Annotated in this window: 65 protein-coding genes (1 of these 65 running past the window's edge); 13 read left to right on the forward strand and 52 right to left on the reverse strand. The window is 62.1% G+C overall.

The window, feature by feature from the left end:
* Nucleotides 1-140, forward strand: partial view of a class I SAM-dependent methyltransferase gene (locus AC1D1B_RS26105; protein WP_477335715.1) — the final stretch only. It extends 1111 nt beyond the left edge of the window; the window shows 140 of its 1251 coding nt (coding positions 1112-1251); its start codon lies off the left edge, out of view; it ends in the stop codon at nucleotides 138-140.
* A 35-nt stretch (nucleotides 141-175) separates the two neighbouring features.
* On the opposite strand, the gene AC1D1B_RS26110 is transcribed toward AC1D1B_RS26105, so the two are convergent.
* On the reverse strand, nucleotides 176-2155 hold the full coding sequence (locus tag AC1D1B_RS26110) for a bifunctional 2',3'-cyclic-nucleotide 2'-phosphodiesterase/3'-nucleotidase (protein ID WP_477335717.1): 1980 nt from the start codon (nucleotides 2153-2155) through the stop codon (nucleotides 176-178).
* 129 nt (nucleotides 2156-2284) lie between these two features.
* Nucleotides 2285-3550 carry an NAD(P)/FAD-dependent oxidoreductase gene (locus tag AC1D1B_RS26115; protein ID WP_477335719.1) on the reverse strand — a complete coding sequence of 422 codons (1266 nt, stop codon included), beginning with the start codon at nucleotides 3548-3550 and terminating at the stop codon, nucleotides 2285-2287.
* A 250-nt stretch (nucleotides 3551-3800) separates the two neighbouring features.
* Here AC1D1B_RS26115 and AC1D1B_RS26120 point away from each other — a divergent pair, with 250 nt between their 5' ends.
* Together AC1D1B_RS26120 and AC1D1B_RS26125 are read left to right on the forward strand one after the other, a co-directional pair.
* The gene (locus AC1D1B_RS26120; protein ID WP_477335793.1) at nucleotides 3801-4403 is read left to right on the forward strand and encodes a 5-formyltetrahydrofolate cyclo-ligase; all 603 of its coding nucleotides are present in this window, start codon (nucleotides 3801-3803) and stop codon (nucleotides 4401-4403) included.
* A gap of 157 nt (nucleotides 4404-4560) precedes the next feature.
* Nucleotides 4561-4974, forward strand: a complete 414-nt coding sequence (locus AC1D1B_RS26125) for a hypothetical protein (RefSeq protein ID WP_477335721.1) — start codon at nucleotides 4561-4563, stop codon at nucleotides 4972-4974.
* Here AC1D1B_RS26125 and AC1D1B_RS26130 read toward each other — a convergent pair.
* A complete protein-coding gene (locus tag AC1D1B_RS26130) occupies nucleotides 4971-5444 on the reverse strand; it encodes an Lrp/AsnC family transcriptional regulator (RefSeq protein WP_112395099.1) in 474 nt (157 codons plus the stop codon). The genes AC1D1B_RS26125 and AC1D1B_RS26130 overlap by 4 nt on opposite strands.
* Before the next feature lie 156 nt (nucleotides 5445-5600).
* On the opposite strand from AC1D1B_RS26130, the gene ald reads away from it, so the two are divergent.
* Entirely contained in the window at nucleotides 5601-6716 is a 1116-nt protein-coding gene (ald, locus tag AC1D1B_RS26135; RefSeq protein ID WP_477335723.1) for an alanine dehydrogenase, read from the forward strand.
* 211 nt (nucleotides 6717-6927) lie between these two features.
* Nucleotides 6928-8211: an outer membrane protein gene (locus AC1D1B_RS26140; RefSeq protein ID WP_477335725.1), complete on the forward strand. Its 1284-nt coding sequence runs from the start codon at nucleotides 6928-6930 to the stop codon at nucleotides 8209-8211.
* A gap of 365 nt (nucleotides 8212-8576) precedes the next feature.
* Here AC1D1B_RS26140 and AC1D1B_RS26145 read toward each other — a convergent pair whose 3' ends face one another.
* The 6 genes from AC1D1B_RS26145 to AC1D1B_RS26170 form a co-directional block, all read right to left on the reverse strand.
* Nucleotides 8577-9044, reverse strand: a complete 468-nt coding sequence (locus tag AC1D1B_RS26145; protein WP_477335727.1) for a DUF1203 domain-containing protein — start codon at nucleotides 9042-9044, stop codon at nucleotides 8577-8579.
* Nucleotides 9045-9188: 144 nt separating this feature from the next.
* Nucleotides 9189-9761 carry an OmpA family protein gene (locus AC1D1B_RS26150; RefSeq protein ID WP_477335729.1) on the reverse strand — a complete coding sequence of 191 codons (573 nt, stop codon included), beginning with the start codon at nucleotides 9759-9761 and terminating at the stop codon, nucleotides 9189-9191.
* 94 nt (nucleotides 9762-9855) lie between these two features.
* Nucleotides 9856-10419 carry a GNAT family N-acetyltransferase gene (locus AC1D1B_RS26155; protein WP_477335731.1) on the reverse strand — a complete coding sequence of 188 codons (564 nt, stop codon included), beginning with the start codon at nucleotides 10417-10419 and terminating at the stop codon, nucleotides 9856-9858.
* Nucleotides 10420-10424: 5 nt separating this feature from the next.
* On the reverse strand, nucleotides 10425-11276 hold the full coding sequence (gene sseA, locus AC1D1B_RS26160) for a 3-mercaptopyruvate sulfurtransferase (protein WP_477335733.1): 852 nt from the start codon (nucleotides 11274-11276) through the stop codon (nucleotides 10425-10427).
* A 39-nt stretch (nucleotides 11277-11315) separates the two neighbouring features.
* Entirely contained in the window at nucleotides 11316-12059 is a 744-nt protein-coding gene (locus AC1D1B_RS26165) for an alanyl-tRNA editing protein (RefSeq protein WP_477335735.1), read from the reverse strand.
* Nucleotides 12059-13093 carry a cysteine synthase A gene (locus AC1D1B_RS26170; protein ID WP_477335737.1) on the reverse strand — a complete coding sequence of 345 codons (1035 nt, stop codon included), beginning with the start codon at nucleotides 13091-13093 and terminating at the stop codon, nucleotides 12059-12061. Before AC1D1B_RS26170 ends, AC1D1B_RS26165 begins: the two co-directional genes overlap by 1 nt.
* 215 nt (nucleotides 13094-13308) lie before the next feature.
* Here AC1D1B_RS26170 and AC1D1B_RS26175 point away from each other — a divergent pair, with 215 nt between their 5' ends.
* Both AC1D1B_RS26175 and AC1D1B_RS26180 read left to right on the forward strand, forming a co-directional pair.
* Nucleotides 13309-14130: an SDR family oxidoreductase gene (locus tag AC1D1B_RS26175; RefSeq protein WP_477335739.1), complete on the forward strand. Its 822-nt coding sequence runs from the start codon at nucleotides 13309-13311 to the stop codon at nucleotides 14128-14130.
* A gap of 71 nt (nucleotides 14131-14201) precedes the next feature.
* Complete coding sequence (locus AC1D1B_RS26180) at nucleotides 14202-15176, forward strand: alpha/beta hydrolase (RefSeq protein WP_477335741.1); 975 nt, start codon at nucleotides 14202-14204, stop codon at nucleotides 15174-15176.
* A gap of 99 nt (nucleotides 15177-15275) precedes the next feature.
* Here AC1D1B_RS26180 and AC1D1B_RS26185 read toward each other — a convergent pair whose 3' ends face one another.
* A complete protein-coding gene (locus AC1D1B_RS26185; RefSeq protein ID WP_477335743.1) occupies nucleotides 15276-16712 on the reverse strand; it encodes a DEAD/DEAH box helicase in 1437 nt (478 codons plus the stop codon).
* A gap of 391 nt (nucleotides 16713-17103) precedes the next feature.
* On the opposite strand from AC1D1B_RS26185, the gene AC1D1B_RS26190 reads away from it, so the two are divergent.
* On the forward strand, nucleotides 17104-18636 hold the full coding sequence (locus tag AC1D1B_RS26190; protein WP_477335745.1) for an acyl-CoA carboxylase subunit beta: 1533 nt from the start codon (nucleotides 17104-17106) through the stop codon (nucleotides 18634-18636).
* A gap of 20 nt (nucleotides 18637-18656) precedes the next feature.
* Here AC1D1B_RS26190 and AC1D1B_RS26195 read toward each other — a convergent pair whose 3' ends face one another.
* Both AC1D1B_RS26195 and AC1D1B_RS26200 read right to left on the reverse strand, forming a co-directional pair.
* On the reverse strand, nucleotides 18657-20657 hold the full coding sequence (locus tag AC1D1B_RS26195) for a hypothetical protein (RefSeq protein ID WP_477335747.1): 2001 nt from the start codon (nucleotides 20655-20657) through the stop codon (nucleotides 18657-18659).
* Complete coding sequence (locus AC1D1B_RS26200; protein ID WP_477335749.1) at nucleotides 20654-22177, reverse strand: NAD(P)H-hydrate dehydratase; 1524 nt, start codon at nucleotides 22175-22177, stop codon at nucleotides 20654-20656. The genes AC1D1B_RS26195 and AC1D1B_RS26200 overlap by 4 nt, the downstream gene beginning before the upstream one ends.
* A 380-nt stretch (nucleotides 22178-22557) precedes the next feature.
* On the opposite strand from AC1D1B_RS26200, the gene AC1D1B_RS26205 reads away from it, so the two are divergent.
* The 3 genes from AC1D1B_RS26205 (at nucleotide 22558) to AC1D1B_RS26215 (ending at nucleotide 24955) form a co-directional block, all read left to right on the forward strand.
* Nucleotides 22558-22896 (forward strand): P-II family nitrogen regulator, encoded by a 339-nt coding sequence (locus tag AC1D1B_RS26205; protein ID WP_006205430.1) that lies wholly within the window; start codon nucleotides 22558-22560, stop codon nucleotides 22894-22896.
* 76 nt (nucleotides 22897-22972) lie between these two features.
* Nucleotides 22973-24382, forward strand: a complete 1410-nt coding sequence (gene glnA, locus AC1D1B_RS26210) for a type I glutamate--ammonia ligase (protein ID WP_477335751.1) — start codon at nucleotides 22973-22975, stop codon at nucleotides 24380-24382.
* 129 nt (nucleotides 24383-24511) lie between these two features.
* Nucleotides 24512-24955 carry an SRPBCC family protein gene (locus AC1D1B_RS26215; protein WP_477335753.1) on the forward strand — a complete coding sequence of 148 codons (444 nt, stop codon included), beginning with the start codon at nucleotides 24512-24514 and terminating at the stop codon, nucleotides 24953-24955.
* Between the two features lie 133 nt (nucleotides 24956-25088).
* On the opposite strand, the gene AC1D1B_RS26220 is transcribed toward AC1D1B_RS26215, so the two are convergent.
* Nucleotides 25089-26129, reverse strand: coding sequence for a glutamine synthetase beta-grasp domain-containing protein (locus tag AC1D1B_RS26220; protein WP_477267117.1), 1041 nt, complete (start codon nucleotides 26127-26129; stop codon nucleotides 25089-25091).
* Between the two features lie 318 nt (nucleotides 26130-26447).
* On the opposite strand from AC1D1B_RS26220, the gene AC1D1B_RS26225 reads away from it, so the two are divergent.
* Nucleotides 26448-26645, forward strand: a complete 198-nt coding sequence (locus AC1D1B_RS26225) for a DUF2735 domain-containing protein (RefSeq protein ID WP_477335755.1) — start codon at nucleotides 26448-26450, stop codon at nucleotides 26643-26645.
* 96 nt (nucleotides 26646-26741) lie between these two features.
* Here the strand turns inward: AC1D1B_RS26225 and AC1D1B_RS26230 are convergent, their stop codons facing one another.
* The 11 genes from AC1D1B_RS26230 to AC1D1B_RS26280 form a co-directional block, all read right to left on the reverse strand.
* Nucleotides 26742-28628, reverse strand: a complete 1887-nt coding sequence (locus AC1D1B_RS26230; RefSeq protein ID WP_477335757.1) for an MFS transporter — start codon at nucleotides 28626-28628, stop codon at nucleotides 26742-26744.
* A gap of 180 nt (nucleotides 28629-28808) precedes the next feature.
* Nucleotides 28809-29600: an ATP12 family chaperone protein gene (locus AC1D1B_RS26235; protein ID WP_477335759.1), complete on the reverse strand. Its 792-nt coding sequence runs from the start codon at nucleotides 29598-29600 to the stop codon at nucleotides 28809-28811.
* Between the two features lie 11 nt (nucleotides 29601-29611).
* Nucleotides 29612-30529 (reverse strand): DMT family transporter, encoded by a 918-nt coding sequence (locus tag AC1D1B_RS26240; RefSeq protein WP_477335761.1) that lies wholly within the window; start codon nucleotides 30527-30529, stop codon nucleotides 29612-29614.
* Nucleotides 30526-30726, reverse strand: a complete 201-nt coding sequence (locus AC1D1B_RS26245) for a hypothetical protein (protein WP_477335763.1) — start codon at nucleotides 30724-30726, stop codon at nucleotides 30526-30528. The genes AC1D1B_RS26240 and AC1D1B_RS26245 overlap by 4 nt, the downstream gene beginning before the upstream one ends.
* Entirely contained in the window at nucleotides 30727-31707 is a 981-nt protein-coding gene (locus AC1D1B_RS26250; protein WP_023672769.1) for an RluA family pseudouridine synthase, read from the reverse strand.
* A gap of 63 nt (nucleotides 31708-31770) precedes the next feature.
* Nucleotides 31771-32109, reverse strand: coding sequence for a DUF190 domain-containing protein (locus AC1D1B_RS26255; RefSeq protein WP_477335765.1), 339 nt, complete (start codon nucleotides 32107-32109; stop codon nucleotides 31771-31773).
* Nucleotides 32106-32477, reverse strand: a complete 372-nt coding sequence (gene crcB / locus AC1D1B_RS26260; protein ID WP_477335795.1) for a fluoride efflux transporter CrcB — start codon at nucleotides 32475-32477, stop codon at nucleotides 32106-32108. Before crcB (AC1D1B_RS26260) ends, AC1D1B_RS26255 begins: the two co-directional genes overlap by 4 nt.
* Before the next feature lie 125 nt (nucleotides 32478-32602).
* Nucleotides 32603-32989: a fluoride efflux transporter CrcB gene (gene crcB, locus AC1D1B_RS26265; RefSeq protein ID WP_477335767.1), complete on the reverse strand. Its 387-nt coding sequence runs from the start codon at nucleotides 32987-32989 to the stop codon at nucleotides 32603-32605.
* 32 nt (nucleotides 32990-33021) lie between these two features.
* Nucleotides 33022-33852: an aspartyl/asparaginyl beta-hydroxylase domain-containing protein gene (locus tag AC1D1B_RS26270; RefSeq protein ID WP_477335769.1), complete on the reverse strand. Its 831-nt coding sequence runs from the start codon at nucleotides 33850-33852 to the stop codon at nucleotides 33022-33024.
* A gap of 230 nt (nucleotides 33853-34082) precedes the next feature.
* Nucleotides 34083-35393 (reverse strand): replication-associated recombination protein A, encoded by a 1311-nt coding sequence (locus AC1D1B_RS26275; RefSeq protein WP_477335771.1) that lies wholly within the window; start codon nucleotides 35391-35393, stop codon nucleotides 34083-34085.
* 47 nt (nucleotides 35394-35440) lie between these two features.
* On the reverse strand, nucleotides 35441-36934 hold the full coding sequence (locus tag AC1D1B_RS26280) for a DegQ family serine endoprotease (protein ID WP_477335773.1): 1494 nt from the start codon (nucleotides 36932-36934) through the stop codon (nucleotides 35441-35443).
* Nucleotides 36935-37074: 140 nt separating this feature from the next.
* Here AC1D1B_RS26280 and AC1D1B_RS26285 point away from each other — a divergent pair, with 140 nt between their 5' ends.
* Nucleotides 37075-37701: a hypothetical protein gene (locus tag AC1D1B_RS26285; RefSeq protein WP_477335775.1), complete on the forward strand. Its 627-nt coding sequence runs from the start codon at nucleotides 37075-37077 to the stop codon at nucleotides 37699-37701.
* Nucleotides 37702-37766: 65 nt separating this feature from the next.
* On the opposite strand, the gene rplQ is transcribed toward AC1D1B_RS26285, so the two are convergent.
* The 28 genes from rplQ to AC1D1B_RS26425 form a co-directional block, all read right to left on the reverse strand.
* On the reverse strand, nucleotides 37767-38198 hold the full coding sequence (rplQ, locus tag AC1D1B_RS26290) for a 50S ribosomal protein L17 (protein ID WP_112395074.1): 432 nt from the start codon (nucleotides 38196-38198) through the stop codon (nucleotides 37767-37769).
* Between the two features lie 104 nt (nucleotides 38199-38302).
* A complete protein-coding gene (locus AC1D1B_RS26295) occupies nucleotides 38303-39313 on the reverse strand; it encodes a DNA-directed RNA polymerase subunit alpha (RefSeq protein ID WP_032933403.1) in 1011 nt (336 codons plus the stop codon).
* 103 nt (nucleotides 39314-39416) lie between these two features.
* Nucleotides 39417-39806 (reverse strand): 30S ribosomal protein S11, encoded by a 390-nt coding sequence (gene rpsK / locus AC1D1B_RS26300; RefSeq protein WP_006205444.1) that lies wholly within the window; start codon nucleotides 39804-39806, stop codon nucleotides 39417-39419.
* A gap of 126 nt (nucleotides 39807-39932) precedes the next feature.
* Nucleotides 39933-40301 carry a 30S ribosomal protein S13 gene (gene rpsM / locus AC1D1B_RS26305; protein WP_006205445.1) on the reverse strand — a complete coding sequence of 123 codons (369 nt, stop codon included), beginning with the start codon at nucleotides 40299-40301 and terminating at the stop codon, nucleotides 39933-39935.
* A gap of 208 nt (nucleotides 40302-40509) precedes the next feature.
* On the reverse strand, nucleotides 40510-41118 hold the full coding sequence (locus AC1D1B_RS26310; protein ID WP_477335777.1) for an adenylate kinase: 609 nt from the start codon (nucleotides 41116-41118) through the stop codon (nucleotides 40510-40512).
* Nucleotides 41115-42455 carry a preprotein translocase subunit SecY gene (gene secY, locus AC1D1B_RS26315; RefSeq protein ID WP_477335779.1) on the reverse strand — a complete coding sequence of 447 codons (1341 nt, stop codon included), beginning with the start codon at nucleotides 42453-42455 and terminating at the stop codon, nucleotides 41115-41117. The genes AC1D1B_RS26310 and secY overlap by 4 nt, the downstream gene beginning before the upstream one ends.
* Nucleotides 42456-42646: 191 nt before the next feature.
* The gene (gene rplO / locus AC1D1B_RS26320; RefSeq protein WP_142865528.1) at nucleotides 42647-43120 is read right to left on the reverse strand and encodes a 50S ribosomal protein L15; all 474 of its coding nucleotides are present in this window, start codon (nucleotides 43118-43120) and stop codon (nucleotides 42647-42649) included.
* A 22-nt stretch (nucleotides 43121-43142) separates the two neighbouring features.
* Complete coding sequence (rpmD, locus tag AC1D1B_RS26325; RefSeq protein WP_006205449.1) at nucleotides 43143-43340, reverse strand: 50S ribosomal protein L30; 198 nt, start codon at nucleotides 43338-43340, stop codon at nucleotides 43143-43145.
* A gap of 24 nt (nucleotides 43341-43364) precedes the next feature.
* Nucleotides 43365-43928: a 30S ribosomal protein S5 gene (rpsE, locus tag AC1D1B_RS26330; RefSeq protein ID WP_006333394.1), complete on the reverse strand. Its 564-nt coding sequence runs from the start codon at nucleotides 43926-43928 to the stop codon at nucleotides 43365-43367.
* 132 nt (nucleotides 43929-44060) lie between these two features.
* Nucleotides 44061-44420: a 50S ribosomal protein L18 gene (rplR, locus tag AC1D1B_RS26335; protein ID WP_181061939.1), complete on the reverse strand. Its 360-nt coding sequence runs from the start codon at nucleotides 44418-44420 to the stop codon at nucleotides 44061-44063.
* Nucleotides 44421-44507: 87 nt separating this feature from the next.
* Complete coding sequence (gene rplF / locus AC1D1B_RS26340) at nucleotides 44508-45041, reverse strand: 50S ribosomal protein L6 (RefSeq protein WP_023682603.1); 534 nt, start codon at nucleotides 45039-45041, stop codon at nucleotides 44508-44510.
* Between the two features lie 41 nt (nucleotides 45042-45082).
* The gene (gene rpsH / locus AC1D1B_RS26345; protein WP_006205453.1) at nucleotides 45083-45481 is read right to left on the reverse strand and encodes a 30S ribosomal protein S8; all 399 of its coding nucleotides are present in this window, start codon (nucleotides 45479-45481) and stop codon (nucleotides 45083-45085) included.
* 12 nt (nucleotides 45482-45493) lie between these two features.
* On the reverse strand, nucleotides 45494-45799 hold the full coding sequence (gene rpsN, locus AC1D1B_RS26350) for a 30S ribosomal protein S14 (protein WP_013895695.1): 306 nt from the start codon (nucleotides 45797-45799) through the stop codon (nucleotides 45494-45496).
* Between the two features lie 27 nt (nucleotides 45800-45826).
* Nucleotides 45827-46405 carry a 50S ribosomal protein L5 gene (gene rplE / locus AC1D1B_RS26355; RefSeq protein ID WP_181061940.1) on the reverse strand — a complete coding sequence of 193 codons (579 nt, stop codon included), beginning with the start codon at nucleotides 46403-46405 and terminating at the stop codon, nucleotides 45827-45829.
* Nucleotides 46398-46712: a 50S ribosomal protein L24 gene (gene rplX / locus AC1D1B_RS26360; RefSeq protein WP_013531428.1), complete on the reverse strand. Its 315-nt coding sequence runs from the start codon at nucleotides 46710-46712 to the stop codon at nucleotides 46398-46400. The genes rplE and rplX overlap by 8 nt, the downstream gene beginning before the upstream one ends.
* Before the next feature lie 12 nt (nucleotides 46713-46724).
* Nucleotides 46725-47093, reverse strand: coding sequence for a 50S ribosomal protein L14 (gene rplN / locus AC1D1B_RS26365; RefSeq protein WP_006205457.1), 369 nt, complete (start codon nucleotides 47091-47093; stop codon nucleotides 46725-46727).
* Nucleotides 47094-47177: 84 nt separating this feature from the next.
* Nucleotides 47178-47417, reverse strand: a complete 240-nt coding sequence (gene rpsQ, locus AC1D1B_RS26370) for a 30S ribosomal protein S17 (RefSeq protein ID WP_010909280.1) — start codon at nucleotides 47415-47417, stop codon at nucleotides 47178-47180.
* Between the two features lie 11 nt (nucleotides 47418-47428).
* A complete protein-coding gene (rpmC, locus tag AC1D1B_RS26375; protein ID WP_006205459.1) occupies nucleotides 47429-47629 on the reverse strand; it encodes a 50S ribosomal protein L29 in 201 nt (66 codons plus the stop codon).
* Between the two features lie 13 nt (nucleotides 47630-47642).
* A complete protein-coding gene (gene rplP, locus AC1D1B_RS26380; RefSeq protein ID WP_006205460.1) occupies nucleotides 47643-48056 on the reverse strand; it encodes a 50S ribosomal protein L16 in 414 nt (137 codons plus the stop codon).
* A gap of 26 nt (nucleotides 48057-48082) precedes the next feature.
* Entirely contained in the window at nucleotides 48083-48811 is a 729-nt protein-coding gene (gene rpsC / locus AC1D1B_RS26385) for a 30S ribosomal protein S3 (RefSeq protein WP_477335781.1), read from the reverse strand.
* Entirely contained in the window at nucleotides 48811-49200 is a 390-nt protein-coding gene (rplV, locus tag AC1D1B_RS26390; protein WP_006205462.1) for a 50S ribosomal protein L22, read from the reverse strand. Before rplV ends, rpsC begins: the two co-directional genes overlap by 1 nt.
* 2 nt (nucleotides 49201-49202) lie before the next feature.
* On the reverse strand, nucleotides 49203-49481 hold the full coding sequence (gene rpsS, locus AC1D1B_RS26395) for a 30S ribosomal protein S19 (protein WP_006205463.1): 279 nt from the start codon (nucleotides 49479-49481) through the stop codon (nucleotides 49203-49205).
* A gap of 16 nt (nucleotides 49482-49497) precedes the next feature.
* Nucleotides 49498-50331 (reverse strand): 50S ribosomal protein L2, encoded by an 834-nt coding sequence (rplB, locus tag AC1D1B_RS26400; protein WP_023706515.1) that lies wholly within the window; start codon nucleotides 50329-50331, stop codon nucleotides 49498-49500.
* A gap of 22 nt (nucleotides 50332-50353) precedes the next feature.
* On the reverse strand, nucleotides 50354-50647 hold the full coding sequence (locus AC1D1B_RS26405) for a 50S ribosomal protein L23 (protein WP_181061941.1): 294 nt from the start codon (nucleotides 50645-50647) through the stop codon (nucleotides 50354-50356).
* Nucleotides 50644-51264 carry a 50S ribosomal protein L4 gene (gene rplD, locus AC1D1B_RS26410; RefSeq protein WP_477335783.1) on the reverse strand — a complete coding sequence of 207 codons (621 nt, stop codon included), beginning with the start codon at nucleotides 51262-51264 and terminating at the stop codon, nucleotides 50644-50646. Before rplD ends, AC1D1B_RS26405 begins: the two co-directional genes overlap by 4 nt.
* A complete protein-coding gene (gene rplC / locus AC1D1B_RS26415; RefSeq protein WP_477335785.1) occupies nucleotides 51264-51992 on the reverse strand; it encodes a 50S ribosomal protein L3 in 729 nt (242 codons plus the stop codon). The genes rplD and rplC overlap by 1 nt, the downstream gene beginning before the upstream one ends.
* Before the next feature lie 61 nt (nucleotides 51993-52053).
* Complete coding sequence (gene rpsJ / locus AC1D1B_RS26420) at nucleotides 52054-52362, reverse strand: 30S ribosomal protein S10 (RefSeq protein WP_010909272.1); 309 nt, start codon at nucleotides 52360-52362, stop codon at nucleotides 52054-52056.
* A 67-nt stretch (nucleotides 52363-52429) separates the two neighbouring features.
* A partial coding sequence (locus AC1D1B_RS26425; RefSeq protein WP_477335787.1) for an EF-Tu C-terminal domain-related protein occupies nucleotides 52430-52688 on the reverse strand: 259 nt, incomplete at its 5' end.

Genomic DNA, 52688 nt, shown 5'->3' on the forward strand with positions numbered 1-52688 from the left:
TCTGGCAGTCGTGGGAAAAGATCGTCCCACTCGGCTTCGATGACCGTTTCAAGAAGCTCTGGGAGTTTTACCTCCACTATTGCGAAGCCGGCTTTAGAGCCAGCTACATCGACGTGCGCCAGGTGGTCTACAAGGCGTAGAGTTGGGTTGAGCGGGCATTGCCCGCTCGTTTCCCTCACAGCAGAATGCGATACTTCGCAAAACCCGCTTCGCCCTCGCCGGCCGGCTCGATCTTCAGCGACTTCACCTGCGCAATAAAATCCTTTGCCCTGGCGCCGGTCTCGAAAACAACGCTGGTTCCGGGCAGCGGCGTGAACGACCAATTGTCGTCGGCCGAGGGATTGATCGTGCCTTCGCTGACGACATAGCGCACGATCACGTCGCGATTGGTGTCCGGCGCCTCGTAGATGATCTTCGAGGCATTGATGTCGGGGAAATTGCCGCCACCGCCGGCGCGGTAATTGTTGGTGGCGACGACGAATTTCGCTGCCGGATCAATAGGCTTGCCATCGAAGCTCAGATCGACGATGCGGCTGGAGCCGGCATTGGCGACGCCACCCTTGGCATCGTATTTCGGCGGCTGCGAGAGGTCTATCTTGTAGCTGACGCCATCGATCACATCGAAATTGTAGGACGGGAATTCGGTGTCGATCAGCGTCTGGTCGGCTTTCCCGGCCTCGATCTTCCTGAAAATGCCGGCCGACATTTCCAGCCATTCCTTCACCTGCGAGCCGGTGATCTCAACCGCCCGCACCGTGTTCGGATAGAGATAGAGGTCGGCGACGTTCTTGATGGCGATGTCGCCCACCGGCACGTCGGTGTAGTAGTCGGCGCCGTTGCGCCCGCCGGCCTTGAAGGGGGCCGCCGCCGACAGCAGCGGCACGTCCTTCCACTGCGTGCTCTTTAATATGTCCTTGAGATACCAGCTCTGCGCCTGATTGACGATCTGCACCGACGGATCGTCGGCGACCAGCGCGAAAAAGGAATAGAGCGGCGCCGAGGTCTTGCCGACCGGGCGGCGGACATAGGCAAGCGTTGCCTCATGGTCCGCTTTCAGCGCATCGACGATACGCTGGTCGTCGGCAACCGTCGGCTTGTTCGCCTTGTCGACGCGTTCGTAGATCGGCCGTGCCTCGGACGTTGCCGAGACCACGCGCCATTTCGATCCGTCGCGTTCCAGAAGCAGGTCGATCAGGCCCATATGCGAGCCCCAGAACCCGCCCATCACCGCAGGTTTGCCCTGCAGCGTACCTTTTTCGGTGTCGACTCCGTCGAGCGCCTGAAAATCCTTCTTGCCGGGGAAGACCAGATGCTGATGGCCGGTGAACACCGCATCGATGCCCTCGACGCCGGCGACGAAGAACGAGGCGTTCTCCATTCCGTCGCCCTGCTTGATATCGATGCCGGAATGCGAGAGCGCAATGACGATATCGGCGCCCTCCTCCTTGATCTGCGGCACCCACGCCTTGGCCGCCTCGACGATGTCGCGCGTCCTGACATTGCCTTCCAGGTTCTTGAGATCCCAGACCATGATCTGCGGCGGCACGAAGCCGATTATACCGATCTTGATCGGCTGCTCGGCGCCTGACCCGTCCTTGATCTTCTTGTCCAGGATGAAATACGGCTTCAGATAGAGCTTGTCGTCGCGCGGGTTGGCGGCGAGCTCGGTACCGCGGATCAGATTGGCGCAGACGAACGGGAAATTGGCCCCGGCCAGCACCTTGTCGAGAAACGACAGGCCGTAGTTGAACTCGTGGTTGCCGAGCGTCGAGCATTCATATCCCAGAAGATTCATGCCCTTCATGATCGGATGCAAGTCGCCGTCCTTGAGCCCCTTCTCATAGGCGATGTAGTCGCCCATCGGGTTGCCCTGCAAAAGATCGCCATTGTCGATCAGCATGGCATTGGTGGCTTCCTTGCGCACCGCCGCAATCAGCGAGGCCGTCCGCGACAGGCCCATCGTGTCGTTCGCTTTGTCGGCGTAGTAATCGTAGGGCAGGACATTCACATGGATGTCCGTCGTCTCCATGATCCTCAGATGCGCTTGATTGGCCTGCGCGTGGGCAGAGAACGGATGCAGCATGATCAGCGCCCCGCTGGCGGCCGCACCAGCAAGAAAACCACGACGGGAGACGGGGTGGTGGAGATGCGACATTGGTTTCCTTCCAGCGACGTAACAATATCCCAGCCCCGGGCGGAAGCTTCGCGCCGAAAACCAGCCATGTCCATCGGGAAGTCAGTCGATCAGCAAAAGGTGACGGCCGGATGAATTGCCGGAAGGACGTCAGCCCTTGTCGTCATCGCCCTGGGTGATCAGTCGTGCGCTGCGCTGGCCGGTGAAATATATCCATAGCCAGCTAAGCGATACCGACAGCCGATTGCGGAAGCCGATCAGGAAATAGATATGCGCCACGCCCCAAAGCCACCAGGCGAGCCAGCCGGTAAGCTTGATCCAACCGAAATCAATCGCGGCTGCCCACTTGCCGATCGTCGCCAGGTCGCCAGCATGCCGATAGCGGAAAGGACGCGGCGCGCTATCGCCGGACAGCCGCGCCTTGGTCGTCGCCGCAACATGCTTGCCCTCCTGCTTGGCGGAGGGCGCCACGCCGGGCACCGGCTTGCCGTCCGGCCGCAACACATGGGCAGTGTCGCCGATGACGAAGATTTCCGGACTGTTCGGCACGGTAAGATCGGGTTCGACCATCACCCTGCCCACCCGATCGACCGGCGCTCCCAGCCACTCTCCTGCTGGCGAAGCCGCAACGCCCGCAGCCCACAGGATGGTCCTTGCCGGCAGATGTTTATCGCCAAAAACGACACCTTCTGCATCCAGCCGCGTGACGGCGTGGCCAAGCTCGACCGTGACGCCCCGCCGTTCCAGCGCCTTGCGCGCATAGTCGGAGAGTTCCGGCGCGAAATTGGCCAGGATGCGGTCACCGGCCTCGACCAGCACCACACGCGCTTGCCGCGTGTCGATGTTGCGGAATTCGCCGCGCAGCGTCTCATGCGCGAGTTCGACAATGGTGCCGGCAAGCTCGACACCGGTCGGGCCGCCGCCTACGATGACCAGCGTCAGCAGCGCCTGGCGCTTGGCCGGATCGGTCTCGCGCTCGGCCTGCTCGAAGGCAAGCAGGATGCGGCGGCGGATCGTGGTGGCGTCCTCAAGCGTCTTCAGTCCAGGCGCAAAGGGCTCCCATTCGTCATGGCCGAAATAGGCATGGCGCGCACCGGTGGCGAGCACCAGCGTGTCGTAGGCGATCGAACTGCCGTCCTCGAGCAGCACGCGTTTACCGGCCCGATCGACGCCGGTGACGTTGCCCAAGAGGGTCGTCACGTCCTTGCGTTTGCGCAGCAGATGGCGGATCGGCCAGGCAACCTCGGAGGTCGCCAGCGATGTAGTTGCCACCTGGTAGAGCAGCGGCTGGAAAAGGTGGTGGTTGCGCTTGTCGATCATGGTGATGCGCACCGGAGCGCCGGCCAATGCGCGGGTCAGTTCGAGGCCACCAAACCCTGCGCCGACGACAACGACGTGATGGCTGGTTTCAGTCATCGCATTCACCCCTGTTTGTCCGCTTTTATGTAGTAATTTTTGTGCACCGCAACAATGTCTTGAAGCGCAAGACTGCCATGCATCAAGGCTGCCCAGGACTCGCCGCCCCATGTCGCGAATGCCCATGTCGTCAGGCTTAGACGGGTATAGCCTCGCGGAGGTAGGAACCACGGAGTGAGGCATGGCCAACAATGATGACGGCGACAAAGATGGCGACGGCCCGGCGCAATACGCCTCGCCACCGTGTTTCATGCACGAGCTCGATCCGGAATTCCGGCCGCCGCTCTCCGACTGGACCGATGTGCGCCGTTGGCGCAAGGCCGAACGCGAACGGCTGATCGCGGCGCGGCTGGCGGTTTCGGCCGATGCACGCACAGAAATGTCGCTGCGTATTGCTGAAGGCCTCGACGCGGTGATCGGCAACATTGCCGGCCGCATGGTCAGCCTCTACTGGCCGTTTCGCGGCGAGCCGGATCTGCGGCCATGGATGGCGTCGATCAACGAGCGCGGCGGCCGCACCGCCCTGCCCGTCGTCATTGAGAAGGGCCAGCCGCTGATCTTCCGCGCTTACGTTCCGGGCGACCGGCTGGAAAAGGGCATCTGGAACATCCCGATCCCCGCAGAAGGCGATCCGGTGCTGCCCGACATCGTCATTTCGCCGATCGTCGGCATCGATCCCCGCAATTACCGGCTGGGCTATGGTGGCGGCTTCTTCGACCGAACGCTGGCCGCTATGCCGTTCAAGCCTTTGGTCATCGGCGTCGGCTACGAGTTGCAACGCATCGCCACCATCTATCCGCAGCCGCACGACATCCCGATGGACCGGCTCGTCACCGAGGCCTCCGCCGTATAGCAGCGCAGATGTAAGGCGACAAAAATCCGACTTGGTCGCTAAATAATATGATCTTCAAGGAGACCGCGCTGCGGAGCACCCGTTTCGACAGGCGCTCTGGGCGGATCCAACAGAGTCGAGTCGCTCTTGGACTGCCTGCTTCACAACGGATGACAAGATGATCGGACGAACCATAGCGGCTGCCCTTGCAATTGCGTTCTCCCTTTCGCCTGCGCTTGCGCAACCAAAGCATCGTTTGCCGAGTGATTACAAATGGGGCCGCTGCCTGCTTGTTGTTGACGGTCAGACCCGCATATCCGGAAAGTGCTCCTACCAAATCGAGACGGGCGGCGATTTTAATATACAGGGGCCCCGGCAAGTTTTTGCAGGTATCGACTATCCCGATACCCACAGTGGCGCAGGTGAAATGTCCGAAGATTACTGGGCAGTCGTATACAAGGACGGTGATGTCTGGGGAGGCTATGCGAACTCGGACATCAGCGAAACGCACGGTGATGAACGCTGGGAAGACCTTCGCCGCGAAGGCGCGTGCTATATTGGGAAGGACGTCCGGGTCTGCCTTTGGCGTTAGGCCAGTTCCGGCTTCATCCCCATGGCGGTCCGGTCGACGATCTCGCGCAAGGCAAACGACGAATTGATCTTGGTCACATGCGGCATCGCCGACAGCCACTCCTTGTGGATGCGCTCATAGTCGACCAGGTCCTTGGCGGCGATGCGCAGGATGTAGTCGTATTCGCCCGACATCAGGTGGCAGGACAAAACATTGGGGCAGCGCTTGATCGCCGCCTCGAAGTCGGACAGCGTCTTTTCGAATTGTCCCGACAGCGATATATGCACGATCGCCGTCATCTGGTGGCCAAGAGCGGCATTCGAAAGCCGCGCGTGATAGCCGCGGATGGTGCCGGATTTCTCCAGATTGTCGAGCCGGCGCGAACAGGCCGACTGCGACAGGCCGACCCTCTCGGCGAGCGCCGCATTGGGTATCCGCCCATCCTTCTGCAAAGTCTCGAGAATGGCGATATCAATCCTGTCGAGCGGCATTTCTAGTGATTCCTGCGAAAATCCTGCAATTCTGCGCAACGATTATCGAAACGCATGACCCCGCGCAAGCGCATTCGCAAACACCTGCGCAACGATTCGTGGTTCACTCAGTTGATACAGGGAACGAGCCCGAAGGGCCGGATCAGGAGAAGAACAATGCGCGTCGGTTGCCCCAAGGAAATCAAGAACCACGAATACCGCGTCGGCCTGACGCCAGGCTCGGTCCGCGAATACGTCGCGCATGGCCATGAGGTGCTGGTCGAGACCGGCGCCGGCGCCGGCATTGGCGCCGACGACAATGCCTACCGCGCCGCTGGCGCCACGATCGCCAAGACGGCCGCCGACGTGTTTGCCAAGTCGGACATGATCGTCAAGGTCAAGGAGCCGCAGCCCAATGAATGGGCGCAGCTGCGCGACGGCCAGATCCTCTACACCTATCTGCACCTGGCTCCGGATCCGGAACAGACCAAGGGCCTGCTGGCTTCCGGCGTCACCGCAATCGCCTACGAGACGGTGACCGACGACCGCGGCGGCCTGCCGCTCCTGGCGCCGATGTCGGAAGTCGCCGGCCGCCTGTCGATCCAGGCCGGCGCCACCGCGCTGCAGAAGGCCAATGGCGGCCGCGGCGTGCTGCTCGGCGGCGTGCCCGGCGTGCTGCCCGGCAAGGTCACCGTGCTCGGCGGCGGCGTTGTCGGCCTGCATGCCGCCCGCATGGCGGCCGGTCTCGGCGCCGATGTCACCATCATCGACCGTTCGATCCCGCGTCTGCGCCAGCTCGACGACCTCTTTGCCGGCCGCGTCCACACCCGCTATTCCACTGTCGAGGCGCTTGAAGAAGAATGCTTCTCCGCCGACATCGTCGTCGGCGCCGTGCTCATCCCGGGTGCGGCCGCACCCAAGCTCGTCACCCGCGAAATGCTTTCGGGTATGAAGAAGGGCGCCGTGCTTGTCGACGTCGCCATCGACCAGGGTGGCTGCTTTGAGACCTCGCATGCCACCACCCATGCCGATCCGACCTACGAAGTCGACGGCGTCATCCATTACTGCGTCGCCAACATGCCCGGCGCCGTGCCGGTCACCTCGGCGCACGCGCTCAACAACGCGACGTTGCATTACGGCCTGCAGCTCGCCGACAAGGGCCTGAAGGCGATGATCGACGATCACCATCTGCGCAACGGTCTCAACGTCCACAGGGGCAAGATCACCAATCGCGCTGTGGCCGAAGCGCTCGGCTACGAGCTGGTCGAACCCAAGGCGGTCCTGGCCGCCTGATTTCACCAAAAAGAGTTTCCTCCTGTATCGCCCGCCGGTTCGCTCCGGCGGGTTTTTTTGCCAATTTCAATCAGTTCTATCCGATGGCTGACAATTCCACACCGCTGCCCAATTCCCGACCAGTTTGCCCAAAACTGTGACATTTATGTCCTTCCTAAATTAGACGGCCTCCTGCTAAACACACGGCGGGGTTGTTTTAGGGGTTTGGGCTATGTTCATTCGCACGTCTGCGAAATCTATTCTGCTGAGCGCTGTTTCGGTGGTGGCGCTGGCTTCTGCTGCGCATGCGGCCGATCCGGTCGCGCCAGTGGAGACGTCCGGCTTCAACTGGGGCGGTGCCTATGTCGGCATCGGCGGCGGCTTTGGCGCCACCGTGCATCGTATCAGCGTTGACCCGGTGGTCGACTTCAATGGTCTCGGCGGCAATGGCGTGTTCGGCGAAATCACCGCCGGTTACGACTATATGGTCTCGGAGCGCTTCCTTCTCGGCGGTTTCATCGATGCCAACGTCGGCAATATCGGCCCGTCGATCAGCCTTCCGGGCGCTGACATCGATCTGACCAACGCTTATGGCTTCGACGTTGGCTTGCGTGCCGGCTACCTCCTGAACCCGAATACGCTCGGCTATGTGCTCGGTGGCTACACCTGGAACCATTTCAAGCTCGAGGGTTCGGGTTTTGCGGACGGTATTGATTTCACTGAAAATCGCAGCGGCTATGTTCTCGGCGTTGGCATGGAAACCGTGCTGCGCGGCAACTGGACGCTGAAGACCGAGTATCGCTACGCCAATTACGGCAACGATTCGGTGGCTGACCTCGGCATTATTGGCGGCCCTGGAACCACTCTGGATGTCGAGCCGTCCACGCACACCTTCCACATTGCGGCCAACTATCGCTTCGGTGCCCAGAATGGCGGCGGCGCCTCGTTTGCAGCTCCGACCTACAACTGGACCGGCTTCTATGTCGGTGGCGCTCTTGGCGCTGGCACGGTGGTGCATGACATAACGCTGTTTGATGCCCTCGAGGTAGACGGCATTGGCGGCGAAGGCGTGTTCGGCGAAGCCAGCGTCGGCTACGATCATGATTTCGGCAGCTGGGTTGCCGGCGTCCAATTGGACGCCCGCTACTCCGGCATCCGTTCCAAGCTGGACATTCCGGGCGGGTCGATCAAGGGCGATGCCGACTATGGTTTCGATGCCCTGGCCCGCCTTGGCGCCAAGGTCAACGAATCGACGCTGGCCTATGTCATCGGCGGTTACAGCTGGCAGCATTTCGACCTGCATGCCTCTTCGCCCGTCGGCGACATTGTCGACTGGGGTTCGAACGGCTTCTCGATCGGTGGCGGCCTGGAAACGGCCGTTTCCAGCAACATGACGCTGGGCCTTGAATACCGCTACTCGCAGTATGAGAAAGAGGATTTCGGTTCGGACGGCCTCATCACCGACGAACCTTCGTTCCAGACCGTTCGCATCGGTGCGAAGTATAAATTCAACTAAAAGCAGCATCGAAAACGGTCAAAAGCCCGTCGGTCAATTCCGGCGGGCTTTTTCTTTGCGTGGAACAACGCCGACAACAAAAAAGCGGAGCCAAAGCCCCGCTTCCTCAGTCATCGAGATTCCCGCCGGTTCATCCGCGGTCGGCAAATCCATCGACACTCGTCTTTTAACGTTTGAATGCGACGGCAGTACGACAGCTCACCAGCAATCGGCGCGCCGCCACGCCGGCGACAATCGCGAGCGCTGTGTGAAGCGCTTCACATCAGGCATTCGAAAAACATGCGCAGACAGGGATGCCAGCTTGACGGTTCGAGCCGTCACACGGTTCCCAACTGCCCGCCAGACCACCGGCGGGCATCTTTTTGTCAGGCGCGCTCGATGCGGCATTGATAGCAATTGTTGCGTGCCGAACGGACATGGACATAGGCGATGTCGTCGCGCTCGAACAATGTCTCCGCCCGCGCCGCAATTGCGTCCGTCGGAATGACGCCGCCACTGCCATAGACGATGCGGTCATCCCTGCCATAGCCGCGCACGATATAGTCGCTGCTCTCAAGCATATCCGGTAGCGCCTCTGTCTCGGCCGCACGTTCGCATTCGTCAGCATGCAGGAAGATCGGTCCCGTCTCGGCGTAAGGCTGCAACTCCGGAAAGGGCCGGTAAGCCAAGATGAGATAAGCATCGCCGGCGGCGACGTTCCCCAGGCAATGCCGGCACGGCACGCCGTCGCCGTCGGAAATCCTGCGCTCGGGCGTTTGCCCATAGGCGTCCGATCCGCCGCGCTGCAGCGCTCTCACATCTTCTGTCGGCAAGGCTTTGAACTGAATGGTCATGGCTGAATCTCCGGTGTCGTTGACCGGAAAATATGCCGCCACGCAGGTGCTTCCCACCCGATTCCTGCCAAGGCGGTGAGACCGCCAGCAACCCGGCCATTTCAAGCCGGACTGCAGCAACGTTGCTTCGGAATTCCGTCCTGTTCAGCGGATGAAATCGTCGAAGCGGCGCAGCGTCACCCGGCGGTTGCGCCAGTTCTCGTCCTGGGTCTGCACCAGCAGGAATTCCTCGCCATAACCGACCGTTTCCAGCGCATGGCTCGGCACGCCGAACTCACGCACCAAGGTGCGCTTCAGCGAGGCGGCGCGCTGCTCCGACAGGATCTGATTCGACTGGAAGGAGCCGACCGCATCGGTATGCCCCTCGATCAGCACGCGGGCGCCGCGATCGCGGCGCAGAATGCGCTCCAGCGCATCGGCGATGTTTTCGATCTTGCCGTATTGCGAGCTGGAAATGGCCGCCGAGCCGAAGGCGAAATTGATCGACTGGATGTCGATCGAGCGCGCCTGACGCCTCAGATCCGGCCGGCGCTTGAATTCGCGGATGGTGACGCGCTGGTTGGGGCGAAGTTTCACCCGCGGCGCCGCGTCGAGTTGGCGCTCGATCGTTGCCGCCGACGGCGTGGTCGCCTGTGCGGCGGCCACTGTCGGCATGACAACGCTCGGCATGGCAAGTGCAGCAATCAGCGCTGCGGCAAATGTACGTCGGCTCAGCATGTCTTTCTCCTCGGCAATGGTCGCGTCAGTGTTGAAGTCACCATGGCAAAGGCAGTCTGAAGCGCCGATGAACGGCTGGTTCAGCCTTCAGGGGTCACGGCCGCATGACGCTGGCCGAGCGCTCGGCAAACGGCAGCGGATGCACGGTCTCCTTCTTTTGCGCCACCGGCGCAAAGCTGAGTTTCTGGTAGAGCGGCAAGGCGGCCGGATGGTCGAGCGTGCAGGTCTGAACCGTCACCCGCTTCGGCCCGTAGGACCAGGCGGCGGCGATCGCGGCGCCCAGGAACCAGCGGCCTATGCCTTGCCCCGTCGCATGCTCCATCATGCCGAAATAGGCGAGCTCGACCTCCTCAGGCAGATGCGGCTTGAGGTCGAAGAACCCAGCCGGCGCGCCGTCGAGATAAAGCACCCTGATGTCGCGGTCCTCGCGGTGGATGCCGGCGGCAAGCTCGTCATCGTCCAGCCGCAGCACATTGACCCAGTGCCATTTGCGCCCCACCCGATCCATCAGATAGCGATAGAAGTGCAGCGGAATGTCCTTGGTCTTCAACAGCGCGATCTGCTTGTTGTAGGGCACGGGCGGCGAATAGGCCGGCGGCACGTGCATTTCCAGAAACGTGACCGTGACCTCGATGTCGTCCAGCGTGCCGTTTTCCATCGCCATCATTCCTTGCCCGTTGCGACCGGCGTATCGGGAAGTCCGCCCCATTCCGTCCACGAGCCGTCATAGAGCCTGTTGTCGGTGTGGCCGAGCGTCTCCAGCGCCAGCGTGATGACAGCCGCAGTGATGCCGGAACCGCAAGAGGTGACGACGGGTTTCGACAGATCGATGCCGGCATCTTCAACGGCTTTGCGCAACTGGTCCTTCGACAGCAGCGCGCCATCTTGCGACAGTGCCGAATAAGGCACATTGCGCGCGCCAGGCATGTGGCCGGACCGGACACCGGCGCGGGGCTCTGGCTCGGCTCCGGTGAAGCGGCCGGCGCCACGGGCGTCGGCAATCTGGCTTTCTTTCGTTTCGACGATGCGGCGCATGTCGGTGAGGCTGGCGACCCGGGCGGCGTCGAAATCGGCATGAAAGATATTTGGCGCGATCTTCGTTGGTTCCGCAGTCACCGGTCGGCCCGCCGCCTTCCAGCGGTCGAATCCGCCGTCCAGCAAATAGACCTGGAACACGCCCATGACGCGGAACATCCACCAGGCGCGCGGCGCCGAGAAGAAACCCGGACCGTCATAAACGACAATGGTGTCGTCTGCCGAAATGCCCATGGTGCCGACATATTGCGCGAAATGCTGTGGCGAGGGCAGCGTGTGCGGCAGCTTGGCATCCGGGTCCGAGGCCGCATCGTGGTCGAAGAAGCGCGCGCCCGGAATATGCGCCGCCTCATACTCGGCGCGCGCGTCGCGCTTCTGCGCCGGCAGATACCAGGACGCATCGACGATCGTCAGGCCGGGCTCGCCAAGACGGCCCTGCAACCACTCCGCATCGACGGTGAAAGGGCTGTCATCGGCCATTGTCATTCTCCCGCCCCGCCTTTGCGAGGTATTTATGGTTCAAGCGACCGGCAGCGGTCCGAAGCGAATGCGAAAACGCCGGTTCTCGCGGCCCTTCTTCTCGATCTTGCCGATATGGATCTCGCCGATCTCGCCGGTGCTTTTGACATGGGTCCCGCCGCAGGGCTGGCTGTCGACCGAAGCGTTGTCGCCGATGCAGACCAGGCGGATCTTGCCGGTGCCGACAGGCGGCCGGACATTCTTCGATTTCACCAGGCCTGGATTGGCCGCCAGTTCCTCATCGGTGATCAGCCTGATGAAGATCGGGTGATCGGCGCGCACCAGCTCCATCAGCCCGGCGGTGACTTCTTCCTTGGTGAAGCCGGCATCCGGAGCATCGAAGTCGACACGGCTGTCATCTTCGGAAACCGCAGCACCGGTGATCGGAAACGGACAGACGACGGTGAGCAGGTGGCAGGCGGCGTGCATGCGCATCAGGAGATGCCGCCGCTTCCAGTCGATGGCGAGTTTCACCCGCTCGCCAAGCTCGGGCGTCGCCTGCTCCAGCGCCGGCACATGGATGATCTCGTCCTTGGTCTCGCCTGACATGGTGGCGGCAATGGCGATGCGGCTGCCGTCGGCGCGCTCTAATGTGCCGGTATCGCCGGGCTGGCCACCCGATGTCGCATAGAAGATGGTCCGGTCAAGAATGATGCCGCCGCGCTCATTGATGGCGACGACGGTGGCGTCAGCCGTCTTCAAATAGGCGTCGTCGCGAAACAACGCTTCTGTTCTGTGGGCCATCAGGCGACCTTCTCATACGGCACCGAAATTGTGCTGCGCTCGTCCATCCAGCCCGGCACCGGCAGGTTCTTCTCGCGCAGAAAGTCCGGGTTGAACAGCTTCGACTGATAACGGGTGCCATAGTCGGCAAGGATGGTGACGATGGTGTGGCCGGGGCCAAGCTCGCGCGCCAGCCGGATCGCGCCGGCAATATTGATGCCGGTCGAACCGCCGACGCACAGGCCCTCTTCCTGGATCAGGTCGAAGACGATCGGCAGCGCTTCCTCATCCGGCACCTGGAACGAGAAGTCGGGCGTAAACCCTTCGAGATTGGCCGTAATGCGCCCCTGCCCTATCCCTTCGGTGATCGAGCTGCCGTCGGACTTCAGTTCGCCGCTGGTGTAGAAGGAATAGAGCGCGGCGCCCAGCGGATCGGCGAGCGCAATCTTGACGTTCTTGCTCCGAGCTTTCAGCCCGAACGCGACTCCGGCCAGCGTGCCGCCCGAACCCACCGCCGACACGAACCCGTCGACCTTGCCGCCGGTCTGCGTCCAGATTTCTTCCGCCGTGGTGCGGATATGACCGTCGCGATTGGCGACGTTGTCGAACTGGTTGGCCCAGATCGCGCCGTTCGGCTCGGAGCGCGCCATCTGCTCGGCCAGCCGCCCCGACAGTTTCACGTAGTTGTTGGGGTTCTTGTAAGGCACTGCCGGCACTTCGATCAGCTCGGCGCCGAGCAGTTTGATCGTGTCCTTCTTTTCCTGGCTCTGGGTGTCGGGAATGACGATCACGGTGCGATAGCCCAGCGCCTTGGCAACCAGCGTCAGGCCGATGCCGGTATTGCCGGCCGTACCTTCGACGATAACACCGCCCGGCTTCAACAGCCCGCGCTGTTCGGCGTCGCGGATGATGAACAGGCCAGCGCGATCCTTGACCGATTGGCCCGGATTCATGAACTCGGCCTTGCCCAGGATCTCACAGCCGGTTGCTTCCGAGGCCTTGTTGAGGCGGATCAGGGGCGTGTTGCCGATCGCTTCGATCACAGAACGGGGCATCCGGGATTCCTTATGTAGCTGCGGCGAGACCCTAGAAACCCGAAGCTTGCGTTTCAAGGCAAGAATTCGCCTGGTCCAGTCGCATTTCGGGTACTGCAATCTCCTGTCGCCGGATGATGTGCGATGACGATCATTTCAGCCTTGTGCGGAAAAGCGCCCTTTTCATTCGATTTTTTCATCGCTAGAGCACTAATGACAGATCGGCAGGGCGCAGAATGACACTTTACCGGGCCAACCCGAAGCACGGCGTCGCCTGGATCACCGGCGGCAGCAGCGGCATCGGCCGTGCTCTGGCCAAGGACCTTGCGGCAAAGGGCTTTGTCGTCGCGGTGACCGCGCTTGACGAGCACCCGATCGACTCGCTCATCGTCGAGACGGCACAGATGCCGGGACGCGTGGTTGCCTACCCTTGCGACGTCACCGACGAGCCGCGCATGGCAAGCACGGTAGCGGCGATCGAAAAGGATCTCGGCCCGATCGTGCTCGCCGTCTTCAACGCCGGCAACTACATCGCCACGCCCGGTGAAGATCTCAGGGTTCGCGACTTCCGCCAGTCCTTCGAGGTCAACTATTTCGGCATCATCAATGGTCTCGTCCCGCTCATGGAGCGCATGCGCATCCGCGCGCGCGGCCATATCGTGCTTGTCGGATCTGTGACCGCCTATTTCGGTTGGCCGACCACGGCCGCCTATGGCGGCTCGAAGGCGGCGATAAATATCCTGGCCGAGTCGCTGAAATACGATTTCGACAAGATGAATGTCCGCGTCCAGGTGATGAATCCAGGCTTCATCGACACACCGCTGACCGAAAAGAACATGCTGCCGATGCCGGGACTGATGCCGGTCAACCGCGCCTCGCGCCGCATGGCGCGCGGCATCGAGCATGGCGGCTTCGAGGTCACCTTCCCGCGCCGGCTGAGCTGGGGGCTGAAACTGCTGGCGCTGTTGCCCAGGCCGGTCTGCCGCTGGTTCATCAGCACGGCGACCCGCTGGACAGGACGGCCGCTGAATTTCGACCGCAAACCGCCGAACGAATAACTGTCCACAGGCCAGCTGTTGCCTGGGCGTAGCGGCCGCCATAGGTTTGGAATTGTTGCGTGGAGTCTGCGATGGGGCGACGGATCGTGCTTGCGGTGCTGGGCGTCGTCGTCATCCTTGTCCTGGCCTTCTTGCTTGGTCCGCGCGTCCCCGTCGACACGACGATCCGTTTCGATCCCAAAGTGATCGGCGACGATCCGCAGGCCTATCTGGCGCGTGAAGAGGCTGCCGTCCCCAATATCCGCGACGGGTTGGAGAAAGAAATCATCTGGGCCGACCCGATGGTTCACGCCAAGACGCCCTTGGCGATCGTCTATGTCCACGGCTTTTCGGCATCGAAGGGCGAGGTTCGTCCGCTGGCCGACGAGGTCGCCGACCAGCTCGACGCCAACCTTTTCTACACCCGCCTCACCGGCCATGGGCAGGACGGCGCCGCAATGGCGCAAGGCAGCGTCAATGCCTGGATCAACGACTATGAGGAGGCGCTCGCCATCGGCCGGGCCATCGGCGACGAGGTGATCGTCATCGGCACGTCGACCGGCGGCTCGCTGGCGGCATGGGCGGCGACTGAGCCTGGCGCATCGGATGGCGTCGTCGCAATCGCGTTCATCTCGCCGAATTTCGGCGTCAGGGCCTCGGGCGCCGAGCTGCTGACCATGCCCTGGGGCAAGCAGATCGCCGAACTGGTCGGCGGCAAGGAACGCAGCTTTCCCACCCGCAATGCGCTGCACGAGAAGCTTTGGACCCACACCTATCCAATGGCAGCCGTACTGCCGATGGCGGCGCTTACCAATCTCGCCTACGCAGCACCGGTAGAAAAGGCGACGATACCGGCTCTGTTCATCTTCTCGGATTCGGACTCGGTGGTGCGCGAAGACCGCACCCGCGAAATCGCCGGCCGCTGGGGCGCCGCACACGAACTGGTCCCGGTCGACGACAATGGCGATCGCGACAACCATGTCATTGCCGGCGACGCGCTGTCGCCGTCGACCACGGCCTTCCTGGCGCAGCGGATTGTCGTGTGGGTCAAGGCAATAACCGAGTAGCCCCAGACGAAAAAGAACGGCCGAAGCATAGCTGCGGCCGTCCCCATTGTAATCGTCAGTAGTCGAGCGAGGCTCGACGAGCCTGGCCGATGTGTCCGATCAGGCAGCCCGCGCCGCGGGCCGCTTGCCGCCGAAGCGGCGCTTGTTGTTGCCCTTGAAGGGCTTGGCGCCTTCCGGCTTGCGCTCGCCTGCACCTGCAAAGGCCGGCTTGTCACCAAAACGCTTCTTGCCGAAGCCGTTGTTCTGGCCACCGGGCCGCCTGCCATCGCGACGGCCATTGCGGTCGTTGCGATCATTGGCCGGCTCGAAGCGCTCGTTCTTTTCAGCCGGATTGCGCACCGGATCGGGGCTGCCGAGATGGTCGGCAACGATCGGCAGCTTGCTGCGGATGATGCGCTCGACCTGACGCAGTTTGCTGTTTTCGGAAGGATCGCACAGTGTGATCGCAATGCCGTCCATGCCGTTGCGGCCGGTGCGGCCGATGCGATGGACATAGCTTTCAGCTTCGTCCGGCAGGTCGAAATTCACCACATGGCTGATGCCGGGGACGTCGATGCCGCGCGCCGCGATGTCGGTCGCAACGAGAATGCGCACCGAGCCCTCGCGGAAATCGTTGAGCGCCTTCTGGCGGGCGTTCTGCGACTTGTTGCCGTGGATGACGGCGGCCTTGAAGCCGTCGCGCTCGAGGTCCTTGGTCACCCGGTCGGCGCCATGCTTGGTGCGCGAAAAGATGATGACGGACTTCATCGCTTCGTCGGCGAGCATCGTCGACAGAACCTGGCGCTTCTGCTTGGTGCGGGCAAAGACGACGCCCTGCACGATCTCGGCAGCAGCAGTGCTCTGCGGCGCCACTTCGACGCGGATCGGGTTCTTCAACAGGCCCTTCGCCAGCTCGGCGATTTCATTGGGCATGGTGGCCGAGAACAGCACAGTCTGACGATCGGGCGCGGTCGCCTTGGCGATGCGCTTGACGTCGTTGATGAAGCCCATGTCGAGCATGCGGTCGCCCTCGTCCAGCACCAGCCATTTGGTGTCGGAGAGGATCAAGTCGCCCTCGCGCACCAGGTCGGTCAGGCGGCCGGGCGTGGCAATGAGGATATCGACGCCGGGCGCAACCTTCTTCACCTGGCTGAAGCGCGAGACGCCGCCGAGCACGAGAGCGGTCGAGACATGCGCGCCCTTGGCGAGGATCTTGATGGTGTCCTCGATCTGCACGGCAAGCTCGCGCGTCGGCGCCAGGATCAGCGCACGGGTGGTCTTGGCACGGCGCTTGGTGCCGAGCGCGATGATCTTCGACAGGATCGGCAGCGCGAAGGCCGCGGTCTTGCCGGAGCCGGTCTGGGCGATGCCGAAAATATCACGGCCTTCCATCTGCGGCGGGATCGCCTGCATCTGGATCGGCTTCGGCTCGGTGAAGCCGGCGCCATGCGTCGCCTTGAGCAGCGCGCCCGTAATTCCAAGGGCCGCGAAACCGGTGAGTTCCGCAGTGTTACCGGTCAACGTGTTGGTACCGGTTGATGTGTTTTCGTTGGTCAAAATAGTCTTCTTTCACGCGGCCTAAAGCCGCAAACATCGAAGGCGGCAGGGCGCAACCTGCCGTCGAAAAATTTGATATGAAACGACAAGGCGGGCGGACGCAAAACGTCCACTCGGCTGCGCTGTCGTGCCCGCAGGCGTCATGCCACGGGGCTTTTCCGCCACCTTGCCGTTCAAACGGAAAGAGGGAAAACAGACGCAACCAGTCTCATTTGTCGAGAAGGCCGGAATCTCCCGGCCCAAGCGCCTATGGGCTGCATATGGCTGAGTTCGCCCCGGAATGCAAGGGGCGTCATGTTGCAACGCAGCAAAACGAGTACGAACGCGGCGCTTGCGCGCGCTTGCAGGCATCATTACCACAAATGCAGCTTCCATTTCTGGGGACCGAGCGATGAAGGACGTGCTGAAGGAACTCGAGCGCCGCCGCGACATCGCCCGCATGGGCGGCGGCCAGGCCCGCATCGACGCCCAGCACAAGAAGGGCAAGCTCACTGCGCGCGAGCGCATCGAGGTTTTCCTTGATGAAGGCTCGTTCGAGGAATTCGATATGTATGTCGAACATCGCTCGACCGATTTCGGCATGGAGAAGACCAAGATTGCCGGCGACGGCGTCGTCACCGGCTGGGGCACCGTCAACGGCCGCCCGATCTATCTCTTCGCCAAGGACTTTACCGTGTTCGGCGGCTCGCTTTCGGAGGCGCACGCCGAAAAGGTCATCAAGGTGCAGGAGATGGCGCTGCGCAACCGCGCGCCGATCATCGGCCTCTACGATGCCGGCGGCGCCCGCATCCAGGAAGGCGTGGCGGCGCTTGGCGGCTATGCCGAGATCTTTCAGCGCAACGTGCTGGCCTCCGGCGTCATTCCGCAGATTTCCGTCATCATGGGTCCGTGCGCCGGCGGCGACGTCTATTCGCCTGCCATGACCGACTTCATCTTCATGGTCCGCGACACCTCCTACATGTTCGTCACCGGGCCGGATGTGGTCAAAACCGTCACCAACGAGACGGTGACCGCCGAAAGCCTCGGCGGTGCTTCCGTCCACACGACCAAATCCTCGATTGCCGATGGCGCCTATGACAATGATGTCGAGGCACTGTTGCAGATGCGCCGGCTGGTCGATCTGCTGCCGGCCTCCAACACGTCGGAGCTTCCCGAGATCGAATGCTACCAGTCGGTCACCGACCATGATCTGTCGCTCGATCGGCTGATTCCCGACAACGCCAACAAACCCTATGATATCAAGGAGCTCATCCTCAAAGTTGCCGATGAAGGCGATTTCTTCGAGATCCAGCAGAGCTTTGCCAAGAACATCGTCACCGGTTTCGGCCGGGTCGAGGGCCGCACCGTCGGCTTCGTCGCCAACCAGCCGATGGTGCTGGCCGGCGTGCTCGATTCCGACGCCAGCCGCAAGGCGGCGCGCTTCGTGCGCTTCTGCGATTGTTTTTCGATCCCCATCGTGACCTTCGTCGATGTTCCGGGCTTCCTGCCCGGCACGGCGCAGGAATATGGCGGCTTGATCAAGCACGGCGCGAAACTGCTGTTCGCCTATGCCGAGGCGACCGTGCCGAAAATCACCGTCATCACCCGCAAAGCCTACGGCGGCGCCTATGACGTCATGGCCTCAAAACATCTGCGCGGCGACATGAACTATGCCTGGCCGACGGCGCAGATCGCGGTGATGGGCGCCAGGGGCGCGGTCGAGATCATCTACCGCAAGGACATCGGCGATGCCGAGAAGATCGCAGCCCACACAAAAGCTTACGAGGATCGCTTCCTGTCGCCCTTCGTCGCCGCCGAGCGCGGCTATGTCGACGAAGTGATCATGCCGCATTCGACCCGCCGCCGCATTGCCCGCGCACTCAGGATGCTGCGCAACAAGGACATGCAAAACCCCTGGAAGAAGCACGACAACATCCCGCTGTAGTGCCTCAACAACCGAGACGCCTACTCCTCTTCCGCCGCGCCGAACCCGGCTCCCGTGGTGGCGCTGGTCGCGCTCGCCCAGGGCGTGGCATGGTTGTCGATGCGCATCTGGAAGATGAAATAGGTTGGTGAGCAGAAGCCGATGCCTTTCACCTTGGCGGCGCCCGGCGTGTCCGGCGGCAGTGACTGGCACATGTAATCCTCGCGGCAGAAATGGCCGGCCGAGCACGCCGGCCGGTTGCCGCGATTGACCGCGCCACCGAGGCACTGGTCGAAATTGTTGGTCGCCACGCAGGTGTCGAATTTCTTGCCGCCGACAAGCCCGCAGATTTCGGACGGCATCGGTTTGCCCGCCTTGAAGGCGGCAAAGCTGCGATCCTTGTCGTCGCAGGCGCGGTAGGCGATGCCGGCCGGCACGCCGATCTTCGGTGGCCGGCAGGTGTAGGCGGTCCGCGAAAAAGTCGGCGCGAAGGCGGCGAACTGGCCGGTGATCTTGTAGCGGTCGTTGAAAGGCTGCGGCGCGTTGCTGGCGATCGAGCCTGTCAGGCAGGGATGGCCGGAGAACATCTTTGGGCTGTCCTTGGGCAGCAGACACTGCGCTAGCGTGGTGCGCACGCCCGATGCGGTCGCCAGCGGCGTGCAGACCGTGCCGCCGCCGCACTGCCAGGTCGTACCGAAGCGTTTTGCATCGTCCGGCATCAAGCACGGCATCGCCATGTCGGCCGGTGCGTAGTCGACATCGCCGGCTTCGGTCCAGGTGGCTGGTGGGGCAAAGGACAGCGGCCGGTACCGGTTCGGCTCTTTGCCTTCCTGCGTTGCGCGCAGCCAGGCCTCGCGTCGCGGGATCTCGGCATGGAGATGCGGCGAGATGCCGACCTCGATCCGGTTGAGCGGCGACGTCGTCTTGTCGTCGAGGCCGATGAAGTGGAAGCCGGCCGTGGAGCCCGCCTGATGGCAGCCCTGGCAAGCGCCATTGTCCAGCCGCTCGACCAGCGCCTCCGGCGTGCGCACGAGTTTCAGCGCCGCATAGTCGAGACCTGCGAAATCAGTTGGCTCGAACAACGGCGTGAATGGGTGATTGGCCTGTCTTGCGCTGCCGAAAGTCGACCACGAGATGATTTTCTTCGCCAAAAACTCGTCGGGGATTTCGTAGACGCCGAGATCGACCGCCGCGACATTGGCGCTGACATAGTCGGCAAGCCTCTTCTTCAGCGCCGCATCGTCCGAGAGCCGTGCGACGTCAGGCGTGTTTTCCAGCGGCTTCTCGACGACGGTGGCGCCGTCGAGGCCGAAGATACGCATGAGATAGGCCGCCTGCCCGCCGAATTCGGTCTCCTGGCCGGAGGGAAAGCGCACCACTTGCGCGTTGAGCTCAAGCTGCTTGAAAGTCAGTTCCGCCGGTTCCAGCGGCCCGCCGGCCAGCCAGCCGGCATCGACGTTCTCGTCGAGCTGCGGCATCCAGCGTCCGGCAACGCCGACGCAGCCGCCATCGGCATCCGGCGCCACGCTGTAGACGGCGTTGAAATTGAACGGCAGCCGCGACGCCAGAACCTTGCCCTTCTTCCGGAAACTGTAGGCCAGGCGATAGATGAAGCGCACCTCGCCGCAACTCTTGTCGCCCGCCAAGGCGGAGAAATCGCGCCGGTCGAGCCGGTTGACGACGCCGACCAGGCGAAAGCGCGCAGCCTCGGTCTTAAGCCAGCGCATGTCCATGATGCGGCCGACATTACCGTCGGTTACCTCGTAGAGCGTGCGCCCGCCGGCCTTGATCTCCGCGCGCAGCGCTGCAATGTCGGCCGCCACCATGTCGACAACGGCACGGTAAGCCGGCGCCTCGTTGTAGAGCGTCTTCAAGTCGTCCTCGCCATCGACGGCGAAAATGCCGGCGAAGCCAAAGCCCTTGGCATCGAGGGCCGCGAGCACCGCCGGATCGTCGACGATGGTCACGGGCTCTTGAGCACGCACGCCATGCGACACGAACAGCGCGATGATGGCCGCAATGACGAGCGCAAGCCGCTTCATCTGACCAGCGCCTTCTGCCGTGCTTCGATCAGTTCGCGCAGCACCGGCACCAGCGCCAGCGGCAGATCCTCGGCGATCAGACCCGGTCCGAAGCGGCTGCCGGCTTCGGCGTGAATCCAGACCGCTGCGCAGGCAGCCTCGAAAGCCCGCATGCCTTGCGCCAGGAGCCCGGCAATGATGCCTGCCAGCACATCACCCGAACCGGCGGTCGCCAACCAGGGCGCGCCATTGCTGTTGATCGCCGCCCGGCCGTCGGGTGCCGCGATCACCGTGTCGGCGCCTTTGTAGATGACCGTGGCATTGGCGCGCGCCGCCGCCGCGCGGGCCTTGGCGAGCTTTGACAGGCTTTTGTCTTCAGCGATGTCGGGAAACAGTCGGCCGAACTCGCCCTCATGCGGCGTCATGACAAGTGCTGGCGCATCCGGCCTGCTGGCTGCCTCGAACAGCGTCGAGGCAGCGTTGCGGAAGGACGTGATACCGTCGGCATCGAGCACCAGCCCTTCGACACCACCCTCTTGCCGTGTTCGGGCAAGCACGGCGAGGGCGAAATCGCGCGCTTTGTCGCCGACACCAAAGCCCGGACCGAGGACGAAGCTCGACGACCGGCGATCGCCGAGAAACTCGTGCACGTCCTCAATCGCATCGGTCTTGCGCAGCATGATCGAGGTCAGATGCGCGGCATTGATCTGCATGGCATTCGCCGGCGACAGCACGGTTACCGCCCCTGCCCCGCTTCGTGCGGCGGCAAGTGCTGCCAGCCGGGCAGCACCCGTCGCCGACGGTCCGCCGGAAAAGACGCCTACATGACCGCGTTTGTATTTATGCGCATCGACCGCCGGCACCGGCAATTCCTCAAGCCAGAACGCCGGCTTGTTTTCGAACGTCCGCGACCCGACCTGCGCGATGATGTCGTCGCCAATGCCGATGTCGGCGACGACGATCTCGCCGCATCGCTGGCGCCCAGGCAGCAGCAGATGCCCAGGTTTCTTGCGCGCGAAGGTGACGGTGATGTCGGCACGAAATGCCGTGCCGAGAATGTCGCCACTGTCGCCGGAAACGCCTGAAGGCAGATCGACGGCAACGACAGGCAGGCTGGCGGCAATGTCCACAGCGCGTGCCGTATCACCCGAGACGTCCTTCGACAGCCCCGCGCCATAGAGAGCATCGACGACCAGCGAGCCCGGCTCGGCGACAAACGTCGCCAGCGGCCGGCGCTCCAGCGAGCATTCTGCCGCGGCAATCGCCGCATCGCTGCCTGCCCTCGGTTCGCCGGAAACCCACAGGGTGACATCGACACCACTTTCCCCAAGCAACCGCGCCACGACATAACCGTCGCCGCCATTGTTGCCGGGGCCGCACAGCACGTGCACGCGGTTCGCCGCGGGATAGCGCGCCAGGACGACAGCAGCGATCGCTTCGCCGGCACGCTGCATCAGGCCATAGCCGTCGAGTGGACCGGCCGCGATTGCCAGCCAGTCGGCCTCTGCCATCTCGGCCGGCGACAGGACTTCGTTGCTCATGAATTGCCGATCCGCATTTCGTTCAAGGCCTCTTTATCCCGGTCGAGCATTGTCCAGTTTCGGGTTCGAAGCAAACGGCCAGCCGCCGGGATGGCGTACTGCCAATCCTTTCGCAGACTGGTGCCGCGGATCCGCGCGTGCCCGCAAAATGCGCGATCTGCCTAATAATCGTGCAGACGTCAGGAGCGGCAATGTGTAGGCTCCGAACACCCGCGCCGCTTCCGAAGCAGTGGATGACGCGAATGTACATCCCGGCCCGGCGCGGCATTGGAATTGCGCGAAACCGCTTCTCGTGGGCCGAAATTGGCACAGTTCGTGCTTGATGGAGGCGCAAGCGGGGCGCACAACCCGTCTTTTTGGCAGTGGAGGCCACTTTTTACATGAAAAAGATCGAAGCGATCATCAAGCCGTTCAAGCTAGACGAAGTGAAGGAAGCGCTTCAGGAGGCCGGGTTGCAAGGCATCACCGTGACCGAAGCCAAGGGCTTTGGCCGCCAGAAAGGCCATACCGAACTCTATCGCGGCGCCGAATATGTCGTCGACTTTCTACCCAAGGTGAAGATCGAAGTCGTGCTTGGTGACGACGCCGTCGAAGGCGCCATCGAGGCCATCCGCAAGGCGGCGCAGACCGGCCGCATCGGCGACGGCAAGATCTTCGTTTCCAACATCGAGGAAGTCGTTCGCATCCGTACCGGTGAAACGGGGATGGACGCCGTCTGAGGTTTCTGATTTCAGATATCTCGGTATCTGATTTCCGATAACTCCTCGAAACGTCATCAGACAGGGAAGAAACGACATGACGACAGCCAAAGACATCATGAAGCAGATCAAGGACAACGACGTGAAATTCGTCGACCTGCGCTTCACCGATCCGAAGGGCAAGCTGCAGCACGTGACGATGGATGTCATCGAGGTCGAGGAAGACATGTTCGCCGATGGCGTCATGTTCGACGGCTCCTCGATCGCCGGCTGGAAGGCGATCAACGAGTCCGACATGGTGTTGATGCCCGATCCCGACACCGTCCATATGGACCCGTTCTTCGCGCAGTCGACCATGGTCATCCTGTGCGACATCCTCGATCCGGTCTCCGGCGAATCCTACAACCGCGACCCGCGCGGCACCGCCAAAAAGGCCGAAGCCTACATGAAGGCCGAAGGCATCGGCGACACCATCTTCGTCGGTCCGGAAGCCGAGTTCTTCGTCTTCGACGACGTCAAGTACAAGGCCGATCCCTACAACACCGGCTTCAAGCTGGACTCCACCGAACTTCCGTCCAACGACGACACCGATTACGAGACCGGCAATCTCGGCCACCGCCCGCGCATCAAGGGCGGCTACTTCCCGGTGCCGCCGATCGACAGCGCGCAGGACATGCGCTCCGAGATGCTGACCGTGCTTGCCGAAATGGGCGTGCGCGTCGAAAAGCACCATCACGAGGTCGCTGCCGCGCAGCACGAGCTCGGCATCAAGTTCGACGCTCTGGTGCGCAACGCCGACAAGATGCTGATCTACAAATACGTCGTGCATCAGGTCGCCAACGCCTACGGCAAGACGGCCACCTTCATGCCGAAGCCGATCTTCGGCGACAACGGCTCGGGCATGCACGTCCACATGTCGATCTGGAAAAACGGCAAGCCGACCTTCGCCGGCAATGAATATGCCGGCCTGTCGGAAAGCTGCCTGTTCTACATCGGTGGCATCATCAAGCACGCCAAGGCGATCAACGCCTTCACCAACCCACTGACCAACTCCTATAAGCGCCTGGTGCCCGGCTATGAAGCGCCGGTGCTGCTCGCCTATTCCGCCCGCAACCGCTCGGCGTCCTGCCGCATTCCGTTCGGCTCGTCGCCGAAGGCCAAGCGCGTCGAGATCCGCTTCCCCGATCCGGGCGCGAACCCCTATCTTGGCTTCGCGGCGCTGCTGATGGCCGGCCTCGACGGCATCAAGAACAAAATCCATCCGGGTCAGCCGATGGACAAGGATCTCTACGACCTGCCGCCGAAGGAACTGAAGAAGATCCCGACCGTCTGCGGCTCGCTGCGCGAAGCGCTGCAGAGCCTCGACAAGGACCGCGGCTTCCTCAAGGCCGGCGGCGTCTTCGACGATGACCAGATCGACAGCTACATCGAGCTCAAGATGGCCGAAGTGATGCGCTTCGAAATGACCCCACATCCGGTCGAATACGACATGTACTATTCGGTCTGAACGATCGTCTCAGTGATAAGGAAAACCCCGGCGGAGACGCCGGGGTTTTTTGTTTGGAGCGCCGAAGTCGGAACGCCATTGGCTGTGTTTCGTTGAACCTCTACGTCAACTTTCGGAGGTATATCGATCATGGCTGATCTCTTCACGCCTGACCTTTCCGATCGCCCTCATGACGCACAAGTCGTTCGCGCCATGCGCGCCCGGCCGGAGGCCGTCTACAAAAGCTTCACCACGGGCTGGGAAGGCTGGTTCGCCTTGCCCGGAGGGCTGGTCGCAAAGCCGGTTCCGCAGGGACAATTGTTCTTCGTGGTCGAGCATGAGGGGCAGCGCCACCCGCATTATGGGCGGTTCCTCACACTTGAACCGAACCGAAAGGTGGAACTGACCTGGCTTACCGGCAAGAGCGGAACCCAGGGCGCCGAAACCGTCCTGTCAGTCGACATCGAACCGCACGGCGACGGATGCACCGTCACCCTCAGACATCGCGGTTTTTATGAGCAGGACCGCGCCGACGGACACGGAAAGTCATGGGAGCAGATTCTCGCCAATCTCGACGCACGATTGACCGCGTGAACAACCAATGTCGAGGCCAATTCGACACCCCCCACTCGGTCTGAGCAGTCGTCTCGGCGACAAAGAAAAACCCCGGCGTTTCCGCCGGGGTTTTTTGTCTGGGCCGGCGTAGACACTACGCCGCAGCGAATGCTCAGGCAGCAGCCGAGACCTGGGCGCTGGTCGAAACCTCCGCGATCGTCTTCAGTATCTGCGAAGCGATCTGGTAGGGGTCGCCCTGCGAGTTCGGGCGGCGGTCTTCCAGATAGCCCTTGTAGTCATTGTTGACGAAGGAATGCGGCACGCGGATCGAGGCGCCGCGGTCGGCGATGCCGTAGCTGAACCGGTTCCACGGCGCGGTCTCGTGCTTGCCGGTCAGGCGCTTGTCATTGTCCGGGCCGTAGACGGCGATGTGGTCCATCAGGTTCTTGTCGAAAGCCGCCATCAGCGCTTCGAAATAGGCCTTGCCGCCGACTTCGCGCATATAGGAGGTCGAGAAGTTGGCGTGCATGCCCGAGCCATTCCAGTCGGTGTCGCCGAGCGGCTTGCAATGATACTCGATGTCGATCTCGTATTTTTCGGTCAGGCGCTGCAAGAGATAGCGGGCCATCCACATCTGGTCGGCGGCCTTCTTGGAACCCTTGCCGAAAATCTGGAATTCCCACTGGCCCTTGGCCACTTCCGCGTTGATGCCTTCATGGTTGATGCCGGCGGCGAGGCACTGGTCGAGATGTTCCTCGACGATCTGGCGCGCGACCGGGCCGACATTCGAATAGCCGACGCCGGTGTAGTACGGGCCTTGCGGCGCCGGATAGCCGCTCTCGGGGAAGCCGAGCGGGCGGCCGTCCTTGTAGAAGAAATACTCCTGCTCGAAGCCGAACCAGGCGCCCTCGTCATCGAGGATGGTGGCGCGCTTGTTGGATGCATGCGGCGTCACGCCATCGGGCATCATCACTTCGCACATCACCAGCACGCCATTGGTGCGGGCCGGATCCGGGAACACGGCGACCGGCTTCAGCACGCAGTCGGAGCTGTGGCCTTCGGCCTGCTGCGTCGAGGAACCGTCAAAGCCCCACAGCGGCAGCTGCTCGAGCGTCGGGAACTCGGCGAACTCCTTGATCTGGGTCTTGCCGCGCAGATTGGGGACCGGGGTGTATCCATCGAGCCAGATGTACTCGAGCTTGTATTTCGTCATTCTAGAGCCTCTCGTTGCTTGATCACCGAAGCTGGATGACGCCGGCGCGCGCCGAGCCATCCGGCAGACCGGCTGCCGGTCAATAAAATGCAAGTCATGTGCCATTTCAGCTGCGCGGGGTGCGTCAAAAATGCCCATTCATCCGGGCGATGCGGCCAAGCCGTCTAAGCAATGCGCCGGGATCGATCAAAGGCAGAAGTTGCTTAAATAACAGGCAAATGCTGATCTTTCTTTAGGCATCTTGCCTAATCGGATTGCAGGACTTACTTAGATGGAAAGATGAATCGACAAGCCTCTCCAAAAGAAAGGAGACCGACAATGGAAATCACGTCAGCCCGTCCGTCGGCAAAAATCCTGATGTTCCCGGTGGCAGCGCGTGCGGCTGCCTCAAATTTAGGCGTAAAGGCCAAGTTTGCGGCAGAGCTCGCCTCCTTGCGCGATCACCCCTCGGGCTATGGCGAGGCCTGGTATCATGAGGCGGCCATCACGGAAGCCGAGCAGCCTCGCAAGAGCTAGTTCGTCTTCCGGGCCAATAGCTGAAAGCAGGCCCGACAATTGAAAAACCCGGCGCGATCGCTCGCGCCGGGTTTTTGTTTGATACCACGCCGTCGGCTACTGCTTGGTATGCAGGTCGGTTCCCAGCGTATCCCTGACGAAGATCATGCCGATGATCAGCGACATCGCCGCGATCACCACCGGGTACCAGAGACCGTAATAGATATCGCCCTTGGAGGCGCTGAGCGCGAACACGATCGCCGGCAGCAGGCCGCCGAACCAGCCATTGCCGATGTGATAGGGCAGCGACATGCCGGTGTAGCGGATGCGGGTCGGGAACATCTCGACCAGGATCGCCGCGATCGGCCCGTAGACCATGGTCACGTAGACGACCAGGATGAACAGGATGCCGATGACCTTTGCCCAGTTGACGGCTGCCGGGTCGGCAAACATCGAGAACGCACCGGCCGCCGGAACACTGTAGACCGTCACGTCGGTGGCGCCGGCGGCGTCATCTGCCGTCAGCAGCTTGTCCTTGACCGCCTGGGCGAGCGGGACAGTGGCTTTTTCACCGGTGCGAATGGCTGCCGCGTCGAGTTTCAGTTCGGGATTGGCCGCGACAAAGGCGTCGAGCTTTTGGTCGGCAACCTTGGCGGCAGCACGTTTCAGCGGATAGCCGCCGTCCTGAAGCGCGAGGTTGACCGCCTTCTTGAAGGCAGCATCGTTTGAAGTCGCCTTGTCCGCGGCTGCCACGGCATCATAGGACGCCACCGTTTCGGTGCCAATTTTCACACTGGCCGCGGTTCCCGGTGCCGCCGTCGTAACGATGTCGTAGGGTACGGAGCTCTTGGCAAGGAAGTCGGTCGCAATATCGCACGAAGTGAGAGGCTTGCGTGTTCCGGTCGGATTGAACTGGAACTTGCAGTCTCCTGGTGCAGCGGTCACCGTGGCACGCGTGTTCTGCTGCGCGGTGGCGAGCGCCGGGTTGGCGGCCCAGGTCAGCGCCTTGAACAGCGGGAAGGTGGTGACGATTGCCAGGGCGAGACCGGCCATGATGATCGGCTTGCGGCCGATCTTGTCGGACAGCCAGCCGAACACGACGAAGAAGATCGAGCCGAGCGCCAGCGCGATCGCGATCATGATGTTGACCGACTGCGGATCGACCTTGAGCACATTGGCCAGGAAGAACAGCGCGTAGAACTGGCCATTGTACCAGACCACGGCCTGGCCGGCGGTCAAGCCGAACAAAGCCAGCAAGGCGATCTTGGCGTTCTTCCACTGTCCGAAGGCTTCCGTGAGCGGCGCCTTGGAGCCCTTGCCCTCGTCCTTCATGCGCTGGAAGGTCGGCGATTCGGCAAGCGACAGGCGAATCCAGACCGATATGGCGAGCAGGATGGCCGAGACCAGGAATGGAATACGCCAGCCCCAGGCCGTGAAGTCCTCCTTGCTCAGCGAATTCTGCACGATCAGGATGATGATCAGCGACAGGAACAGGCCAAGCGTCGCCGTCGTCTGGATCCACGACGTGTAGAAGCCACGGCGGTCGTCGGGGGCATGTTCGGCGACATAGGTCGCCGCACCACCATATTCACCACCGAGCGCCAGGCCCTGCAGCATGCGCAGCCCAACCAGGATGATGGGCGCCGCAATGCCCCAGCTTGCCGAGCCGGGAAGCAGGCCGACCAGGAAGGTCGACAGGCCCATGATCGTGATGGTGACAAGGAATGTGTATTTGCGGCCGACGAGATCGCCGATGCGGCCGAACACGAGCGCGCCGAACGGGCGCACGAGGAAGCCGGCGGCGAAAACCAGCAGCGTGAAGATGTTGCGCGTCGCCTCTGGATAGGTGGCGAAGAATGTGGCGCCGATCGCGGCCGCCAACGCACCGTAGAGATAGAAATCATACCATTCGAAAACGGTGCCGAGCGAAGAGGCGAAGATGACTTTCTTCTCCTCTCGCGTCATGCCGCGGCTGCTTCCGCCGGCGGTCGATGCCATTGCCATGAAATATCCTCCCGTGAGATCCCGTCTGTCCTCGATGCTGTGCGTCACGGTCCACGTTCCCTCTGAACGCGGACTCAGCCCAGCCATCGGCGCAAAAAATGACAGAAAGCGGCGTCCGGAGGCAGAGCGCCTTTGGGATTATGACTTTGGTATTAGGTGCAGTGCGGCAAAGACTGGAGATCAGGCTTTGAGCGCGTCCAGCAGGCTGACGGCGGCCATCATGTCGCGCTTGCGGGCCGAGCGGCGTGCCACCGCCTCGGCATCCTGGCCCCAATGCTCGATCTGCCAGTCCTCATCGACATGGCCGGCGGCCCAAGCCGCATCGCCATCCAGCGCGCCATAGTCGACCGCAAGCGCCAGCAGCGCCGACCCGGTCAGCGACGTCATGACATGGATTGCGGCCAGCCGCAGCGGCTCGGCGCGCTGGGCTAGGTGGGCGCCGAGCACCGCGATGCTCTCACGCGGCTGCTCGACATGGATAATGCCCTCGGCGAGGTTGAAGCGAGCCCCGAGCGTCACCCTCGCCCAGTCGATCACCGGGTCCCAATGCTGGTTCTGCTGGTCGACCAGCCCCTGCGGCGCGTCGGCGCGGTAGCAGGTGAGATCGGACGAGGCGAAGCGCAAGACGTCCTCCAGCACCGCCTGCGGGTCGCTGGCGACACCATCGATGGCGGTGTTGACCAGACGCAGAACCGGCATCGTCACGGGGTCGATGGTCTCGCCTTGCGCAGCGAACTCGCCCGCGACAAGCGCGGCGGCCTTCTCAGTCGGCAGCGCCAGCAGCGCCTTGCCCGGCGTGCGCACCGGCTTGCCGTCGAGATGGACGGCAAAACTGTCTTCGACTGGCGCGACCGAGGCGTCCTTGTAGAAGCGCTTCGGCAGATGCGTCTTCATCTGGATCTGCGCGCGGCGCACCGGATCCGGATCGGACAGGTGCTTGCCCGCTTCGAGGTCATTGAGGATGTCGCGCATAGTAGAACTTTCTATACAGGTAACTGCTTGCGCGCCGGTCGGTTGACGATGATCAGGCCAACGGCGATCAGCCCAAGCGCCACAAAGATCCTGACTGTCGGCGCTTCACCCAGAATAATGGCGCCGCACAGCACGCCGAACACCGGCGACAGGAAGGCGAAGCTCGACAGGCCCGATGCCGGATAGCGCCTGAGCAGCCAGAACCACAGCACATAGGTGAAGGCAACAATATAGAGCGACTGGAACAGCAACGCCAATGTCGGCAGGGCGGTGACCGCGCGGATCGGCGGACCAGCGAAAGGCATCACCAGGAAGCCGACGACGGCGGCACCTGCCAGCTGATAGAGCAGCAGTTTCTCGGCACTGGTCTCGACGAGTTTCGAGCGCTTGATGACGATGCTGGTCGCCGCCCAGAGGATGCCTGAGCCAAGGCTGAGCACGTCGCCCACAAGCGTCACTTTGTTGCCGCCGACAATCCCGTCGGAGAACACCGCCACAAGGCCACAAAAGGCGAGAACCAGCCCACCAAGCTTTCTCGCATTGATGCGCTCGCCAAGCAGGAAATGGCCACCGATCAGGACCCAGAACGGCATTGTGTTGACCAGCAGCGTGTTGCGGGCAACGGTGGTGTATTCCAGCCCGATATAGAGGCACAGGAACTCGACGCCGAACAGCACGCCGACGACGATGCCCGCGACAAGCGACCCGTCGGCCTCGAACAGTCTGATGCCGCGCAGCCAGCACCAGCCGAGCACGCAGAGCCCGCCGATGATCGAGCGTGCGATCGAGACAAAAACGGGGTCATAGCCGGCATAGGAGATCTTGGCGGCGACATAGTTCAGCCCCCAGGAAAAGGTCAGCCCGACCATGATGGAAGCAGCCGCCAGATCGACCGCGTCGCGGCGATCCAATGCAGTTGAGGCGGTCATTGTTTCGATTGACTGTCCAGCTTCGCCAACAGGGCTTTCAGCGCCTCGGTATTTTGCTTCACCGCTTCGGTGTTCTCACGGCCGATCTCGGCCATCGACTTCTGCCGGCGGGCAGCGCCGCTGGTGAAAGCCAGCCAGACGATAAAAATCACGATAAGTGGCAGCCAGTAGATGAGCTGAGCAATGAACTCTCTCATTCAGTCCTCCGCGCTGGCGTCGTCGAAGCCGATCAGGTTCCAGCTCTGGCGCATATGCGGCGGCATCGGCGCGGTGACGTCGATGACGCCCTTGTCCGGGTGCGGAATGACGATGCGGCGCGCATGCAGATGCAGCCGGTTCTGAATACCGCCCGGGAAATCCCAATTGGTGTCAGCCTCGAAATATTTGGGGTCGCCGAGGATCGGGCAGCCAATATAGGCGGCGTGAACGCGAAGCTGGTGGGTGCGGCCGGTATAGGGCTCCATTTCCAGCCAGGTCATGGTCTGCGCCGCCTGCTCGATGATGCGGTAGTAGGACACGGCGTGGTCGGCGCCCTTTTCACCGTGGGCTGCCACGCGCACGCGGTCGCCGTCCTCGGTCGGCTCCTTGATCAGCCAGGTCGAGATTTTGTCCTCGCGCTTAGGCGGCACGCCCTTGACCAGCGCCCAATAGGTCTTCTTGGTCTCGCGTGCGCGAAACGACTCGGAGAGCTTCATTGCCGCAAGCCTGGTGCGCGCAACCACCAGCACGCCCGACGTGTCGCGGTCGAGCCGGTGCACCAGGCGCGGCTTCTCGCCCTTCTGGCTGCGCCAGGCCTCCAGCATGTCATCGACATTGCGGGTGACGCCCGAGCCGCCCTGCACGGCCAGGCCTGCCGGCTTGTTGAAGACAAAGACCTTCGGGTCTTCGTGGATCAGCATCTTGGCCAGCACATCGGCGTCGCCCTGGTTGCGGATCGAGTAACCCGTCAGCGCGCTCTCGCCCTTCTTGTCGACCTCGAGCGGCGGCACGCGCACCACCTGGCCCGGCTCGACACGGCTGTCGGCCTTCACCCGGCCGCCATCGACGCGGATCTGGCCCGAGCGCAAGAGCTTCTGCAAATGGCCGAAGCCGAGGCCCGGGAAATGGGTCTTGAACCAGCGATCGAGCCGCATGCCCGCCTCGCCGGCCTCCACCGTGATCTGTTCAACGCCTGCCATGATTTCAACCGCCGTTTCGCGGGACGCAACGGCATTCGCCGCCACCCGCAACCTCATATCCTGTCATTCGTTGTCGGTTCCATATTGCAGAACCTGAACTTTCTCCAGCGTGATCAGGCCACTTGTCATGATTGTCTCGAGCACGGGCAAAAAAGCGGCTATCTTTTCCTCGCCATCGACGATCTCGATCACCAGCGGCAGATCCTCAGACAAACGGAGGATTTTCGTGGTGTGAAGCCGGCTGGAATGGCCGAACCCCATTGCGCCGCGCAGGACGGTCGCGCCGGCAATCTGCATTTCGCGGGCCTTGAGCACGATCGCCTCATACAGGGGATGGCCGTCTGCCCTGTCGTTCTCGCCGATGAATATGCGCAGCAATTGCGCCTGCCTTGGTATCTTCATTGCCCGGATCCTCTCAGTCGGTTGAGGCGCACTGCAAAGATGTGGCCAAGCCAGACGGCGGCAAGCCACGCCACCACGGAGATCGCGATATTGAGTCCCGCCTCCACAAGTTTCCCGCCCTGCGCGAGGGTGAGTGTCTCAAGGCTGAACGCGGAGAAAGTGGTCAGGCCGCCGCAGAAGCCGGCCATGAAGAACTGGCGCTGCAGCGGGCTGGCGAAGACGCGACCGTCCGGCCCCGTCAATGTCGCGTAGAAGCCGATGAGGAATGAGCCGACAATGTTCACAAGGAGCGTGCCGAAGGGGAAGCCGCCGCCCCACAAAGCAGCGCTCGCCGATGAGGCAAGAGCCCGCAACACGCCGCCGATCATACTGCCGACGGCCACGATGGCATAGATCCGAGCTGTTTCGCTCGTCTTGCGCCAGCCAATGACGCGCGCCGCGTGCCTTGCTCCGGCAGCGTCGGTCCCGCCGGAGCGGAGCTTCCGCGGACTGCTCACGGCGATCCGCTGCCGATCAGAAGACTCCCCGCGGCAAAACCCAGCGTCACGCCACCAAGGCTCAGAAAAACCGAAAGCAGCACGTTGCCGCCGGCGCGCAGCCATTCGCCGTCGCGCACCAGCGCCAGCGTCTGCAGGCTGAAGGAAGAGACAGTGGTATAGCAGCCGAGGCAGCCGGTAACGACAAAGGCCCAGATGGCGGGCATGCCGTCACGCGCCACCGCATGCGCGACGACGCCGATCGCAAACGCTCCCGAGATGTTGACCACCATCGTGCCCCAGGGAAAGGTCTCGCCGACCCGGCGGGCGATGAAGCCGGACAGGAAGAAGCGAGCCATTCCGCCGATCGCGCCACCAAGACAGACAAGCAACAGGTGATACATCGCGCTCCCTCTTTGCCGGTCGGACCGCGGTCTCAGGTCGTCCCGACCTTCTTTGCTTTGCTCGAGCCGATCATCTTCCAGTTCTTGTAGAACATGGAATTGATGCGCTCGACGGTGACCGAAACGATGGCGAGAAGGCCGGCGATGAAGCCCGGGAATGGCGACGGACGGATGATGTCCATGAACACGCAGTAGCGGCGCCCGTCATACTCGTTGACCGAGCGGTGCAGCAGCGTGTCGTCGAAGATGTAGAGCGGGTTGTCGTGCCAGTAGTTCCTGGCGCCATTGCACTCGACGAAAACCTCGGCCTTCACCGGCAGCAGATTATAGAGGATGCGCAGGCTGAGCCGCAGCGGTCCGAAATGCCAGGAGGTCGATTCCTTGCCCCTGAAGACCGAGACGGCAATGGTCTTGATGTATTTGAAATCCTTGTTGAACTCCGCGACATTGTCGATCCGGTGCTTGCCGTACCACTGATAGACGTACATGCCGCGCCGGCCGGTGCCGAAATTGGCGTCGATATCGGCGATGATCTCATCCTTGCGCGCCTTGAAGACGTCGAGAACCTCGTTGACCTCACGCTGATAGTCCGGCGGAAACTGCTCCAGCTTCCACACACCCGGATTGCGGTAGCAGACGAGGTCGACCAGCAGATTGAAGGGCGACAGCAGCCAGGTGAAGATGCCATTGCCGAGGAAATAGCCGCGCAACAGCGACCAGCTCTTGTTGGCATTGCGCAGCACATCGATCAGGCCGCAGACGATCCAGATCGAGGTCAGGATCGGAATGAAATAGAAGCCGAGCGCGAGAAGCGGTAGCGCAATCACAGCCTGGCGAAGGGTCTTACGGGTTTGTTTTGTCATTGTCGTTCGCGCGGGAGCGCGATCCTGTTCGCATGAGCCAAATTACGGCGACCCCCGCCAGCCGTGCGCCTTGATAGGGTTTTTTGTTCCCCCGCACAATGCCGTGACATCGCGCCAGAATGGACGCCTCTGCCAGCATGCCAACCAGCGCGACGTGGAGAAGAATAGAGGCGGGAATGCCCGTGGCAGGGTTTCGTCCTGGGCCGACAAAACCACAGGGGCGCGCAAGCTTATTTTTCCCGCTCGCTGCGCAGCTTCGCCCAATAGTCCAGCCGTTTCCGGATATCGCGCTCGAAGCCGCGTTCGGGCGGATCATAAAATGTTTGCCGGCCCATCTTTTCCGGAAAATAGTCCTGGCCGGAAAAGGCATCGGGCTGGTCATGATCGTAGCGATAGCCGGCGCCGTAATCCTCCTCTTTCATCAGCTTGGTCGGCGCGTTGAGGATGTGCTTGGGCGGCAGCAGCGAACCGAACTCCTTTGCCGCCCGCGTGGCGGCCTTGAAGGCGGTGTAGACGGCGTTGGATTTGGGCGCGGTGGCGAGATAGACGGTCGCCTCGGCGAAGGCGAGTTCTCCCTCGGGCGAGCCCAGATAATCATAGGCGTCCTTGGCGGCGTTGGCCACGACCAGCGCCTGCGGGTCGGCGAGCCCGATATCCTCCATCGCCATGCGCACCAGTCGGCGGCCGAGATAGAGCGGATCCTCACCGGCGTCGAACATGCGGGCGAGATAGTAGAGCGCCGCGTCGGGATCGGACCCGCGCACCGATTTGTGCAGCGCCGAGATCAGATTGTAGTGACCGTCCTGGCCCTTGTCGTAGATCGGCGCGCGGCGCTGGACGATGCGCTGCAGCCCTTCGGGATCGAACACCTCGCCGGGCTTGGCGGCACGCCAGACTTCTTCGGCGAGCGTCAGCGATGCCCGGCCGTCGCCATCGCTCATACGGATGAGCATCGCCCGCGCCTCGTCATCGAGCGGCAGCGCCTTGTCCTCTGTCTCTTCCGCTCGCATCATCAGCTTGGCGATGCTCTCCTCGCCCAGCGAGTGAAACACCAGCACCCGCGCGCGGGACAACAAAGCCGCGTTGAGTTCGAAGGACGGGTTCTCGGTCGTAGCGCCGACCAGCACGACCGTGCCATCCTCCATGACCGGGAGGAAAGAGTCCTGCTGGGCGCGGTTGAAGCGATGGATCTCGTCGACGAACAACAGCGTCTGGCGGCCATTGGCGCGCCGCAGCTTCGCCGCTTCGAACACTTTCTTCAGATCGGCGACGCCGGAAAACACCGCCGATATCTGCTCGAAGGCGAGACTGGTCTCGCCGGCCAGCAGCCGCGCCACCGTGGTTTTTCCGGTACCCGGCGGTCCCCAAAAAATCATCGAGCCGAGCGAGCCGGAACTGATCAGCCGCGTCAGCGCGCCATCCGTCCCGGTCAGATGCTCCTGGCCGACAACCTCGCCGAGGTTTTTCGGGCGCAGCCGATCGGCGAGCGGCCGGCCTGGCCGCGCTCTTTCCGGTTCATCGACGCTGAACAGATCGGCCATGCAAGTCTTTTGGTTGGAGCACGGTCTTCAGAAACGGGAAGATCGCCTCAGTAACGCAACACTTGGCGCAGTATCTGCCCGCCGCGCTCGACGGTAAAGCGCCACCAGCGCGTATCCTGCTGGGCAAGCTGTGCCAGTGTCGCCGCCGTATCGACGGTCGTGCCGTTCACCTCACGCACGATGTCGCCCGGCTGGAAGCCGAAATCGGCGGCCGGCGAATCGCGGTTGATGTCGACGACGGTGACGCCCTTGAGGTCGGTGCGCAGGCCTAGTCGCTGCGCAAGGCGCGGCGACAGTTCCGCGACCTTGGCGCCGGAGAACGGGCTGCGGCCATGCAGCGTCACTTCCGAAGCCTTGGCGCCCTCCGGCGCGCGCTCCAGCGCAATCTCCATCGTCGCCTGCTGGCCCTTGCTCAGGACGGCGAAGCTCGCCTTGGTGCCGATCGATAGCGTCGCCATGCGGTAGTCCAGCGCCTCGATGCCTTCGACGGTCGTGCCGTTAAGCTGCAGCACGACATCGCCGGGCTTCAGCCCTGCCTTGGCTGCCGGTCCGGCTTCCTCGACCGACGACACCAGCGCGCCGGTCGGCTTCTCCATGCCGAGCGATTCGGCGATCTGCGGTGTGACCGCCTCGAACTCGGCGCCGATATAGGGCCGCTCGAAGAAATCGAGCCCGGCTTTGGCCGCGTCGGCGAAGGCGCGCACCATGTTGGCGGGGATGGCAAAGCCGATGCCGATGGAGCCGCCGCTGCGGCTGTATATGGCGGTGTTGATGCCGACCAGTTGGCCGCCCATGTTGATCAGCGCGCCGCCGGAATTGCCGGGATTGATGGCGGCGTCGGTCTGGATGAAGTAGCCCGAATCCGAAACGCCGATATGGCTGCGCGCCAGTGCCGAAACGATGCCGCTGGTGGTGGTCTGGCCGACGCCGAAGGGATTGCCGATGGCCAGCACCAGGTCGCCGACCTCGAGCGCGTCGGAATCGCCGATGGCGATCACCGGAAACGGCTTGTCAGAGGTGATCTTGAGCACGGCAAGGTCAAGCGTCTCGTCCTTGAGCATGACCTTCGAGGTGAATTCGCGCCCGTCGGCGGTCGCCACCTTGACCTCGTCAGCATCCTTGATGACGTGGAAATTGGTCACGATGACGCCACTCGGATCAACCAGCACGCCCGAGCCGAGCGAAGACTGCGCGCGTGGCTGCGCGCGGCCGAAGAATTCCTCGAAGAAAGGATCGCCGTCGAAGGGCGACGTGACCTTGGCCGTCTGCGAGGCATAGACATTGACCACTGCCGGCGCCGTCTGCTTGACCAGCGGCGCAAACGAAAGCTGCACCTCCTCGCGGCCGAATGGCACGCGCTTGTCGGGACCGGAGGTGCCGTTCTCGCCCTCGACGCCATGCAACAGATCGGTCAGCACATCGGAGAGCCCGGGATCAGCTGGCTTGGCAGCGTCCTCGGCCAGGGCCTGTCTGACTGTCGGCGCGGCTGCGAACGCCATCATGGCGAAGAGCAGAACAAGAGACAGTCGGTTGGCGCGCATTCGCGAATCCTCCAGGGCAAGTTCGGGGGCATTGTCCCGACGATTGTGCAAAATGAAAGGCTAAGCCGCTGAAATCCGATTATTTTGGGCAGCAAAGCAGCTATAGGTCGACTTGAAACCGAAAACCCTCATCGGACCTCATGACAAAACAACTCCTGTCATTCCGTGACTTTTTGAGGACCGGCACTTTTGGGCCTGTTTCTCCTTCTCAGAAAATGATCGACATCGCCAATGTGCTAGGTCCGCCTGACGGCTGGATCACGGAACATGCAGAGACAATTCCGGTCTACTGGACTTTCGGAAAGCTCGAAATTTCCTTTAGTGAAGAAGCACCTCATCGGATGAACTGGTTTCAGATCGAAGAAGCAGGCTATCTCGAAGGGGATTTTGAAATTCTCACCGACCGCCTTGTGCTTACACTGGATGGCTTCAGTGGACATACGAAGCCTTCGGAATTCCTGGCTGCCGGCCTTTGGGCTCCAGAAGATGCCGCAGTGTTCTACGCGGCCTTGAGCGACGATATCATGCTGAACATCTGCGCGGGTTCCATCCAGATTCATTTCCGAGTCGATACGGACTTCATCGAAGACGGGGACGCCCAAAAATACCTGGGCAGTTCCACCGTATCGCAATTGGTCAGCGATATAGATTCCCGTGCCACTCTCGACAGTATCTATTGCTATTCCCAGCCGGCGTTCGAAGAGATCCCCGGCGCTTTCGATTGGAATCTGCTGAGCGGTCGCGACTACCTGGAGGTTGTCCGATAAACTGCAGACAGTGGCAACAAAAAGGGGCCCGAAGGCCCCTTGAAGTCATTCGTGGATACCGAGCCTTATGCGGCCGCGGTTTCCTCATTGGCGCCTTCGGCCTCAAGGCGAGCACGGTCGCCGGCGCCCTTGGCGTCGGTGTCGCGGTCGACGAACTCGATCACCGCCATGGCGGCATTGTCGCCGTGGCGGAAGCCCGCCTTCATGATGCGCAGATAGCCGCCGTTGCGGGTGGCGTAACGCGGTGCAATCGTGTCGAACAGACGCTTGACGACGCCTTCATTGCCGATCTGGGCAATCACCTGGCGGCGCGCATGCAGGTCGCCGCGCTTGCCGAGCGTCACCAGCTTCTCGACGATCGGACGCAGGTCCTTCGCCTTCGGCAGGGTGGTGACGATCTGCTCGTGCTCGAGCAGCGACACGGCGAGGTTGGCAAACATCGACTTGCGATGGCTAATGCTTCGGGCGAAACGACGGCCTTTGAAACCGTGGCGCATGGCTCTTTTCCTTCTTCAGTTGTTCAAGAGGCCACGGCCTCTGATGGTTTTCCGCATGACCGTCGGATCGAGCGGCCCACGCCGCCGATCCTTGGAATTCATGCTCAATATTGATCTTCGTAACGCTTGGCGAGGTCTTCGATGTTTTCCGGCGGCCAGTCCGGCACTTCCATGCCGAGGTGCAGGCCCATCGCCGCGAGCACTTCCTTGATCTCGTTCAGCGACTTGCGGCCGAAGTTCGGGGTGCGAAGCATCTCGGCTTCGGTCTTCTGGATGAGATCGCCGATGTAGACGATGTTGTCGTTCTTCAGGCAGTTTGCCGAACGCACCGAAAGCTCGAGTTCGTCGACCTTCTTGAGCAGCGCCGGGTTGAAGGCGAGCTCGGTGACGGCTTCGGTGGCGACTTCCTTCTGCGGCTCGTCGAAGTTGACGAACAGGCCGAGCTGGTCCTGCAGGATGCGGGCAGCGAAAGCCACCGCGTCTTCACCCGAGATCGAACCGTCGGTCTCGATGGTCATGGTCAGCTTGTCATAGTCGAGAACCTGGCCCTCGCGGGTGTTTTCGACCTTGTAGGAGACCTTCTTGACCGGCGAATACAGGCTGTCGACCGGGATCAGGCCGATCGGCGCGTCTTCGGCGCGGTTGCGCTCGGCCGGCACGTAGCCCTTGCCGGTGTCGACGGTGAATTCCATGCGGATTTCAGCGCCTTCGTCCAGCGTGCAGATGACGTGGTCGGGGTTGAGGATCTCGACGTCGCCAACCGTCTGGATGTCGCCGGCCAGAACAGCACCCGGGCCCTGCTTGCGAACGACCATGCGCTTGGGGCCGTCGCCTTCCATGCGGATAGCGATTTCCTTGATGTTCAAGACGATGTCGGTCACGTCCTCACGCACGCCTGCGATGGACGAGAATTCATGCAGAACGCCGTCGATCTGCACGGCGGTCACAGCCGCACCGCGCAGCGAAGACAAAAGCACGCGGCGCAGCGCGTTGCCGAGCGTCAGGCCAAAGCCACGCTCGAGCGGCTCGGCGACCAGCGTGGTCAGCGTCTTCTTCTTCGACGAGAACTCGATCTTGTTCGGCTTGATCAGTTCCTGCCAATTTTTCTGGATCATGATGCTTTCCTTCCGTTGACCCGCCACCATCCAATCGTGGCGGGCGACCTGGAGTGCCGTGGAGGAGCGCCCTTGAGGCGCTCGCGCGGCGTTCGGTAATGTCTTAGACGCGGCGCTTCTTGCGCGGGCGGCAGCCATTGTGCGGGATCGGCGTCACATCACGGATCGAGGTGATGGTGAAGCCGGCCGCCTGCAGGGCGCGAAGCGCCGATTCACGACCGGAGCCGGGTCCGCAGACCTCGACTTCGAGCATGCGCATGCCGTGTTCCTGGGCCTTCTTGGCGACGTCTTCGGCAGCCATCTGGGCAGCGAACGGGGTCGACTTGCGCGAACCCTTGAAGCCCTGGGCACCGGCCGACGACCAGGCAATGGAATTGCCCTGCGCGTCGGTGATGGTGATCATCGTGTTGTTGAAGGTCGAATTGACGTGGGCAACGCCCGACGAGATGTTCTTGCGTTCGCGACGGCGAACACGAGCGGCTTCCTTGGCCATGATAGTCCTTTCAGTTGATCTCTACACCGCCGTAATGCCAGCGGCTCCACCTTTGAAAGCGAGTAGTGAGTAGGGAATAGCGAATAGGGACCCCTACTCGCTAATGGCTACTCGCTATTCGCTCACTTACTTCTTCTTGCCGGCGATCGACTTGGCCGGACCCTTGCGGGTGCGTGCATTGGTGTGCGTGCGCTGGCCGCGAACCGGCAGCGAACGGCGGTGACGCAGGCCGCGGTAGCAGCCAAGGTCCATGAGACGCTTGATGTTCATCGACACTTCGCGGCGCAGGTCGCCTTCGACCTGGTAGTCGCGGTCGATGGTCTCGCGGATCTGCAGCACTTCCGCGTCCGTCAGCTGGTTGACGCGGCGCTCGGCCGGGATGCCGACCTTGTCGACGATCTCCTGGGCGAACTTCTTGCCAATGCCGTGAATGTACTGAAGCGCAATGACGACGCGCTTGTTGGTCGGAATGTTGACGCCGGCTATACGAGCCATATTCTTCTCTTCTCCATGTGGGCCGGCCAACCTTCAAAAAGGCATGCCCGGCGCTGTTCAAATTACCCCGCGTCCGGTGGAGGCCGGCCCATGCGGAAGTTTCCTAGTTTCAATGCAGCTGCCTTGCCCTTGCGGACAAGCAAGCCTCATGCCTGATAGGAAGACGGGCCGCCATAACCCAGCGAACCGTTCCAGTCAAGCGCAATCTCTACTTTGCCGTAACGGTCTCCCGCGTCACTGCCGTGAGCAGCGCTTCGATCTCCGCTGTCACCGTGTCGATGCCGGCCATGCCGTCGACGCTCTTCAGCGTGCGTTTGGCGTAGTAATAGCCGATCAGCGGGGCGGTCTTCTTGTAATATTCCCGCAGGCGCTCTTCGAACACCACCGGGTTGTCGTCCTTGCGCACCGGCTGGCCGGCGGCCTTGGCATCTTCGGCGCGCTTGACGATGCGGCCGACCAGCGCCTTGTCGTCGACGACGAACTCGATCACGGCATCGAGGCCAATGCCGCGCTCGGCAAGCATCGATTCAACCGCATCGGCTTGCACCAGCGTGCGCGGATAGCCGTCGAGGATGAAGCCGTTTGCGCAATCGGGTTGGTCGATACGCTCGGCCACGATCGCATTGACGATGGCGTCGGAAACCAACTCGCCGGCATCCATCACCGCCTTGGCGCGTTTGCCGACTTCGGTGCCGGCCTGCACGGCGGCCCGCAGCATGTCGCCCGTCGACAGCTGAGGTATGCCGTGTCTGTCTACCAGTCTTTGTGCTTGCGTCCCCTTGCCCGCTCCTGGCGGCCCAAGCAATATCAATCTCATCTGGCCTTCTTCCCCCCGCGCAACTTCGACTTCTTGATCAGGCCCTCATACTGGTGCGCGATCAGGTGACCCTGAATCTGCGCCACCGTATCGAGGGTTACACTGACCACGATCAGAAGCGATGTGCCACCGAGGTAGAATGGTACGCCAGTTGCCGAAATCAGGAACTCGGGCAGCAGACACACCAGCACCAGATAAATGGCGCCGACGACGGTGATGCGCGTCAGGACATAGTCGATGTAATCGGCGGTGCGCTCACCCGGACGGTAGCCGGGAATGAAGCCGGAATGCTTCTTGAGCTGGTCGGCGGTGTCCTTCGGATTGAACACGATGGCCGTATAGAAGAAGGCGAAGAACACGATCATCGCCGCATAGAACAGCATGTAGAGCGGCTGGCCGTGGCCGAGCGAGGCGAGCACCGTGCTTGCCCATGCCGGCATATTCGTCGACTGCGAGAAGCCGGCGACCGTTGCCGGCAGCAACAGCAGCGACGAGGCGAAGATCGGCGGAATGACGCCCGACGTGTTGAGCTTCAGCGGCAGATGCGAGGTGTCGCCCTGGAACATGCGGTTGCCGACCTGGCGCTTCGGATACTGGATCAACAGGCGGCGCTGGGCGCGCTCGAAGAACACAATCAGCGCGATGACGACGATGGCCAGCACGATGATCGCCAGGATCAGCCCGGTCGACAAGGCGCCGGTGCGGCCGAGTTCTAGCGTGCCGGAGATGGCGCGTGGCAGGCCGGCGACGATGCCGGAGAAGATGATCAGCGAAATGCCGTTGCCGATGCCGCGCGCGGTGATCTGCTCGCCCAGCCACATCAGGAACATGGTGCCGCCAACCAGCGTGACGACGGTCGAGATGCGGAAGAACATGCCGGGATCGTTGACGATGCCGTTGCCGCCTTCGAGGCCCACCGAAATGCCGTAGGCCTGCACCAGCGCCAGCAGAACCGTGCCATAGCGCGTGTACTGGTTGATGACCTTGCGGCCCTGCTCGCCTTCCTTCTTCAGCGCTTCCAGCGACGGAATGACCGAAGTCATCAGCTGCATGATGATGGAGGCCGAGATGTAGGGCATGATGCCGAGCGCAAAGATCGCCATCCGCTGCACGGCGCCGCCGGCAAACATGTTGAACATGCCGAGCACGCCCTTGGCCTGCGAAGAGAAGGCCTGGGCGAAGGCATCCGGGTTGATGCCAGGCAGCGGAATATAGGTGCCGAGACGATAGACGAGCAGCGCGCCGATGGTGAACCAGATTCGCTTCTTCAGGTCCTCCGCCTTGGCGAAGGCCGCAAAATTCAGATTCGAGGCTAGTTGTTCAGCAGCCGAAGCCATGCCTGATTCTCCGCTTGGTCACGCTCGATGCCCGCAGCTCAGGCGGCGCGTTTCACCGAAGCTCACGAGATAAGCTCCGGGCTCTCAACATGCAAGCGGCCGCGTTGACGCGGCCGCTCAATTGATTGGATCAAAGCGCAATCGTGAACAAAAACGGATACCGTTCTTGTCGATCGCCCTTCAAATTGCCGTTACTCGGCAGCTGCCGCTTCCGGCAGCTTGACCGAACCACCGGCCTTTTCGATCTTCTCGATCGCAGCCTTGGAGGCGCCGGCGACGTCAAAGGCAAGCTTTGCCTTGAGCTCGCCGTCCGACAGGATGCGCACGCCGTCCTTGACGCGGCGGATGACGCCGGCGGCAACGAGTGCCTCAGCCGTCACGGTCGCCTTGGCGTCGAGCTTCTTGGCATCGAGCGCTGTCTGGATACGGGCCAGCGACACGACGACAAAGCTCTTGGCGAAGATGTTGTTGAAGCCACGCTTCGGCAGACGCCGGTAGAGCGGCATCTGGCCACCCTCGAAGCCGTTGATGGCGACGCCGGAGCGCGCCTTCTGGCCCTTGACACCGCGACCGCCGGTCTTGCCCGAGCCGGAGCCGATGCCACGGCCGAGACGCTTCTTGGAGTGCGTCGCGCCGTCCTTGTCACGCAGATCGTTGAGTTTCATCTGGGTTCTCCTGCGCTTTTGCTCAGCCCTCGTCCACGACGCGGACGAGATGCTGGACGGCAGCGATCATGCCGCGCACCGAGGGAGTGTCCTCCAGCGTGCGCTGCTTATGCATCTTGTTGAGGCCGAGGCCGACCAGCGTTGCGCGCTGTTCCTTCGGGCGGCGGATCGGCGAACCGATCTGCTCAACGGTGATGGTCTTGGTTGCTTTCTTGGCCATGGTCAAAATCCCTGGTCAGATCGACTATTCTTCAGCCGCAACGGCGGTGCCGCGGCGGGCCTGAAGGGTCGAATACTTGATGCCGCGCGCAGCAGCCACATCCTTGGGATGCATCTGGCTCTTCAGCGCGTCGAACGTAGCGCGGACCATGTTGTAGGGGTTCGACGAACCCATCGACTTGGCGACCACGTCATGCATGCCGAGCGTCTCGAAGACAGCGCGCATCGGGCCGCCGGCGATGATGCCGGTACCCTGCTTGGCGGCGCGCAGCAGCACGCGTCCAGCGCCCCAGCGTCCTTCGACGTCGTGGTGCAGCGTGCGGCCCGAGCGCAGCGGCACGAAGATCATGTCGCGCTTGGCCGATTCAGTTGCCTTGCGGATGGCTTCCGGCACTTCGCGCGCCTTGCCGTGACCGAAGCCAACGCGGCCCTTCTGGTCGCCGACGACGACGAGTGCTGCAAAACCGAAGCGACGGCCGCCCTTGACGACCTTGGCGACGCGGTTGATGTGGACGAGCTTGTCCACCATGCCGTCATCGCGCTCTTCACGATCGCGGCCGCGGCCGCCATCCCTACGTTCCTGTGCCATATCCTGTTCCTTGTTTTTTTCCGGAAGCACGGTTGCTGATAAGATCCGGTGCCTCTGTGGGTCACCGGGGGCGAATTATTTTCCTTTGCATGATCTTGTCCGAAAAGTCTGCAACTTTTCGGGATCAAGCAATTAGAAGCTCAGACCACCTTCGCGGGCAGCCTCGGCCAGCGCCTTGACGCGGCCGTGATAGATGTACGGGCCGCGATCGAAGACGACTTCCTTGACGCCGGCCTTCGAGGCGCGCTCGGCGATCAGCTTGCCGATCGCGGCAGCAGCCGCAGTGTCGGCGCCGGTCTTGAGCGAACCCTTGAGGTCCTTCTCGAGCGTCGAGGCGGCGGCGATGGTGTGGCCCTTGGCGTCGTCGATGACCTGCACGTAGATGTTCTTCGACGTGCGGTGGACCGAGAGACGCGGACGCTCGCCGGCGACCTTCTTGATCTGGCGGCGAACGCGCTGCGAACGGCGCTGCGTGGCTTCCTTGGTACCCATGGTGGTCTTCCTTGCCTTCAAAAAACGGGGGCCGCCATATGCGGTAGGCGAAAGCGCCTCCCGCGACCGCTCCCCGCGGCGTTAAACTTACTTCTTCTTGCCTTCCTTGCGGACGATCTTCTCGCCGGCATAGCGGACACCCTTGCCCTTGTAGGGCTCGGGACCGCGATACTCGCGGATCTCGGCTGCAACCTGGCCGACCTGCTGCTTGTCGATGCCGGTCACGGTGATTTCCGTCGGCTTCGGCACCGTGATGGTGATGCCAGCCGGCGTCTCGTAGACGACGTCATGGCTGAAGCCAAGTGCCAGCTGCAGGTTCTTGCCCTGAAGTGCGGCGCGATAGCCGACGCCGGTGATCTCGAGCTTCTTCTCGAAACCGTCCTTGACGCCCTGCAGGATGTTGACGATCTGCGTGCGCGACATGCCCCACTTGGAGCGGGCGGTCTTGGTCTGGTCGCGCGGCTGGACAGCGATTTCGCTGCCTTCCATCTTGACCAGCACTTCGTCGTTCACCACGAACTTCAGCTCGCCCTTGGGGCCCTTCGCCGTCACGGTCTGGCCGTTGACGGTCGCGGTCACGCCCTGCGGCAGCGAAACGGGTTTCTTACCAATACGAGACATTTTTTTGTCCTCGTCACTTCTCTTGTTTCAGGTCTGCCGAATTAGAAAATCTGGCAGAGGATTTCGCCGCCGACATTCTGTTCGCGTGCTTCGTGATCGGCCATCACGCCCTTCGGCGTCGAAAGGATGGCGATGCCGAGCCCGTTGGCGACGTGCGGAATCGACTTGGCCGAGACGTAAACGCGGCGGCCAGGCTTCGAGACGCGGGCGATTTCGCGCACGACCGGTGCACCGTCGAAATACTTCAGCTCGATTTCGATCTCGGACTTGCCGTTGTCGAAGTCGGTCTGGCTGTAGTCGCGGATATAGCCTTCAGCCTTCAGCACGTCGAGGACGCGGGTACGCAGGCGCGAGGCCGGCGTTGAAACGCTCGACTTCTTGCGGCCATACGCGTTGCGGATGCGGGTCAGCATATCGCCGAGAGGATCGCTCAATGACATGTTATGTCCTCCTTACCAGCTCGACTTGACCAGGCCCGGGATCTGGCCGTTATTGCCGAGATCACGAAGCGCGATGCGCGATACTTTGAGCTTGCGATAATAGGCGCGCGGACGGCCGGTAACTTCGCAGCGGTTGCGGATGCGGATTTTGGCCGAGTTGCGCGGCATGGCAGCAAGCTTCAGCTGAGCGCGGAAACGCTCTTCCATCGGCTTGGACTGGTCCATGATGATCGCTTTCAGGGCAGCGCGCTTGGGACCGTACTGGTCGGCAAGCTTGCGGCGCCTGTTGTTCTTCTCGACTGAGCTGGTCTTTGCCATTTCAGATTTTTCCTTTTCTCGCTGCCGTTACTGGCGGAAGGGGAAGTTGAAGGCCTTGAGCAATGCCCTGGCTTCGTCGTCCGTCTTCGCAGTCGTACAAACGATGACGTCCATGCCCCAGATCTGATCAACCTTGTCGTAGTTGATCTCCGGGAACACGATGTGTTCCTTGATACCCATGGCGTAGTTGCCACGGCCATCGAAGCTCTTCGGATTCAGTCCGCGAAAGTCGCGGACGCGCGGCAGTGCGATGTTCACGAGGCGGTCGAGGAACTCGTACATACGTTCTTTGCGCAGCGTGACCTTGGCGCCGATCGGCATCTTCTCGCGGACCTTGAAGCCAGCGATCGAGTTGCGGGCGCGGGTGACGACGGCCTTCTGGCCGGCGATCATCGCCAGGTCTTCGGCCGCGATCGAAGGCTTCTTCGAATCCGCGGTCGCTTCGCCGACGCCCATGTTCAGCACGATCTTGTCGATGCGCGGAACCTGCATCTCGTTGTCGTAGCCGAACTGCTCCTGCAGCGCCTTGCGGATGGTCTCGTTGTAGACCTGCTTGAGACGCGGCGTGTTCTTGGCAGTCGCCTGCTTGGTTTGAGCCTTAGCCATTGATGACTTCTCCCGAGCGCTTGGCGACGCGCACCTTCTTGCCGTCCTTCTGGAAGATGAAGCCGACGCGGGTCGGCTTACCATCCTTGGGGTCGGCCAGCGCGATGTTCGACAGCTGGATCGGCGCTTCCTTGGTGATGATCCCGCCCTCTTGGGACTGGGACTGCTTCTGGTGACGACGGATCATGTTGACGCCGCGCACCAGCGCGGTGTCTTCCTTCGGCTGAACCGAGAGGACTTCGCCCGAACGGCCCTTGTCCTTGCCGGCCAGCACGACGACCTTGTCGCCTTTTCTAATCTTTTGCATTGGTCCGGCTCCTTACAGCACTTCAGGCGCGAGCGAGATGATCTTCATGTGGTTCTTGGCGCGGAGTTCGCGCGGAACCGGTCCGAAGATACGCGTGCCGATCGGCTCTTTCTTGTTGTCGACGAGAACGGCCGCGTTCTTGTCGAAACGGATCACGCTGCCGTCCGGGCGGCGGATGTCCTTGGCCGTGCGAACCACGACCGCCTTCATCACATCGCCCTTCTTAACGCGGCCGCGCGGAATGGCTTCCTTGATCGACACCACGATGATGTCGCCCACGGAAGCGTATTTCCGCTTCGAGCCGCCCAGCACCTTGATGCACATGACACGACGGGCGCCGGAATTATCCGCGACGTCGAGGTTTGTTTGCATCTGAATCATGACTGGCCGCCTTCTTCTCTTCTAACGGGACGGGCTCAAAGCCCCTCCCCGGTCTGTCCAAAATTCGTTGTTTACGCCCAGTGGTCAGGCTTGGTCCGAAGACACGACGATCCAGCGCTTGTCCTTGGAAATCGGCTTCGATTCCTGGATGAACACCTGATCGCCGACCTTGTGGGCGTTGTTCTCGTCGTGCGCCTTGTACTTCTTGGTCATGCGCACGGTCTTCTTCATCACGGGATGCGTGAAGCGCCGTTCGACCTTGACGACTACCGTCTTCTCGTTCTTGTCGCTGACGACAGTGCCCTGCAGAATGCGCTTTGGCATGGTTTTCGTCCTTAAGCCTTCTTGGCCGCGGACTTTTCCGCAGCGATGGTCTTGATACGCGCAATGTCCTTGCGGACCTGCCTCACGCGCGCGGTCTTCTCGAGCTGGCCGGTGGCCTTCTGGAAGCGCAGGTTGAACTGCTCCTTCTTCAGGCTGGCCAAATCGTCGGTCAGCTGGTCCTGGGTCTTGGTCCGGATGTCTTCGGCTTTCATGATCAGCCCGTCCTTATTCTGCGATGCGCTGTACGAAGCGCGTCCTGACCGAGAGCTTGGCCGCGCCGAGACGCAGCGCCTCACGGGCGGTTTCTTCGTTGACGCCGTCGATCTCGAACATGATGCGGCCCGGCTTGACGCGCGCCGCCCAGTAGTCGACCGCGCCCTTGCCCTTACCCATGCGCACTTCAGTCGGCTTCGACGTCACCGGCACGTCAGGGAAAATACGGATCCACACGCGGCCGGCACGCTTCATCTCGCGAGTGATCGCGCGGCGGGCCGCCTCGATCTCACGCGCGGTGACGCGGTTCGGCTCAAGCGCCTTCAGCCCGAAACCACCGAAATCCAGGTTGGTGCCGCCCTTTGCGGTACCATGGATACGGCCCTTGAACTGCTTGCGGAACTTTGTGCGCTTTGGCTGCAGCATCGTTCTAACTCCAAATTCCTAAATAATCAGGCGTTTTCGCGACGACGACCGCGTTCGCGATCACCACCACCGCCGCCATGCGCAGCATCACCCTCGGTCGCACGACGCTCCGAAGCCATCGGATCGTGCTCGAGGATTTCGCCCTTGAACACCCAGACCTTGACGCCGCAGATGCCGTAAGCCGTATGCGCTTCGGCCGTGCCGTAATCGACATCGGCGCGCAGCGTATGCAGCGGCACGCGGCCTTCGCGGTACCATTCCATGCGCGCAATCTCGGCGCCGCCGAGACGGCCGGCGCAGTTGATGCGGATGCCTTCGGCACCCAGGCGCATCGCCGACTGAACGGCGCGCTTCATGGCGCGGCGGAAGGCAATACGACGCTCGAGCTGCTGGGCGATCGACTGGGCGACCAGGGTCGCGTCGATTTCCGGCTTGCGCACTTCAACGATGTTCAAGTGCGTCTCGGACTTCGTCATCTCCATCAGCTTCTTGCGAAGCTTCTCGATGTCGGCGCCCTTCTTGCCGATGATCAGACCCGGGCGCGCGGCATGGATGGTGACGCGGCACTTCTTGTGCGGACGCTCGATCACGACCTTCGAGATCGCAGCCTGCTTGAGTTCCTTCTCAAGATACTTGCGGATCTTGATGTCCTCATGCAGCAGCTTGCCGTACTCGCCGGTGTTCGCGAACCAGCGCGAATCCCAGGTGCGGTTGATGCCGAGGCGCAGACCGATCGGATTGACTTTCTGGCCCATTATGCGGCCTCCCCTTTTTCTTCGACTTCACGAACGACGATCGTGAGGTGCGAGAACGGCTTTTCGATACGGCTGGCGCGACCGCGGCCACGAGCGTGGAAACGCTTCATGACGATCGACTTGCCGACATAGGCTTCCGCCACGATCAGCGCATCGACATCGAGGTCGTGGTTGTTTTCCGCGTTGGCGATCGCCGATTCCAGCGTCTTCTTGACCGTGCCGGAAATCCGCTTGGCCGAGAATTCGAGGTCGGAAAGCGCTGTCGCGACCTTCTTGCCGCGGATCAGCGCGGCAACCAGGTTCAGCTTCTGCGGGCTGATACGGATCGTGCGCAGAACGGCGCGCGCTTCGTTGTCAGCAAGCCTGCGCGGAGCTTTGGCCTTGCCCATGATTATTTCCTCTTCGCCTTCTTATCCGCGCCGTGACCGTAATAGGTCCGGGTCGGAGCGAATTCACCGAACTTGTGACCGACCATGTCCTCGTTCACCGAGACGGGAACATGCTTCTGGCCGTTGTAGACACCGAAGGTGAAGCCGACGAACTGCGGCAGGATGGTGGAGCGACGGCTCCACATCTTGATCACCTCATTGCGACCACCTTCACGAACCTTGTCCACCTTCTTGAGAAGGTAGCCGTCGATGAAGGGGCCTTTCCAAATAGAACGAGTCACTTGGCGTTACCTCTTCTTAGCTCTTGCGCTGATGGCGCGAGCGCAGGATGAACTTGTCGGTCGCCTTGTTGGACCGCGTCTTCTTGCCCTTGGTCGGCTTGCCCCACGGGCTGACCGGATGACGGCCACCGGAGGTGCGGCCTTCACCACCGCCATGCGGGTGGTCGACCGGATTCATGGTCACGCCGCGATTGTGCGGGCGCTTGCCGCGCCAGACCGTGCGGCCGGCCTTGCCGTCGTTGATGTTGCCGTGGTCAGGGTTCGACACGGCGCCGACAGTGGCCATGCACGAGCCGTGAACGACACGCTGCTCGCCCGAGTTGAGGCGCAGGATCGCCATGCCCTGGTCGCGACCGACCAGCTGGCCGTAGCCGCCGGCCGAACGGGCAACCTGGGCGCCCTTGCCCGGCTTCAGCTCGATGTTGTGGACGATCGTGCCGACCGGCATCGAGGCCAGCGGCATCGCATTGCCCGGCTTCACGTCGACCGATTCACCGGCCACGATCTTGTCACCGGCGGCAAGGCGCTGCGGAGCGATGATGTAGGACAGCTCGCCATCGTCATACTTGATCAGCGCGATGAAGGCGGTGCGGTTCGGATCGTATTCAATGCGCTCGACCGTGCCGACGACGTCGAACTTGCGGCGCTTGAAGTCTATGATGCGGTACGAACGCTTGTGACCGCCGCCGATGAAGCGGGCCGTGATGCGGCCGTGATTGTTGCGGCCGCCCGACTTGGTCAGGCCTTCGGTCAGACCCTTGACGGGCTTGCCCTTGTAGAGGCCCGAGCGGTCGACGATGACCAGCTGGCGGGTGCTCGGCGTTACCGGGTTGAATTTTTTAAGTGCCATTGTCCTGTCCTCGCGGCCTAGCTCAGAGACCCGTCGCGACGTCGATCGACTGGCCTTCGGCCAGCGTCACTACCGCCTTCTTGACGTCGCTCTGGCGGCCGATCGTGCCGCGGAAGCGCTTGATCTTGCCCTTGCGGACAAGCGTGTTCACGGCCGTAACCTTGACGCCAAACAGCGCTTCGACAGCGGCCTTGATTTCCGGCTTCGACGCCTTCTTGGCGACGTTGAAGACGACCTGGTTGTTCTCGGAAGCCATGGTCGACTTTTCGGTGATCGCCGGCGAGACGATCACGTCATAATGACGAAGGTCGGTCATTTAAAGCGCTCCTCGAGAGCCTCGACGGCGGCCTTCGAAAGGACCAGCGTGCCGCGGCGAAGAATGTCGTAGACGTTGATGCCCTGGATGGGCAGCACGTCGATGTTCGGGATGTTGGTCGCCGCCAGCTTGAAGTTCTGGTCAAGCTCGGCACCGCCGATCACCAAAGCGTTGGTCAGGCCCAGCGTCGCGAAATTCGCGATCAGCGCCTTCGTCTTGGCCTCGGTCAGCTTCAGCTCGTCGATGATGATGATCGACGCGCTCTTGGCCTTGGCCGAGAGAGCATGCCTCAAGCCCAGGGCGCGCACCTTCTTCGGCAGATCGTGCTCGTGGCTGCGAACGACCGGGCCGTGGGCCTTGCCGCCGCCGCGGAACTGCGGAGCGCGTGCCGAATGGTGACGGGCGCGGCCCGTACCCTTCTGCTTGTACATCTTGGCGCCGGTGCGCGCGATTTCCGCGCGACCCTTGGTCTTGTGCGTGCCCTGCTGCTTCTTGGCCAGCTGCCAGCGCACGACGCGCTGCAGGATGTCCTCGCGCGGATCAAGGCCGAAAATCTCCTCGGAGAGTTTCACCTTGCCGGCGTCCTTGCCGCCAAGCGTTGTGATCTTGAGATCCATTATTCTGCTCCCTCTGCGGCCGGAGCCTCGTTCTTCGCGCCACTCTCGGCAGCAACGGCGCGGATCGCGGCAGGCTTCGGCGCATTAGCCGGCAGTGCCACCTTGGCCGCATCGCGGACCAGGATCCAGGCGCCCTTCGATCCGGGAACCGCACCGCGGATCAGGATCAGGCCGCGATCGGCGTCGGTCGAAACGATCTCGACATTCTGTGTAGTGACGCGGGTGTCGCCCATGTGGCCAGCCATATGCTTGCCCTTGAACACCTTGCCCGGGTCCTGACGCTGGCCGGTCGAACCGTGCGAACGGTGCGAGACCGAGTTGCCGTGGGTCGCACGGCCACCACCCATATGGTGGCGCTTGATGACACCCTGGAAGCCTTTGCCGATCGTCGTGCCCGTCACATCGACTTTCTGGCCGACGACGAAGTGCTCAACGGTGATCTCGGCACCGACATCGATCATGTTGTCGGCGGAGACGCGGAACTCGGCGACTTTCGCCTTCGGCTCGACGGAAGCGGTCGCGAAATGGCCGCGCATCGCCTTCGACGTGTTCTTCACCTTGGCAAGGCCAACGCCGAGCTGGACGGCCGTATAGCCGTTCTTCTCCTGCGTGCGCTGAGCCACGACCTGGCAGTTCTCCATCTGGAGAACGGTGACGGGAACATGTTCCCCGGCATCATTATAGATGCGGGTCATTCCCACCTTCTTTGCAATCACACCTGAACGCATCGGTTCAATTCCTTTAGAGTTCCGGGCCAGGGGCACCGCCCCTTACCGCGCTCTCATTCCCTTAGAGCTTGATCTCGACGTCGACACCGGCGGCCAGATCGAGCTTCATCAAAGCATCGACGGTCTGCGGGGTCGGATCGACGATGTCGAGCAGACGCTTGTGCGTGCGCATCTCGAACTGCTCGCGGCTCTTCTTGTCGACGTGAGGCGACCGGTTGACCGTGAACTTTTCGATCCGCGTCGGCAGCGGAATGGGGCCGCGGACGTTTGCTCCGGTGCGCTTGGCCGTCGACACGATTTCTTTCGTCGAGGCGTCGAGCACCCGGTGATCAAACGCCTTCAGGCGGATGCGGATATTCTGTCCGTTCATGCGTCACTTCCTTGTTCTGGCGCGGCGCGGGCAACTCCGCGCCCGCGACAGATCGGTTTAAGTCTAATTATTCTTTAATGGTGACGACGATGCCGGCACCGACGGTGCGGCCGCCTTCACGGATGGCGAAGCGCAGCTTCTCTTCCATGGCGATCGGCACGATCAGCTCGACATCGACCGTGATGTTGTCGCCGGGCATCACCATCTCGGTGCCTTCCGGCAGCGACACGATGCCGGTCACGTCGGTCGTGCGGAAGTAGAACTGCGGACGGTAGTTGGTGAAGAACGGCGTGTGACGGCCACCTTCGTCCTTGGTCAGGATGTAG

The sequence above is a fragment of the Mesorhizobium sp. P2_C5_2 genome, assembly GCF_056404535.1.

What these genes read in the sequence shown, in the direction of transcription:
- AC1D1B_RS26110 (WP_477335717.1), bottom strand. Translation starts at nt 2,155, where the DNA reads ATGTCGCATCTCCACCACCCCGTCTCCCGTCGTGGTTTTCTTGCTGGT.
- AC1D1B_RS26115 (WP_477335719.1), bottom strand. Translation starts at nt 3,550, where the DNA reads ATGACTGAAACCAGCCATCACGTCGTTGTCGTCGGCGCAGGGTTTGGT.
- AC1D1B_RS26120 (WP_477335793.1), top strand. Translation starts at nt 3,801, where the DNA reads ATGCACGAGCTCGATCCGGAATTCCGGCCGCCGCTCTCCGACTGGACC.
- AC1D1B_RS26125 (WP_477335721.1), top strand. Translation starts at nt 4,561, where the DNA reads ATGATCGGACGAACCATAGCGGCTGCCCTTGCAATTGCGTTCTCCCTT.
- AC1D1B_RS26130 (WP_112395099.1), bottom strand. Translation starts at nt 5,444, where the DNA reads ATGCCGCTCGACAGGATTGATATCGCCATTCTCGAGACTTTGCAGAAG.
- ald (WP_477335723.1), top strand. Translation starts at nt 5,601, where the DNA reads ATGCGCGTCGGTTGCCCCAAGGAAATCAAGAACCACGAATACCGCGTC.
- AC1D1B_RS26140 (WP_477335725.1), top strand. Translation starts at nt 6,928, where the DNA reads ATGTTCATTCGCACGTCTGCGAAATCTATTCTGCTGAGCGCTGTTTCG.
- AC1D1B_RS26145 (WP_477335727.1), bottom strand. Translation starts at nt 9,044, where the DNA reads ATGACCATTCAGTTCAAAGCCTTGCCGACAGAAGATGTGAGAGCGCTG.
- AC1D1B_RS26150 (WP_477335729.1), bottom strand. Translation starts at nt 9,761, where the DNA reads ATGCTGAGCCGACGTACATTTGCCGCAGCGCTGATTGCTGCACTTGCC.
- AC1D1B_RS26155 (WP_477335731.1), bottom strand. Translation starts at nt 10,419, where the DNA reads ATGGAAAACGGCACGCTGGACGACATCGAGGTCACGGTCACGTTTCTG.
- sseA (WP_477335733.1), bottom strand. Translation starts at nt 11,276, where the DNA reads ATGGCCGATGACAGCCCTTTCACCGTCGATGCGGAGTGGTTGCAGGGC.
- AC1D1B_RS26165 (WP_477335735.1), bottom strand. Translation starts at nt 12,059, where the DNA reads ATGGCCCACAGAACAGAAGCGTTGTTTCGCGACGACGCCTATTTGAAG.
- AC1D1B_RS26170 (WP_477335737.1), bottom strand. Translation starts at nt 13,093, where the DNA reads ATGCCCCGTTCTGTGATCGAAGCGATCGGCAACACGCCCCTGATCCGC.
- AC1D1B_RS26175 (WP_477335739.1), top strand. Translation starts at nt 13,309, where the DNA reads ATGACACTTTACCGGGCCAACCCGAAGCACGGCGTCGCCTGGATCACC.
- AC1D1B_RS26180 (WP_477335741.1), top strand. Translation starts at nt 14,202, where the DNA reads ATGGGGCGACGGATCGTGCTTGCGGTGCTGGGCGTCGTCGTCATCCTT.
- AC1D1B_RS26190 (WP_477335745.1), top strand. Translation starts at nt 17,104, where the DNA reads ATGAAGGACGTGCTGAAGGAACTCGAGCGCCGCCGCGACATCGCCCGC.
- AC1D1B_RS26195 (WP_477335747.1), bottom strand. Translation starts at nt 20,657, where the DNA reads ATGAAGCGGCTTGCGCTCGTCATTGCGGCCATCATCGCGCTGTTCGTG.
- AC1D1B_RS26200 (WP_477335749.1), bottom strand. Translation starts at nt 22,177, where the DNA reads ATGAGCAACGAAGTCCTGTCGCCGGCCGAGATGGCAGAGGCCGACTGG.
- AC1D1B_RS26205 (WP_006205430.1), top strand. Translation starts at nt 22,558, where the DNA reads ATGAAAAAGATCGAAGCGATCATCAAGCCGTTCAAGCTAGACGAAGTG.
- glnA (WP_477335751.1), top strand. Translation starts at nt 22,973, where the DNA reads ATGACGACAGCCAAAGACATCATGAAGCAGATCAAGGACAACGACGTG.
- AC1D1B_RS26215 (WP_477335753.1), top strand. Translation starts at nt 24,512, where the DNA reads ATGGCTGATCTCTTCACGCCTGACCTTTCCGATCGCCCTCATGACGCA.
- AC1D1B_RS26220 (WP_477267117.1), bottom strand. Translation starts at nt 26,129, where the DNA reads ATGACGAAATACAAGCTCGAGTACATCTGGCTCGATGGATACACCCCG.
- AC1D1B_RS26225 (WP_477335755.1), top strand. Translation starts at nt 26,448, where the DNA reads ATGGAAATCACGTCAGCCCGTCCGTCGGCAAAAATCCTGATGTTCCCG.
- AC1D1B_RS26230 (WP_477335757.1), bottom strand. Translation starts at nt 28,628, where the DNA reads ATGGCAATGGCATCGACCGCCGGCGGAAGCAGCCGCGGCATGACGCGA.
- AC1D1B_RS26235 (WP_477335759.1), bottom strand. Translation starts at nt 29,600, where the DNA reads ATGCGCGACATCCTCAATGACCTCGAAGCGGGCAAGCACCTGTCCGAT.
- AC1D1B_RS26240 (WP_477335761.1), bottom strand. Translation starts at nt 30,529, where the DNA reads ATGACCGCCTCAACTGCATTGGATCGCCGCGACGCGGTCGATCTGGCG.
- AC1D1B_RS26245 (WP_477335763.1), bottom strand. Translation starts at nt 30,726, where the DNA reads ATGAGAGAGTTCATTGCTCAGCTCATCTACTGGCTGCCACTTATCGTG.
- AC1D1B_RS26250 (WP_023672769.1), bottom strand. Translation starts at nt 31,707, where the DNA reads ATGGCAGGCGTTGAACAGATCACGGTGGAGGCCGGCGAGGCGGGCATG.
- AC1D1B_RS26255 (WP_477335765.1), bottom strand. Translation starts at nt 32,109, where the DNA reads ATGAAGATACCAAGGCAGGCGCAATTGCTGCGCATATTCATCGGCGAG.
- crcB (WP_477335795.1), bottom strand. Translation starts at nt 32,477, where the DNA reads ATGATCGGCGGCGTGTTGCGGGCTCTTGCCTCATCGGCGAGCGCTGCT.
- crcB (WP_477335767.1), bottom strand. Translation starts at nt 32,989, where the DNA reads ATGTATCACCTGTTGCTTGTCTGTCTTGGTGGCGCGATCGGCGGAATG.
- AC1D1B_RS26270 (WP_477335769.1), bottom strand. Translation starts at nt 33,852, where the DNA reads ATGACAAAACAAACCCGTAAGACCCTTCGCCAGGCTGTGATTGCGCTA.
- AC1D1B_RS26275 (WP_477335771.1), bottom strand. Translation starts at nt 35,393, where the DNA reads ATGGCCGATCTGTTCAGCGTCGATGAACCGGAAAGAGCGCGGCCAGGC.
- AC1D1B_RS26280 (WP_477335773.1), bottom strand. Translation starts at nt 36,934, where the DNA reads ATGCGCGCCAACCGACTGTCTCTTGTTCTGCTCTTCGCCATGATGGCG.
- AC1D1B_RS26285 (WP_477335775.1), top strand. Translation starts at nt 37,075, where the DNA reads ATGACAAAACAACTCCTGTCATTCCGTGACTTTTTGAGGACCGGCACT.
- rplQ (WP_112395074.1), bottom strand. Translation starts at nt 38,198, where the DNA reads ATGCGCCACGGTTTCAAAGGCCGTCGTTTCGCCCGAAGCATTAGCCAT.
- AC1D1B_RS26295 (WP_032933403.1), bottom strand. Translation starts at nt 39,313, where the DNA reads ATGATCCAGAAAAATTGGCAGGAACTGATCAAGCCGAACAAGATCGAG.
- rpsK (WP_006205444.1), bottom strand. Translation starts at nt 39,806, where the DNA reads ATGGCCAAGGAAGCCGCTCGTGTTCGCCGTCGCGAACGCAAGAACATC.
- rpsM (WP_006205445.1), bottom strand. Translation starts at nt 40,301, where the DNA reads ATGGCTCGTATAGCCGGCGTCAACATTCCGACCAACAAGCGCGTCGTC.
- AC1D1B_RS26310 (WP_477335777.1), bottom strand. Translation starts at nt 41,118, where the DNA reads ATGAGATTGATATTGCTTGGGCCGCCAGGAGCGGGCAAGGGGACGCAA.
- secY (WP_477335779.1), bottom strand. Translation starts at nt 42,455, where the DNA reads ATGGCTTCGGCTGCTGAACAACTAGCCTCGAATCTGAATTTTGCGGCC.
- rplO (WP_142865528.1), bottom strand. Translation starts at nt 43,120, where the DNA reads ATGAAACTCAACGATCTGCGTGACAAGGACGGCGCGACGCACTCCAAG.
- rpmD (WP_006205449.1), bottom strand. Translation starts at nt 43,340, where the DNA reads ATGGCCAAGAAAGCAACCAAGACCATCACCGTTGAGCAGATCGGTTCG.
- rpsE (WP_006333394.1), bottom strand. Translation starts at nt 43,928, where the DNA reads ATGGCACAGGAACGTAGGGATGGCGGCCGCGGCCGCGATCGTGAAGAG.
- rplR (WP_181061939.1), bottom strand. Translation starts at nt 44,420, where the DNA reads ATGGGTACCAAGGAAGCCACGCAGCGCCGTTCGCAGCGCGTTCGCCGC.
- rplF (WP_023682603.1), bottom strand. Translation starts at nt 45,041, where the DNA reads ATGTCTCGTATTGGTAAGAAACCCGTTTCGCTGCCGCAGGGCGTGACC.
- rpsH (WP_006205453.1), bottom strand. Translation starts at nt 45,481, where the DNA reads ATGTCATTGAGCGATCCTCTCGGCGATATGCTGACCCGCATCCGCAAC.
- rpsN (WP_013895695.1), bottom strand. Translation starts at nt 45,799, where the DNA reads ATGGCAAAGACCAGCTCAGTCGAGAAGAACAACAGGCGCCGCAAGCTT.
- rplE (WP_181061940.1), bottom strand. Translation starts at nt 46,405, where the DNA reads ATGGCTAAGGCTCAAACCAAGCAGGCGACTGCCAAGAACACGCCGCGT.
- rplX (WP_013531428.1), bottom strand. Translation starts at nt 46,712, where the DNA reads ATGCAAAAGATTAGAAAAGGCGACAAGGTCGTCGTGCTGGCCGGCAAG.
- rplN (WP_006205457.1), bottom strand. Translation starts at nt 47,093, where the DNA reads ATGATTCAGATGCAAACAAACCTCGACGTCGCGGATAATTCCGGCGCC.
- rpsQ (WP_010909280.1), bottom strand. Translation starts at nt 47,417, where the DNA reads ATGCCAAAGCGCATTCTGCAGGGCACTGTCGTCAGCGACAAGAACGAG.
- rpmC (WP_006205459.1), bottom strand. Translation starts at nt 47,629, where the DNA reads ATGAAAGCCGAAGACATCCGGACCAAGACCCAGGACCAGCTGACCGAC.
- rplP (WP_006205460.1), bottom strand. Translation starts at nt 48,056, where the DNA reads ATGCTGCAGCCAAAGCGCACAAAGTTCCGCAAGCAGTTCAAGGGCCGT.
- rpsC (WP_477335781.1), bottom strand. Translation starts at nt 48,811, where the DNA reads ATGGGCCAGAAAGTCAATCCGATCGGTCTGCGCCTCGGCATCAACCGC.
- rplV (WP_006205462.1), bottom strand. Translation starts at nt 49,200, where the DNA reads ATGGGCAAGGCCAAAGCTCCGCGCAGGCTTGCTGACAACGAAGCGCGC.
- rplB (WP_023706515.1), bottom strand. Translation starts at nt 50,331, where the DNA reads ATGGCACTTAAAAAATTCAACCCGGTAACGCCGAGCACCCGCCAGCTG.
- AC1D1B_RS26405 (WP_181061941.1), bottom strand. Translation starts at nt 50,647, where the DNA reads ATGACCGACCTTCGTCATTATGACGTGATCGTCTCGCCGGCGATCACC.
- rplD (WP_477335783.1), bottom strand. Translation starts at nt 51,264, where the DNA reads ATGGATCTCAAGATCACAACGCTTGGCGGCAAGGACGCCGGCAAGGTG.
- rplC (WP_477335785.1), bottom strand. Translation starts at nt 51,992, where the DNA reads ATGCGTTCAGGTGTGATTGCAAAGAAGGTGGGAATGACCCGCATCTAT.
- rpsJ (WP_010909272.1), bottom strand. Translation starts at nt 52,362, where the DNA reads ATGAACGGACAGAATATCCGCATCCGCCTGAAGGCGTTTGATCACCGG.